This is a genomic window from Chryseobacterium sp. 'Rf worker isolate 10', from assembly GCF_050753305.1.
GTDB lineage: Bacteria > Bacteroidota > Bacteroidia > Flavobacteriales > Weeksellaceae > Chryseobacterium.
This window is the reverse complement of record NZ_JBOZOF010000001.1, coordinates 346,645-404,315: the sequence shown is the minus strand read 5'-3', so window position 1 is coordinate 404,315 and position 57,671 is coordinate 346,645. Positions and strand designations below refer to the sequence as shown.

Sequence of the window (57,671 nt, the reverse complement as noted above, 5' to 3'; positions counted from 1 at the left end):
GCAGTTTTTACACCAGCAGAGTGATAAATATCTGCTGGTTGATACATACTATTATTTATATTTAATATCACCCTATATTGAATAGTAGGATCATTAGAACCGATAATTTCGAATACTCCGTCCATTTGAAAATTATAGTTTTGGCTGAAAGCTGTATTATTGGTAAGCTCCCCAAACTTCCATTCTTTAATAACTTCTAATATAGTTTCCCCACCACCTGTATTCTTTTTTATTTTTAGCAATTTAATATTAGCATTTGCATCAGTCATTTGATAGTAGTTATATCTTTTAGACTGGGGCCCGGAAGATCCACCATCAAATCCACCAGAGAATTCGGCATGGAAATTTAAAGAACCCCCAAAGTCGTATGGAAAATCATATATATTGTTTAGAGAGCTATACCCTCCTATGCCATTATTATTAAGATTGATAGTTTCAGTGAGATTGAATATCTGATCATGACTGGGAATAAACTGATTATTAAAGGAATTGAGTTCATATTCATAATCAGTAAACCCCTTAGTAGGATATTCAATTCTTTTAAGCATATAAGAACTGACATAATTTTTATTAGAATACCTATTATTTCCTTCATAATATACTGGTACTCCCATTGCAGGTGTGAGATAAAAACTTAAATCAGGTAATAAATAATTACTAGAATACCCATTGTAATATCCCCAGAAATCTTTAGCAAAAGAAACTTTTGGAGGTAAGGTATTGGAAAGATTATAATCAAATTTAAATTCGTTATTATCGCTTATTTTGTTACCGTTATTATCATAAATAAAAAAAGAAACTTTATCTAATTTTAATCTTTTTCCGAATGCATCTTTCATTTGATTAAAGTTTTGCAATTCGGTAATAGCAGATGGGAAGTTATCTTGATAGGGAAAATAAGTATAAGTAAAATCTAAGGATTTTAATTTTTTATTATTTCTTCTATTTATAAAGTCAATGGATTCAAGTTTCTTAAGATTGTTCCAGCTATATAGATTAATATCCTGTCTATCTCCAAGGTTAAAAATTATTTCTAATTCATCTGTCTTAATTTTTTTCAAAATTTTAACATTACTATTATTCAATATAGCTTGTGCTGGTTCAAACTGATAGTTTATCTTTCCATAGCACATATCAACAGATCCTAAACTATAAGCTGACGTTCTAATATTTCTCTGTTGAGCAAAAGAGTAAAAATTATAATTCGCATCTTGATATTCAAATGAGATCTCTTTATTATTTGGAAGTACTATTTTGTTGATTTTATAACTTCTACTTGAAAATTCTTCTGATAAAGATGTTCCATTATAGCTTAAAAATACTTCTTTTTGCCCAAAATAATATTTTATTCCATTATTATCAGTAGCTATGATTTGATCATTATAAACTTCAAATTTTAAATTCTCATTTTTCTCCAGCTGAACAATTTCTCGAGTTTGAAGATTAATAAAAAAACTTCCGCTATGTCCAAAGAAACTAAATCTGAAAATATCAACATCAGCATTCTTTCCAAACACTATTTCATTTACAACTGTATTTCCATCAGAGCCGCTTGGAGATGAAGGAGGGAAACATCCCGGATTTTGTTGATTACCAATAGTACACCAGTCATATCCCACAAATCCTTTTTGTTTTACAACTTTAAACCTTCCTGTTCCTCCCGGATATGCCTCAAGCCTATTATAAAATGGAGTATATTCATTTGGTGTTGAATAACTTATATCATTCTGATCTGCTTTCCCTCTAACATCTTGATAGATTATACCTTCAGGCATCAGATCCCAACCTAATCCTACCCATGTAGCCTGATCATCCAATTTAATACCTGATGCATTATAATTTAGAGAAATAGGCATCTCAAAACCTGATTCTCGAATTGCATAAATAGGAACGCTAGTTTGTGCTACCCCTGTATATGTTCCAACAGGAATATCTCCAAATCGTTTAAACATGGCCACTTCTGGTGAAGTGGGAAAATTAACATTAATTTGATTTTGTGCATTTAAAACAATCAAATTAAAAAAGTACAATATTATGATAAATATCTTTTTCATTATTTATATTTCATTTCTTAATTAATTTAGCATTCGCCGTTTTATTAGTATCCGTTTTTATCGTAACCAGATAAGCGCCCTGAACCAAAGCCTGAGTATTAATCTTGGTTACTTTGTTCTTGGTTTTTATACTTTGAAGTTGTCTTCCGCTCATGTCGTACAATAGAATATCCGCATCCTTGAAGCCCTGTCCTGAGCCTGTCGAAGAATCAAAACCAATTTCTACATAAGCATAGTCTGAGACTGGATTTGGATAGATCTTGATGTCATATTTTTCAATCAGCTGATCAACTTGTTTGTCGCCCAGCTTTACAATCTTCCAGTTTTCTTTACCCAATTCTTCTGTACTGGTTCCTGCCAAAACAATGGAACCGTCTCTGTTAAGTTTTAAATCTGAAAGTCTTTCTTCTTTCTTTCTGGATTCTCCTTTGACGTGTTTTCTCCACTGCTCATTTCCATTTTGATCTAAATATAACATCCAGAAAGTTTCATCATTAGTTTGTATTCTCCCCTCAGCTTGAGTATAACCTCCCAACAAAATACCTTTAAATGATTTGTCATCTGCAGAATGCAGAACGCTCATTCCCATCAAAACATCACGGTTTTTGAAATTATAGGATTTCTGCCACTGTTCATCCCCTCTTTCATTTAGAGAAATCAGCCAAAGATCTGTTCCTTCTTCAATGCCTACTGTTTTGTTCCCCGATCTTTCTGATCTTGACTCTCCACCAATGATAAAGCCGCTTGAAGTTAAAGCCAGCGTTCTGATATGATCGTCACCTTTTCCTCCAAAGTTCTTTTCCCATTCAACTTTTCCGTTTTTGTCTAACTTAACAATCCAGTAATCTCCTTCGCCGAAGTTATCGCTTTGCTTTGAGGTTGCAGATACTAGGTTATGGGTTGCAGTTCTTTCAGACGGAGTATTTGTATTGATCGTTGATTGCTGATTATTTGTTTTAACAGATGTACTTCTGGAATAAATTCCCAGTAATGCTCCGCCATCACGAGTTGGAATCATTTTTTCAACTTCATCTAAGCCTCTTCCACCTAAAATTGATTGGGAGAGTTCTTTTCCGTCTTTATCCAATCTTGTAATGAAGACATCTTTGGAACCATAGCCCTTTGAAGAGTTCTGTATATTACCCGCAACGAAAAATCCTAAATCTGTAGTCTGAATCACAGCTCTTGCTTCTTCATCCGAAGAACTCCCTAAAGTTTTCTGCCATAATTCATCTCCGAATTCATTGATTCTGATCAGCCAGATATCTGATCCACCTTTGGAATCTTCTTTTTTATCCAGCCCTTTTCCTGAATAGGATGTTCCGGCTAAAAGAAACCCTCCGTCTTGTGTGGTAACAGTTGCAGATAAATAATCATGATTCTGTCCTGAAAAGTATTTTTCCCAAACTTCTTCTCCCTGTTGATTCAGTTTTACCAGATGAAAATCGTAGCCGTTATTCTGCTTTTGGCCACTGGCTGCTGGCGATTGGCTTTTAGACTGTATCGAACTTCCTGTGATCAGATATTGTTGGTCAATGGTTGTGGTAACCTGACTTAAGAAATCCTGGGTAGAGGATTTGATGTCTTTCTGCCATACCACTTCCTGAGCGGATATGCTCAAGCCTGCGCATAAGATTAGCGCACTGAGATAAAGTTTTCTCACACTTTGTTGTTTTTTGAATTATTAATCAGTTTATTTAAAACTGCGCGAATTTAACACTTTTTAAGACACTGAAATTATTTTAATGTGGTATGCTTTAAACCATACTATTAATCATTAAATTTCCTTTATGATGTATTAAAATCTATCTTATTCTAATGCAAAATTATCACAGTGCAACGACAAAACCTGTCGTATTAAAAACAAAAAGTATAGAAAGCAAAATCAGAATATTTATACTCAATTAAGAAACTACATCACACGAAAGAGAGTTTTTATATTAACTTTTAAATCATTACTAATAATTTTAAAACAATCTTTAATCATTTCAGGATCAGCTATTGCCATGCTTTGTTTTTATTAATAGGTTTACCGGATGATGAGAAAAAACTATTACCGGAAATTGGCATTTATGATCACATTACTGACCATTTTATTTGCCTATCAGAAGTACACCAGTCGGGAAAAAGAACCTTTCCCTGATGTAAAATTCATTTCAAGCACTTCTACATTTACTAATATATCAGATTTTGATCCTAATACACTGGATAAAGGACAATGGCAGAAACTAGGCTTTTCAGAGAAACAGACCGCTACTATTCTCAAGTACAAAGATATATTGGGTGGAAAATTTACATCAAAGGAGCAGTTGAAAAAATGCTATGCAATTTCTGAAGAGAAATTCAACGAACTGGCATCATTTATATTGCTTCCTGAAATAATAGAAGTAGGAAAATCTAAAGAGTATAATAAAATCGATAAAAAAGAACTTACAATTGCGAGAAAATTCAATCCTGATCAGTTTTCTGCCAATGATTGGCTCAAAATGGGATTCAGTGAACGACAGGCGGAAGCTATTTTAAAGTATAAAAACTATTTAGGAGGAAGCTTTATCAGCAAGGAAAAATTTAGAGAATGTTTCATTATTTCACCGGAAAATTACGGCAAGCTTGAACCCTACCTCCTATTGCCCTCGAAAACTCCTGAAAATTTCAGAAATTTCGCAAAAAACAGTACGGTTAAAACCAAGGTTCAATATCATACTTTTGATCCTAATCTACTGGATTTAGAGGGATGGAAAGCCCTTGGTTTTTCTGAAAAACAGAGTTTCACCATTATCAATTACCGGGATAGAAATTTGCGGGGAAGTTTTAAAAGTATAGAAGATCTACAAAAATGCTTTGTGATTTCATCTGAGAAATTTCAGGAAATGAAACCTTACATTAAACTTCAGGAAAAACAACAGGAAAAAACTGATTTTTCAAAGACAGACCTCAATACTATTACTTTCAGACAGCTTATAGAGTTTGGTCTGGATGAAAGAAGTGCAGGCTCAATTATTGGTTTTAGGAAGAAGCTTGGAGGTTTTATCAACAAGCAGCAGATTTTAAGTACATACAATATTAATCAGGAGCTTGTTCAAAAATTGATTTCAATAGCACCATTGAATACTTCAGAGGTTCCGAAATATTCTTTGGTAGACGCGCCTGAAGATTGGCTTAAGAATCATCCCTATTTCAAATATTCCGCAGACAAAATCATATTCTACAGAATTAGTAATCCTGATGATAAAAAAATATGGAAACTTTTAAAACTAAAACCTGAGTATGAAGAAAGAATGAGGCTATATGTAAAATAATACAAGTCCAAAATACATTTGGATTCCAAAACAAACACGCCCCACTTAAGATATTAAGGAATCAATTATTGATCTCCAACAAAAAACTATTCCTTTTTTGGAATAGTTTTCTATCTAAAAATGTTATACTAAATTTTAGTGATGCATATAATTACTTGGTCCATTGGTTCCTTCAATGGATTCCGGAAGTATTCCATATTTATTTCGTAAATCTACTGTACCTAGTTTTTTTCCTGTATTGATATCAATTATACTTATGGTTCCGGAATTTAAGTTAGGGATATCCAATAAATTATTTTGTACTGCTACCACATCTTTTCCTGATTTGGTTTTAAAGAAAGCCATATGATGAGCTCCTTTATCCGCGTCAAGAGTCTTTAAAAGTTTCAGCTGAGGAAGATTGTTGATATCAAAGACAAGTACTTTTCCGGGATCTGCAAAACTTACATAGAGTTTGTTTGAGTCATCAATATACATTTCGAGCGTCCAGCCTAATCCTTGTGAGCTTCCTTCAAAAATTTTAGTAAAAGCATCATATTTTTTGGTGGTGGAATTATAGGGAGCCATCCAGATATCGCCACCCAGCATTGTTGTAGCAAGTGCATATTGTGGGAATTTTCCGCGCAGTAATAAAACCTCAACTGGTGCGGACAGATCCGTAGGCGAGTCCGCAACCTGATAGGTCTCCTTTATTTCGTAAGTATTCAGATCTAATAAAGTACAGGTATTGCCCATTCCGGTAGTCAGATCCGGGTGAATGGTAGAAGTTACCATCATCAATCCTTTTTCTTCATTCACTGAAATACCATGCGGATACATTATGAATTGATTAGGATTAGTTTGAATGGGTGCTTTAATGGTTTTGATAAGCTGATTATTAGCATTAAAAACACCTATACTTCCATCTTTTGGACCTCCTGCCCCACCCATAAAGGTCATAAAATATCTTCCGTCATTAGTAAAAAAAATATTTTCACCTACGGTATTTTCACCAGTATCAATAGGAGTTGCACTTATTAATTTTGGCTGCCCATTAGAGTCTTCTCCTGTTTTTATTTCATAAAGATAGCTGCCTCCCAAAGCTGTTGTGAACATTTTTTTTGCATTCTGATTGTAGTAAATATGATGAGGCAATACACCAACACCCAACTCAAGTTTACTGCTGATATTTCCAAAATTTGGGGCTTCTGGATCGAGTTCTATAACGGCAATTCCGTCTGATAATCCTTTTAAACTTCTGTAATCAATGTAAAACGAAGAATCATGTGAATGATCCGGATTGTGATTATCATTTAGACAACTGGTAGACATTGTCAAAATAATCAACAAGAGAACTGAATTTAATTTTATTTTCATGATTTTTAGATTATGGTTATTACTATTATAAATGTAATACATTTTTAGTGAAAAATATAATATATTACACTTAAGTGTGAAAAATCATTGAATAATTATAAATCAGAATACTCCCTGCTGTTTATACCAGAGAAAAAATGAAGGGGGAGCCGTTAAATTATATGATAGGTTTTAATCTATTGTTTTGCTGGAATCTGTAAGTAAAGTGTTCAGCATATTCATTTCATCATCTGTCAGATCTCTCCATTTTCCGATTGGAAGATCAAGTTTGATGTTCATGATACGAATTCTTTTCAGCTTTTTTACTTCATAACCAAGATATTCGCACATTCTTCGAATTTGTCTGTTGAGTCCCTGGGTAAGAATAATTCTGAAATTCATTTCATCAATTTTCTCCACTTCACATTTTTTCGTCACCGTATCCAGAATGGGAACACCATTTCTCATTTTTTCCAGAAATCTGGGAGTGATAGGTTTATCTACACGAACCAGATATTCTTTCTCGTGATTATTGCGGGCTCTCAGGATTTTGTTAACGATATCACCATCATTTGTCAGTAGGATAAGTCCTTCACTCGGTTTATCCAGCCTGCCGATAGGAAAAATTCTTTTCGGGTGGTTGATATAGTCTACAATATTATTTTTCTCGCGTTTTGTATCAGTAGTACATACAATTCCTACCGGCTTATTAAAAGCAATATATACTGGCTTTTCCTGAACTTCTCTGATTGGTTTTCCGTCTACCTCTACCAGATCTTCATCAGAAACTTTCGTTCCCAATTCAGGAACTTTTCCGTTTATTTTGATTCTGCCTTCTTCCAAAAGCTTATCTGCTGCTCTTCTAGAACAGTATCCTACTTCTGATAAATATTTATTGATACGCGTTTTTTCCATTAGTCTTTTCCGTAACTGAGATAATTTTTATTGCTAAAATCGGGATGATTTTATTTTATAGACCTTCAAATCTGTACTCGCTATTCAAGAACTGATCTGTAGCATCTTCAATAGCATAATCACCGATCTTGGTACGTCTTAATTGGGTCAGGTAAGCTCCTACTCCCAATTCCTGTCCTATATCATGAGCCAGACTTCTGATGTACGTTCCTTTCGAACAGCCTACCATGAAGCTCACCAAAGGAAAATCGATTTTAATATCTTTAATGTAATGGATCGTTGTTTTTCTTGCCTTCATTTCCACTTCTTCACCAGCTCTTGCAAGGTTGTAAGCTCTTTCGCCATCAATTTTAATTGCCGAGTAAATCGGTGGCTTTTGTTCGATTTCTCCAACAAATTTTTCCAGCACTTCTCTTACTTGTTCTTCAGTAATATGAGAGATATCCTGTTGAAGGATTTCAGGCTTTTCTGTATCGTAGGATTCTGTCTGTACTCCAATTTTGATCTCTGTCCAGTATTCTTTAGGAGCATCCTGAATCTCAGGAATTTTCTTTGTGAATTTTCCGCAGCAGACGATAAGAAGTCCGGTAGCTCTGGGATCTAATGTCCCGGCATGTCCTATTTTAAATTTTTTAGGAAGATTAAATTCCCTTTTAAGTTTGTATTTCATTTTATTGACAGCCTGAAAGGAAGTCCAGTCCAAAGGCTTATCCAATAAAAAAATGTATCCTGATTTCAGTTCTTCAGCAGTCATGAATGGGTATAAATGAATAATTTCTTATTTAAAGAAATAAAAATAGATCAATAGGGCAACTCCAACGAAAATACGGTACCAGCCCCAAGGTTTAAATCCATATTTATTAAGCACTCCAATGAATGCCTTGATAGCAATAAGCGCTACAATAAATGCTACAACATTTCCGACCACAAAGATCATGATATGATCCTGTGAAGCCATAATCATTTCATATCCTTTCTGCGGATTGGGTGTTTCTTTTCCCCATGTTTTCACAAAAACGGAGTACACCGTTACAGCCAGCATCGTAGGTACAGCAAGGAAGAAAGAGAATTCTGCAGCTGCTTTTCTGGTAAGCCCCTGAGTCATTCCTCCAATAATAGAGGCTGCACTACGGCTTGTTCCAGGCATCATCGCAAGACACTGCCAGAAACCGATAGTAACTGCTTTTCTTATGGTAATTCCTTTTTCATCATCAATTTTAGGATTCTTGAACCATTTGTCGGCAAACAGTAAAACAACACCTCCTACAACCAATACGGAAGAAATAGCAATCTGATTTCCAAGTACGGCTTCAATTTTATCATCAAATAAATATCCTAAAACCAATGCCGGAACTACAGCAAAAGCCAGTTTAAAATAGAACTGAATATTATTTAAGTCAAAAAACTTTTTCCAGTATGCCACTACAACAGATAAAATAGCTCCAAACTGAATAGATACCTGAAACATTTTTAAAAATTCTGTTTCTTCCAGCCCCATCAGGTTTGCGGTAAATCCCATATGTGCGGTAGAAGAAATCGGAAGATATTCTGTTAATCCTTCTACAATGGCAATAATAATTGCTTTGATTAAATCCATATTCTTTAAAAAATTAAAAGATTAAGAGATCCGAAAATTCAGAATACATGATTCTCAATTCCCCAATCTCTTAATCTCTAAATATAAAAATTTATTTATTTTCTTTTTAAGATCGCGTACACTTCTATTACAAATCCAATAACAACAAACAGAGGTGCTATTCTGATTCTTCTGATAGAAAAGATACCGTCATTCCATGAGTTCGGATCAAATTTACCATCTACCGTATTGGCATCCGGTCCCATCATCAGGAGAAATCCAACTACAATGAATGCCAGACCTATCAGCATCCACTTGAAATTCTGCTGTCCGAAATAGAAAGCATTTTCCTGAGGTACTTCGGCTTCATGTCCAAAGTCTGAAGCGGAAATTTTATTTGTTTTTTTGCTCATTGTTAAGAGTAATATAAATCGTCAACGTTTGATTTTAAGAATCTCCATGTAGCGAAAATCGTACTTAAAACAGAAATAAAGATACCTACTCCCAATACTAAGATAATCAACCAGAAGTACTGATTATTATCCTGTACAAAAGCAGAACCAATCTGACTTGTGAAGTAATACCAAACTCCTCCTAATGCAAGAAGACCAATTACGGAACCAATAGCTCCTAAGATAATAGCTTCTACAATGAAAGGTTTAAGGATAAATCTTCTTTTCGCTCCTACAAGCTGCATCGTTTTAATAATAAATCTCTTCGAGAATATTTTCAGACGGATAGAATTGTTGATCAATACAACCGCCAGTACCAGGAACAGAATAGAAAACCCTAAGATCCACTTTAAGATTCTGCTCAGGTTATTATAAACATCCACCATCAAAGTACTGTCATTTTTGACATCAATGATCCCCGGAACAGATTTTATTTCTTTAATTGCTTCATCAATTTTTGCCGGATCTACGAATTCCGGTTTTAAAGCAACTTCAATTGAAGATGGAAAAATATTTTCTTCGAACAATGCATCACTGTCGATTCCCATAGTTTTCTTAGCTTCTTTAGCCGCCATATCTCTTGAAATATAGGTAGCTTTCTTTACCGGAGCTAACGTCTGTACCTTTTTAAAAGTTTCTTCCTCCAGTTTTGCAATTTTTACAGAATCTTTAGCGTCATAGTTTTCATCAAAGTAGGCGTTCACCACCAACTGTTCTTTGATATAGTCAGAATACTTCTGGGCATTAATCAGAATAAGCCCCATTAATCCTAACAAAAATAACACTAAGGCAATACTTATCACTACTGTAATATTGCTGGACCGAAGCCTTTTCTTATTAAATTCATCTACAGATTTAGCCATTAATATTAAAATTTTTGGCTAAAATAGAAAAAATCTTCCGAAATTTGGGACGAAATAAAGAAAATCACTGTTAATAAAATCATAAAAAACTTTGAGTGTAAAAGCAAAAAAACATCTTGGACAGCACTTCCTGACAGATGAAAATATCGCAAGAAAAATCGTAGAAGGTCTTAGTTTTGAGAACTATACTAACATCATGGAAGTAGGTCCCGGAATGGGAGTTCTTACCAAATATCTTCTTGAAAAGGATCAGAACATTTATCTTGCAGAAATAGACACGGAATCTATTGAATACCTGAAAAACAATTATACAAAGGTTACTGAAGAGACTTTTGTAGGTGATTTCCTGAAACAGGATTTCAGTTTTCTGAAAGATGGTCAGATTGCTATCATTGGTAATTTCCCGTATAATATCTCATCACAGATCTTATTTAAGATTGTAGATTATTACGAACTGATCCCGGAAATGGTAGGAATGTTCCAGAAAGAAGTAGCTGAAAGAACGGCTGCGGTTCCTAGAACTAAAGATTACGGTATTCTTTCTGTACTGATACAGGCTTACTATGATGTATCCTACATGTTTACGGTACATGAAAACGTCTTCAATCCACCTCCGAAAGTAAAATCAGGAGTAATCCGCCTTACAAGAAATCCAAAAGAAGGTCTTGCAGGCAACGAAATTCTCTTTAAGCAGATTGTAAAAACAGGATTCAACCAAAGAAGAAAAAAGCTTTCTAATGCATTGAAATCCTTAAATATTCCTGAAGCTTTGAAAGGACATGAATTTTTAGATAAAAGGGCCGAAGAATTAAGTGTAACAGATTTTATACATTTCGCCAATCTCTGGAAAGAAAATCAATAAACAAAAGCTCCTGATGAAGGAGCTTTTTTATTGGGCTAAATAGTATTTATTAAAAGCAGAAAGCCTTTCAAAATAAATTTGAAAGGCTTTCTTTTATATTACATTATCAATTCTAGTTTCTGTTTTTCAACATGATCCATCCTGACCAGTTCATCTGAGCTTTTGATTTTGGATACTCAAAATTGAACTTATACCAGTATGTTGCTGTAGGAAGTCTCTTACCACCTACGGTTCCGTCCCAGATAGGATTTTCTTTTGAGAATCTGAACATCTCTACTCCATATCTGTCATATACAGAACCTGTAAAGTTTTTAAAGTCACCAAGAGCTTTAAGATCAAGTACATCATTGATTCCATCTTCGTTCGGAGTAATAATATTATTGATCTGAAGTGTAAAGAATTCAAGAGATCCAACGCAATGCGTACCTACTCTTCTTACTAAAACAGTATAGTTTGTATTATCTAAAAGATTAGCAAATACATTTGAAGCCTGCCAGGTGATTCCGTTATCAATAGAATATTCCAAAGTACTTGGCGTATTGTTCATTGGCGGGTTCTCAGCAGTGATCGTTACTGTTTTCTTGATACTTTCATAATTTATAGCTGTAACAAATGGGGTGGCTGCCCCCAATACTTTTGCTTCAAAAACTTTCTTACAGATACCATTGTCAACTTCTACAGAGTAGATTCCCCATTGGTCTACCACAATTTTCTGGGTTGTAGCCCCTGTACTCCAAAGGTATTTGAATCCTTGTCCTGCTCCTGCATCAAGAGTCACTTTATCACCAATACACATTTCAACATCTTGCAATGGTGAAGTGATTTCTGGTGTAACCTCAATTCTTATGGTTGCCGGGTTAAGAGATTTACACCCTTTTGCACCAATTGCATACACTGTAAATGTTGTTGTCTGATATAGAGTAACAGTCTGCATATTACTGGTTCCCATGAAGTTGCTCCACAGATAAGTGTTACCCCCGTCAGCAGTAAGGGTTACAGATTCTCCGGGACATATTTTTATTCTTGAAGCTTTTACTGTAGCTGTGGGTGTTACTTCTTTCTGCAATGTAAGTTTAACTATTTTACTACAGAAACCACCATTGGAAACAAGAACATAAAGGATCTGTCCATCATTACCATTATAGTTTAATGGAGTCTGAATATAATTGCCATTCTGCGCAACAGCATCCGCCTGATTTTCGTAAAATTTAAAAATGGCTCCCGGCGTTGGGCTTATAGTAGATGTAATGGTACTTAAATCAAAGGTTGTAATATCCGGTGTAGTACAAAGTAACAACGTGGCATCCTGAGCCTGAGGAGTTGTTCCACCGTGAATCTGAATGGTAGCTTTACCCGGACATGGATTACCGGGAACACTTACTTCGATTGTATAAGTACCAGGCTGTACAGCTGTAATGGTATTCGTAGTAGCATTAGGTACTGGTGCACCATTATAATACCATTGGTAAACAAGGTTAGGATCATTTACGGAAGCAGTGATTACCTGAGGAACGTTATCACAAACGTTGATATCGGAAGGTAATTTTGTACCTGCAGGATCTAAAAGATCTACTCCAATATTGAAAGATCCTCCTTCCAGGAATACTGCAGAGTCATAGCTATGGTCACTGTAATCGGCAATTACCATTTTGAAGTGGTATTGCTGTCCTGCTACTACTGTTGCTGTGGCAGTCAATGGAATTGTTCTTCCATTAAAGTTGGTTTCAACGTTACCTGTGTTATATCCTGCAAAATATTGCTCATTTACAGCACCACAACTGGACCCGATGGCAGGGTGGATATTCGTAATACTTACCGGTCCTGCTCCTCCGGGAAGCACAGCCATATTCACATAAGGTCCACCTGAAGTAGGTCTCAATAAGATCGCAAATGCATCTGCAAAGGTACAAGGGAACGAACCTGTATATTCCTCTGATGCAATAAGATAGTTAAATTTAATTTGGCTGGTCGTAGGAACAAAGTCAAATTCTAATAGAACAGCATCATTCAATCTGCTTTCCACTACACCAATTACCTGTGCAAGATCAGGATCCGATCCTCCACCATTGACATCATTAAGAGCATCTTCAAAGGCATTACCAGCTCTTCTGGCGTATCCTGTAGAAAGAATAAGCCCATCTTTAAAAGGAAAATTGGTAGCAGCTTTGTGAAAATATCCCCACGCTCTGTTTGCATCACTTGCAGCGTGATTTGGAGTAATCTTTACATTGGATACATTCGGAGTCAGACAGGTATTGGTTCCTGATGAAATCAATACATCTTTTACCATTTTCTCAATAGTATAACTGGACTCAGCATATGACGGAGCATTCACGTCAATAAAAGCTCCTGCTCTTCTGGACAGGGCAGTACTGGTTTTCTTTACCAGTTTCCGCGGAGGAAGATTTTGTGAAAATAAAAAAGTCGAAATGACTAAAAAAAATAAACAAAGCGGTAGATATCTTCTCATAATATTTTTGTTTCAACAAATTTAATTTTTTTTTAAATATCTCATATACATATTTATATTTTTTACAACAAAAAAACAAAATATAAACCTTTTAGGGTCAATTTTCGTTAATCAATCCCTATCCGTTCAAACTCCAAATAATGTGGCAGCATTGTGTTACCGATTGTTTTTAACATATTTAGCCCCGATTTTGGATAATTCACAAAACATGATAACGTTTCCATCATAAAACAAGAAAATCTTTCATTGCTGAAAGATTTTCTTGTTTATTTTTTATTTTAATAATTATCTAATTTCTATTCTTCAAGAGAATCCAGCCTGATCGCTGTTCCATTTTCTTGCTGGCAGGGTTTTCCCACTGCACTCTATACCAATACGTCGCGGTAGGAAGATTGATTCCTTTTAAAGATCCGGTCCATATAACATTCCCTTTGCTTGCCTTGAATACTTCAGCTCCGTATCTGTCAAAGATGGAAGCTGCAAAATCTTTATACCCGCTGATTCCTGTGAAATCTATGGTATCATTTACACCATCCATATTAGGGGTAATGGCGTTGCTGATAATGAAGGTAAAATAGTCCAGAGAAGTACCACATTTAGCACCTACAACTCTTACCATCAAAGTATACATTGTATTATTTAAAATACCTGTAAATACATTAGATGAATGCCAAGTTAATCCTCCATCTATGGAATATTCTAAAGTACCTCCCGTTGGATTACTTGCAGTAAGGGTCAGAATATGATTATCATAAACAACATTGGTAAACTGCGGCAGATCAGGATTGATCAGCTGAGCAGAAAACGTTTTGGAACAAGTACCATTACTGATCGTTACAGAATATGTTCCCGGAATATTAGTGGTTATAGTCTGAGTGGTCGCCCCCGTACTCCATAGATAAGTATAATTTAGTCCTGAACCTGCATCAAGAGTTCCCTTATCCCCTGCACAGACAAATACATCTTTTAAGGTAGAAACAATTGCCGGAACAACCTCAATAATTACTTTAGCAGGATTCACAGAACTACATCCGTTTCCTCCCAATGCATATACTGAATATTCTGTAGTTGTGGTAGGAGTAACAACCTGAGTATTTCCATTTCCGGTAAGACCAATCCAATTATAGGTAATTCCTCCCGAAGCCGTCAATGTCACAGATTCTCCTTCACAGATTTTTAATTTTGATGCGGTAAGTCCCGCAATAGGCGGACCTACCTGAACTGTCACACTTGCAGCTGTTGCAGAAATACAACCGTTAGCTCCAACCGCAAATACTGTATAGGTGGTAGTCACAGTAGGCGAAACAACTTGAGTATTTCCGTTTCCGGTAAGACCATTGCCCCAGTTATAGGTTACTCCTCCGGAAGCTGTTAGGGTTACAGATTCTCCTATACAAATACGAGGCTGTGATGAAACAACAGCAGCCACTGGTTTTACCTTATCTTCCTGAACAGTTACTGTTGAAGTAAAAGTACAGCTTAAATTTCCTGGCTGTGAAACATTCGTAACAGTTAATGTATAGGTACCTCCGGCGCTTACAACAGGAGTAAGTGTATTACCTCCTGATACAATGGTTCCGCCGGTTGTTGTCCAGGTAATTGTAGATCCTGCAGGCACAACAGATGCTGAAGCATTGATTGTAATCTGAGGAGTTGTACAGGTAATTGTTTGCGGAGCAGCAATTGTAAGAGTAGTCTCAGCTGTTTTCAGCAATTGTAGAGACACTACATAGCTACAGCCTCCATTGCTTACCAATACATAAATTGTCTGATTTCCCGGTGGTGTATATGCTGTAGGAGTTATAATAAAGTTTCCGTTAGCAGCATTGGCATCGGCCTGATTGACATAGTAAGTAAAAGTAACTCCTGCAGTAGCTGTTATCTGAGGTTGTGCCTCTGTAAGATTAAAAGCTAATCCTGGCTGATAACATTTATGTAATGTTGCATTCTGAGCTGTAAAAGGTTCTGACACTTCAATTGTAATAGTTGCAGGGTTTTGAGATACACAACCGTTAGCTCCTACTGCTGTTACAGTATAGGTAGTTGTAACAGTAGGTGAAACAACCTGCGTATTTCCATTTCCGGTAAGACCATTACCCCAGTTATAGGTAGCCCCACCTGAAGCAGTAAGCGTTACAGAGTCTCCTTTACAGATTTTTATTTTATTTGCTACAAGTCCGGTAACCGGCGGTGCACTATTTCCTGTTACAGTTACAGTACCTACAGCTGTACAGCTGATATTTCCTGGCTGGTAAACTTTTGTAATGGTTAAAGTATATGTTCCTGCTGCATTGATCACAGGGTTTAAGGTAGTTCCTCCTGAAACAATATTTCCTCCCGTAGTCGTCCAGTTGAATGTAGCACCTGCCGGATAAACTGAGGCAGATGCATCCAGTGTCGTCTGAGAATTAGCACACGTTAGTACTATCGGAGGAGCAATAGTAGGTATCATTTGTGGTGCTTTTACCAATTGCAGCTCGGCTACTTTTGCACAGAAACCGTTGGCTACTCTTACATATACCGTCCCACCCGGACTTTGATAAGCTGTTGGATTAGGAATTGTATTGGCATTTCCTGCATTAGCATCCGCCAATGTGGTATAGTAGGTAAACACAGCTCCCGGAGTAGTACTTATTGAAGGCTGTGCTGATGTTAAATTAAATGTAGCATTTCCGGCAGCATAGCAGGCTGTTAATGTAGCATTCTGTACTGTAGGAGATGTTCCGCCTACTACGGTGATAGTAGCCTCTCCCGGACAACTGTTTCCCTGAATAAAAACTTTAACGGTATATACCCCTGGCGCTGTTGCTGTGTAGCTCGCATTGGTTGCCCCTGCAATCGGGTTAGTACCTAGATACCACTGATAAGTAATATTGGATCCCTGAACTGAAGCTGTAAAGGTCTGTGGTGTATTATCACACATATTGACAGATGCAGGAAGCTGTACTCCTGCCGGATCAAGAATTTTTACTCCAATATCGAATGAACCTGCTTCCAGAAAGACTGCAGAATCAAAGTTGGGATCCTGATAATCCGCCAAAACAATTTTAAAGTGATACGTTTCTCCTGGAATTACAGTAGCTTTAGCGGTAAGCGGAATAGTACGTCCGTTAAAATTGGTTTCGATCTGAGCCGTATTTGTTCCCCCGTAATAAACTTCGTTTTTAGGTCCACAGTTTTGATACTGCGGGTGGATATTAGTAACACTTACAGGTCCTGCTCCAGCGGGAAGCACTGCCAAGTTCGTATAATTAGGATCAGTTGATTTCTTTAACAATAGGGCAAAACCATCTGTAATCGTACACGGAAAGTTTTGCTGATATTCTTTTGAGGCAAATAAATATCTGAAAGTAATTTCAGTAGATGCTGCTACAAAGTCAAATTCTATAGAGGTAGCATTTGTAAGATTAGAATTGGCAATTCCCAGTGCATTGGCCAAATCTACATCTCCTCCGGTTCCCAGGTCATCACTTAAAGCCCCCTGAAAAACATTTCCTGCTTTATTAGCATATCCCGTTGAAAGGATAATCCCTTTACTGAACGGGAAATTGGTATTTGATTTATTGAAATATCCCCAGCTTCGGTTCTGATTGGTAGCAGGTAAATTTGGAGATACCGTTACGTTACTTACACTGGAATTGGTACAGGTACCTCCCGATATAAGAACATCTTTTATCAATTGAGTGATAGGATAGCCGGATTCCGGGTAACTTGGTGCATTTACATCTATAAAGACACCAGCTCTTAAAGAAGCAGCTTTAGGTTTTGCAGCAATTTCTACCCTTCCTTTATTTTGAGCCAAAATAAAGTTTCCTATGAAAGCTAAAAATATTGCTAAAAATAAATTTCCTCTCCTCCTATTTAACATTTTATATTATTTTAAACAAAAATACTATTTTTTTTGATTGAAATTCAAGTTAACATAATTTACATTATTACTAACGCAAATTTATTTATGTTAGGATATCAACTTTGTTTATTTTAAAATAATAAAAAAAGACTGACCAAAACAGCCAGTCTTTCTATTATCATTTAATATGGTTTAAATTATTCTATATTTTTAAGAAGTATCCATCCGGTTTTCACGGTTATCTCCTTGCTTGCAGGATCTTCGAAGGTTACCTGATACCAGTAAGTAGAAGTAGGAAGTTTTTTACCCTGGAAATATCCGTCCCAATATGGTGTTATCTTCGTTGCTTTGAAGACTTCTCTTCCGTATCGGTCAAACACTTGTCCGCTGAAATCTTTATAATTAACTACTCCACTGAAATCAATAATATCATTAACATTATCTCCGTTTGGCGTAATAACGTTTTTCATCACGAATGTAAAAAACTCAAGGAAGCCTACACAACTTGTAAATTTCACTCTTACTCTAATGGCAATGACTTTATTTTTAGGTACATTATTAAATACATTTGAAGATTGCCATGTAACTCCATTATCTACTGAATATTCCAATATACCGTTACTTGGATTATTTGCAGTAAGGATCATTGTTCCCTTATCGTTATAATCCACTTTTATTACTTCAGGAATTACCGCTTTAATAACTTGTGTTTTGAACTCTTTAGAACACACTCCATTACTTATTATTACTGAATATTCTCCCGGAGTTCCTACTGTAATGCTTTGGCTTGTTTCTCCGCTACTCCACTGATAAGTATAATTGGGTCCTGAACCTGCATCTAAGATAATTTTATCACCCTGACAGATATGACCGCCTTTTAAGTTGGAAACAATAGCTGGTACTACTTCAATTGTAATACGTGCAGGCTGAAGAGATTTACACCCCTGTGCTCCGATAGCATATACTGTATAGGTAGTGGTCTGAGTAGGGCTTACCGTTCTTATTCCTCCTGTAGTACCTGCAGAATCACTCCATTGATAGGTTACCCCACCCGTAGCCGTTAATAATACAGATTCCCCGGCACAGATTTTTAATCTCGGAGCTGTCACTAAAGCTGTAGGTGTTTCTTCTTTTCTTAGAGTTAAGGTTGCTATTTTACTACAAAAAGCTCCATTGGAAACCAGTACATATAATATTTGTCCGTCTGTCCCAGTGTAATTGGTCAGATTGGTAATATAACTGTTATTCTGAGCCTGTGCATCAGCCTGGTTGGCATAGAAACGAAATACCGCTCCCTGCGTTGTACTGATCAAAGGTTTTGCTGTTTCTAAATTAAAGGTAGTAACCGTAGGTGTTGTACAAAGCTTAAGCTCAGCATTCTGTACTGTTGGGCTTGTTCCTCCGATAATGGTAATGGTTGCTTCGCTAGGACACTGATTTCCTGGAACCATTACTTTTACAGTATATACGCCCGGTTGGTTAGCAATATAGACTGCACTGGTTGCACCCGGAATAGCCACTCCATCTTTATACCATTGATAAGTCATTCCCGGAATAGCTGCTACCTGAGCTTTCAATTGTTTTGGTGTATTATCACACATATTGATGCTGCCTGGTAAAACAACTCCCGCTTCATCCACAATTTTAATTCCTACATCAAAAGATCCCCCTTCTAAGAACACTGCAGAGTCATGGGAAGGATCTTTTGCATCAGCCAATACCATTTTAAAATGGTAAGTCTGTCCTGGAATTACATCTGCAATAGCGGTTAAAGGTGTTGTTCTTCCGAAATAATTAATAACTAAGTGCGGATTTGCCAGCGCTCCAAAATACCCTGCATTGATGGGTCCACAGCTGAATCCATTTCCTGCGGGAACAATATTGGTTGCACTTACAGGTCCGGCACCACCCGGCAGTATCGCAAGGTTAGTATAGGTAGGGTCTCCTACTTTCTTTAGTAAAAGGGCAAACGCATCGGAATATCCTGTACAAGGATAATTGGAAGTATATTCGTCTGAAACGAATATGTAATTAAATTTTACCTGATTGGAATTCGGGACGAAATCGAATTCAAGTGCTACAGCATCTGTTAAACTCACCGTAGCTCCGGTAGCTGTAACAAGGTCTGCATCACTTCCTGTTCCTACCGATTGTCCAACTGCAGCTACATAATTGTTACCAGCTTCTGAAGCATATCCTGTAGTCAGGACAATACCATCAGTAAAAGGGAAATTTGTAGTCCCTTTATGAAAATATCCCCAAAATCTGTTGTTGTTTGTCACATCATGATTGGGAGATACTGTAACATTGGTAACATTGGCTGTTGTACAGTTGGTTCCCCCATTAATCAAAATATTCTTAACCAATTGCTCGGGTGTATAATTTGAAGGTGTATAAGGAGGTACATTTACATCTATGAATGCTCCAGCCCTAAGAGCGGCGGCAGATGGCTTTATCTTCTCGGATTTTCTGACTGGTCTCGTTTGAGAAAATGCAGAAACAGAAATCAATAAAAAAGAAAAAAGGAAAAAATAGTTTTTTAGTCTATAGATTAACATTTTGTTTTCATTTGTTCAAATGTAGCAAAAATAATTGTACTAAACCACTATAAAATATCACTATTTTCTCATTCAACATCTACATTCACAATGAATTTTCCTTATTATTACATTTTCCATAAATTATTTAACCTGAAAATTCATTTATAAAAAAACAGATCAAAAGTATTGATCTGTTCTTATATTTTCTTTGCCAATATTCCGGCTATTTATCATCTTTTTTCAATTGATCAATCTCGCCTTGCAGCTGAGAGATAATATCTTTTAAGGCTTTTATTTCGTTCTTGTTGGAGTTTACATTACTCTTCAATATTACATTTTTTGCTCTTTCATTGTGATCTTCTTCATCTTCGTCTTCATTAATTTCTTCAATATCTTCGCTGATCTCCTCAATATCTTCCTGGATATCTTCTATATCCTCATTGATCTCTTCAATGTCTTCACTAATCTCTTCAATATCCTCACTGATTTCTTCGATATCTTCCTGAATGTCTTCAATATCTTCCTGGATATCATCAATTTTCTCATGACTTTTATTGACAGACATCTGAATGAAAATAGCCAGATAAATAGCTTCCAGAGAGAGCACCGTCGTAAGAATCAGAAGCATTTTGTCAAAATCAACAATATTCAGCATCGGAAGCAAAAACGAAGTAAGAAATAATAAAGTATGTACGATCAGGGACTGAATAGATCCTATCCATGAGGTAATACTGTCTGCTATTTTTTCAAGAACTTCTGCTTTTTCGTTATATTTTTTCATCCTTTATCTTTTTACAACAGTTCTTTGGTTACTCCTAATCCAAACAATGCAAAATCATACTTTGCAGGGTCTTTTTCATCAAATTTTCTAATGGCAATATCCAGCTCTTCCACAGTTTTCCAGTCATTCTGTGTTCTGGAAACCAGTCCCAGTTTTCTGGAAATATTTCCGGTATGAACATCCAAAGGAATAGAAAGGTTCTTCTGATCTATATTTTCCCAGATTCCAAAGTCTACCCCCCGCTTATCTTTACGCACCATCCACCTCAAAAACATGATAATTCTTTTGGCAGAAGAATTTTTGTAAGGCGAACTGATGTGTTTATGGCTTCTGTGTTTTTCTGTTTCCAGAAACCCATTTCTGAATCGTTCTATGGCGTGGAGAAAATTATTTTCTGTCTTTTTTACTTCAAATAAATTTTCCAGGCTTTCATTTTCTTTATAAATTCTATTGAACTGTCTGATGAAATAGGAAAAATCCTGTCCATTAAACGTTCGGTGAATACTTTTATCCTGAATGGTTTCTAGATCCTTCTCTGAATAATTCATCACAAAATCATAGGGAGAATTTCCCATAATATCCAACATTTTATCTGCGGAATTTATGATCGATTTCCTGTTTCCCCAAGAGATGGTGGCTGCCAGAAATCCTGCAATTTCGATGTCCTGTTTTAAAGAAAAACGATGCGGAATCTGTATAGGATCATTTTCAATAAAATCGGGTGCATTGTACTGATCTGCCTTTTCGTTGAGAAAATCTCTCAGTTCTTCAAATTTCAGCATATTTGTTTTAAATCTTTACACTTTCTAATGCTTTTGGTAAAAATGTATTGGGGAAAATTTCTCTGGCTTCATCGGTAAATACGGTCAGATCTCCATATCTGTTGGAAAAATGTCCTAAAATCAGTTTTTCAACCTGTGCTTTTTGTGCAATAGTTGCTGCTTCCAATGCTGTGGTATGACCTGTATAATCAGCCATTTCCTTCAGATCATGTAAAAATGTTGACTCATGATAAAGAACCGTTACATTTTTAATAATCGGAATTACACTTTCAAGATAACGGGTATCGCTGCAAAACGCATAAGATACCGACGGAGCAGGCTCAAGCGTCAAAATTTCATTTTTAAGAACGTAGCCGTCACTCAATACAAAGTCTTTTCCTGCTTTTATATTGTGATAATCACAGGTTTCAATCTCGCTGTACTTGGCTATCTCTTTCATATTAAGATGCCTGTCTTTGGGCTTTTCTTTAAACAGATAACCGTTACAGTAAATCCTGTGATCCAACGGAATAGTATATACTTCTACTCTATTGTCCTCATATATTTTTTCAGAATAATCTTTATCCAGCTCATGATAAACCACTTCAAAACCACGGTGGGTTTCCGTAATCTGAAAAATGGTTTCCAGCATCTTCTTAATTCCTTTAGGACCATAAACATGCAAAGGCATATCTCTTCCTAAAAGACGAAAAGAAGCTATAAGCCCCGGAAGTCCGAAACAATGATCCCCATGAAGATGGGAAATAAAAATATGATTGATCTTTGAAAATCTTGCTTTTGCTTTTCTCAACTGTACCTGCGTACCCTCTCCACAATCAATAAGGAAGAGTCTTTCTTCCATTTCCAGCAGCTGTGCTGTTGGTGATGTGTTGATGGTTGGAATAGCGGAGTTAAAGCCTAATATTGTTAAATAAGTACTCAAATCAATAATTTATTATAACAAATGTACGACAGAAAATCTAAATAGGTATTTTACCTTTAATATTTAAACCTAATCAGTCACTTTTAAAAAATCCATAAATAAGTCTAATGCCTGTTTACGGTGACTGATTTTATTTTTGTCTTGTGGTTCCATTTCTGCAAAGGTTCTGTCATATCCTACAGGAACAAAAATAGGATCATATCCGAACCCTTTGAAACCTTTATTTTCATTCAATAAATTTCCGTGTACTCTGCCTTCAAAATATTGAGCTCCGTTTTCATCATAATAGCACAGAACTGTTATAAAATAGGCTTTCCTGTTTTCAATTCCCTGCATTTCTTCCAATACCTTTTCAATATTTTTTGCAAAATCATGGTCTCCGGCATAACGGGCAGAGAAGATTCCTGGCCTTCCGTCTAAAGATTCCACTACCAAACCACTGTCATCTCCCAAACTTGGTACGCCAGTTTTCTCGAAACAATATTTTGCCTTGATGAGTGCATTGGCATGAAAAGAATCTCCATCTTCCACAATTTCTTCGTGAATATTATAATCGGTAAGACTCTTCACAACGCAATCAATCCCGAGGATCTGTTGGATTTCTTCTTTTTTATGTTCGTTATGTGTAGCTACTAATAATTCCATTTCTATATTCATTTTCAATTTTACTTTTTTAGCTTTGGTTGATTACATTTCAGCATAATGTACTTTATACTTTTTCATAAACAAATAGTAGAATAAAGAGAAAAGTACAATTCCAACGACTAGAATAAGCCATTGTGAAACATGAAGAACCTTTGCAAAACTTTCATCTTTACCGTAAAGTACCAACAGCGACAGTGTTAAATTATTAAACGCATGCAGCATTATCGGTATCAGTAAAGACTTTGTTTTATGATATACCAGTCCCAGTACACAGCCCAGCATCACTGCACTGATAAACTGCCAAGGATTTCCGTGAACCACCCCAAAAATAATAGAAGCATACAAAATAGCTTTCGATGGTTCTACTCCTTTATTTATCAATCCTTTCTGGATAATTCCTCTGAATATAATTTCCTCAAAAATCGGAGCCATAATCACGGTCATAATGATCATTACCACCGGATTATCAGTCAGCTGGCTCATCAGTTGGGTAAAATATTCATAGAAAGCTCCGAAAAAAGGACCTGTAGTAGGAATCTGAGCGGCAATAAATTCAGTAATAAACATCATCCCCATCATCATCGGAAAAATGAGGAGATAGGTAGAGAAATTAACTGATGATAGATTGAAGTTAAGCTTCTTTTGGGTAGTACGTCTTACAATAAAAAAATCGAAGAAGGCAATAGCAGTAAGAAATCCTACAGAATTTGCAACCATAAGAAACCAGTCTTTCAATTCTATATTTTCTCTGAAAACAACTTTCCAAAAGGTGCTAAATAAGGAAACAGCCATTGTTCCCACGAATAATCCAACCACCAAAGTAACACCGCCCATCCATGTGAAGGTAAACTTCGGATATTTGCTATTTTCCATCCTTTTTCTGTAAAAGTTTATCAGAAACAAAGATAATTTTTTTGACTGCTACAGGCAACTAAAAAAGAAATTTCTTATTTTCGGTTTACAGCCATGAATAACATACAATGAATATAAGTTCTACATTCCGGAAAGTTCCGGATCATAGAATCTAAGAATTGATAAAGGCTAAACTATCTTTTCTTGTGAAGTTTACATAAACAAGGCTTTAAACTGTTCGTTTGTTGTATCTGGATTTTGAATAAAATACTTTAATGATGAATGTATAAATTCCAGATTTTCCAATTGTTTTTCAGGAGTTGAATTATCCTGCTGCTTCTTCCATTCTGCTAAAAAATTGAGTTTATCTGAAAGAAATAACTTAGCCTCATCAGAAAAGTTATGATCTGCAAGATAGTCTCTTGTAGTATAAAAAATATTGTTATAGCTTCCTAAGGCAGCAGTACCTGGGTTTAAGGATTTAAAATATTGAGCAGTTGCTATGGTTAAGCTCATATTATTATGACAAACCATATCTCCTTCCGGGCAAAGCAGATACAATTGATCTACTGGTGAGGTAATAAAACTATTATACGGTGAAGATTGAATGGTCTCATTTTTATTTTTAGAACTTGGGTAAGCATTATCTTCACGATTGCATGAAAACACCAATAAAATAGAGAAAAACAGGCATAATTTCCCTCCTAAACTGTAGAAGTTATTTTTATTCATCATTTGAAATTTTGTGTTTTAATTGTGCAATTATAAAGTAATTTTCACAATTTTCAATATCTGTTTTTAAAATAATTCACACCTGTTACGAAATATCTTTTTTACGATGAAAAAAAATCTATAAGCAGATATTAAAACCATAAATAATAAAGATTTATTCCGTAATTACTTCAATTCTCATTTCCCACATTTAAATCTAATCTCCACTCCTTTCAAGCCTTTCCTTCTACAAACTCTTCGATCTAATACATATTTTATTTGAAAACCTCGTAAAAAATCCCGATTTTTGCAACTTCAAAATACGATATGTCAGACTTAATCAAAGAAATACAAAAAAGAAAGACCTTCGGGATCATTTCCCACCCGGATGCCGGAAAAACAACTCTTACTGAAAAGTTACTTCTTTTCGGGGGGGCTATTCAGGAAGCAGGTGCGGTAAAATCCAACAAAATAAAAAAAGGAGCTACCTCCGACTTTATGGAAATCGAAAGACAGAGAGGGATCTCTGTTGCGACATCCGTATTGGCTTTTGAATATAGAGACCACAAAATCAACATTCTTGATACTCCCGGTCACAAAGACTTCGCTGAAGATACCTACAGAACCCTAACTGCTGTAGATTCTGTAATTGTAGTGATTGACGTTGCAAAAGGGGTTGAGGAACAAACTGAAAAACTGGTTCAGGTTTGCAGAATGAGAAACATTCCGATGTTGGTTTTCATCAATAAATTAGACCGTGAAGGTAAGGATGCCTTCGATCTTTTGGATGAAGTAGAACAAAAACTGGGGTTAACAGTTTGTCCACTTTCTTTACCGATTGGTATGGGAAGTGATTTCCAGGGAATTTATAATATCTGGGAAGACAATATTCAGTTATTCTTAGAAGAGAAAAAACAGAAAGTTGGAGATTCTATTAAGTTTGATGACATCAATGACACTTCTATTGATGATGTTATTGGTGAAAAAGCGGCAAAAACTTTAAGAGAAGAACTTGATCTGATTCAATCTGTTTATCCTGAATTTAACCGTGAGGATTATATGAATGGTGATCTTCAGCCTGTATTCTTCGGTTCTGCTTTAAATAACTTTGGAGTGCGCGAATTATTGAATGCTTTCATTGATATTGCTCCAATGCCACAGCCCAAAGAAAGTGAGACCCGTCTGGTAAAACCTGAAGAAGAAACTTTCACAGGATTCGTTTTCAAAATTCATGCGAATATGGATCCCAAGCACAGGGACAGACTTGCTTTCGTAAAGATTGTTTCAGGAACATTCAAGAGAAACGAGAATTATTTATTGGTAAGAGAAGGTAAAAAAATGAAATTCTCTTCTCCCAATGCATTCTTTGCAGATAAAAAAGAAGTAGTAGAAGAAAGTTTCCCTGGAGATATTGTAGGTTTACATGATACCGGAAGTTTCAGAATCGGTGATACATTGACTGGTGGAGAAAAATTAAGTTTCAAAGGTATACCAAGCTTCTCTCCTGAACATTTCCGTTATATCAACAATAATGATCCTCTAAAAGCTAAACAATTGGCAAAAGGCATTGATCAGCTGATGGATGAAGGAGTTGCACAGTTATTTACGCTTGAGATGAATAACAGAAAGATCATTGGAACGGTGGGAGCTCTTCAGTACGAAGTTATTCAATACCGTCTTGAACATGAATATGGTGCAAAATGTACTTATGAACCTCTATCCATGCACAAAGCATGTTGGGTAGAAGCAGATGAAAAATCTGAAGAGTTTAAAGAATTTGCAAGATTGAAGCAGAGATTCCTGGCAAGAGATAAATACAATCAATTGGTATTCCTTGCAGACTCTTCTTTCACGATTCATATGACGCAGGAAAAATTCCCGAATGTGAAATTACACTTCATCAGTGAGTTCAGAGAAAACTAAGAACTAAACAGACAACATCGCAAAAAGGCGAAATTGTTTTTAAATATAAGATCCGCAGAAAATTTCTGCGGATTTTTTCATGGAATATTGTGTGAAACCACCCCGTTAAAAATTCTTTGAATTTTCACCACCCTTCCGGAGGATAGGAATTTTTAGATTTCCGAACAAATATTTGATAAAAACATAGGGTTTTCTAATAACCTCAAAGCTTCATACGCGCAAAAACGCTTTGTAAAACATTTGTAAAACAGATACAAAATACTGAAAATATAACAGTTAGTATTTTACCAGCACAATACATTTCATTTACAATCTTTACAAGAACTTCCCTTCTAATTTTACTTCATCAAAAAAAATTAATGTTATGAAAAAGTTCATATTACTTGTTGCTGTATCCAGCTCTTTCATTATGTGTAAAAAAGGAGAAATTGCACAGGATAAACTTCACGAAGCAATCCATTCAGCCGACAGCGCTGCCACTGTTGCTACAGAAACCATTGATAATGCCAGTAAAACAGCAAACCAGATCATGGATTCTGCCAGTATTAAAATCAAAGATTTTGAAGATACTAAGAACGATATTCATCAAAAAATAGAAAAAACCTCCAAAATGGTAGATTCTTTATCTGATAAAATTGCCAATACAAAACTGGAATCCAAAATAGAAAAAAAAGATTCAGCAGAAAAGAAATCTGAAAAAATTGCTGTAAAAGCTCCGGCTCCAAAAGTTATTAAAGAAACCAAAATTATTTATAAAGAAAAGCCTAAAAATGACAGCTATGAACTAAATATGCCAAAAGATAAAATGGTAAAATCAGGATATCTTGTCATAAGAGCAGAGAATGCAGAAACGGTGAAGGAAATTATCCGGGAAGAAGCCAACAAAAATAACGGGTACATCAAAAGTGAAAACCTTTCTTATGTGGAATCTGCCAGCCGTTATGGAGACGATCAAAAAATATACAGCCTGGACATCAAAGTTCCCATTCAGCATTTTGATGGTTTAATGGATGCAATCAACAGTAATGTAGGAGATATTGACACAAAAGACATTCAGGTTTCAGGACGAAACTATATGGACAACACCATCTGTACGATCAATATAAATATCAGTGATAAAGCTAAAACGGAAACAGAGCCTAAAACTTTCGGTGGAAAATCACTGGCGGCCATTGGATCAGGATGGGAAGTGATTACTTCTATTTTCCTGTTTATTCTTCCATTATGGCCTTTATTCCTGATTGCAGGTATTGGATATTATTTTTATAAAAAAAAGAATAAAAACATTCCTAATAACGATTCTCACTAGATTTAAATCCATCCTCAGGGGGTGGATTTTTTAATATTTTTTTAATGAGGTTTAGAATTGAAGTTCAATTCTTATTTTTAATTTTATCAAACATTCAGTGAAACAGTTTGCTTATTTGGAAAATTCCTCTTAACTTTAAGTAGAAGCAAAATGTAATGGATCTTCGTTATCAGACAAGGTTCAAAATAAGTTTGGAAATTTTTATTTCATATATTAATATTTTGTGATTTGGTGTAAAATAAGGCCCTCATATTGAGAGCCTTATTTGTTTTATTTCATATTCACTACTTTGTCTACGACAAACTTTGTATTTCCTCTCCAGGGAAGAGCTCCATTATACTCTTTGTAATGAAGGTCAAAGGTTTTTCCGCTATTGGTTTCCAGTTGTTTGAAAACTTCAGGGTCATCTACAGAAAACTCAAACTCATAGCTTGTAATAGCTCCTGTTTTTCCGCTTCCGAAGCCTTCCTGAATCAGTTTACCTTCATAAGTTTTGAAGACATAGCCTTTTTTCATGGCATAATTCAGATATCCTGATTTTACTCCTTCTCCGAAAACAAAATAATACTTGTACCAGACAAATACTCCCAGTAAAAGTAGTACAACACCGAGGATGATCCACAAAGATTTTTTCATAGGTAGTGTGTTTTATAAAATGTTATTTTGCGATGCTTCTTGAGATCACGATTTTCTGAATTTCAGAAGTTCCTTCGTAGATCTGAGTGATTTTTGCATCTCTCATTAATCTTTCTACGTGATATTCTTTCACATATCCGTATCCACCGTGGATTTGTACTGCTTCAATAGTAGTATCCATTGCTACCTGAGAAGAGTATAATTTTGCCATAGCTCCGCTTTCAGAGATATCTTTTCCTGCATCTTTTTCACATGCTGCTTTAAAGCAAAGCATTCTTGCTGCAGTGATCTGAGTTGCCATATCAGCTAATTTGAATGCGATAGCCTGGTGATTGATGATTTCAGTTTTGAAAGCTTTTCTTGTTTTAGCATATTTTAATGCCAGTTCGTAAGCACCGGAAGCAATCCCTAACGCCTGAGAAGCAATCCCGATTCTTCCTCCGTTCAATACTGCCATTGCAAAGTTGAATCCGAATCCGTCTTCACCGATTCTGTTTTCTTTTGGAACTTTTACGTTATTAAAGATCAAAGAGTGGGTATCACTTCCTCTGATTCCTAGTTTGTCTTCTTTCAGACCAATTTCGAAACCTTCCCATCCTCTTTCTACGATGAAAGCATTGATTCCTTTGTGCTTTTTCTCAGGATCTGTTTGTGCAATTACAATATAATAAGTAGCTGTTCCACCATTAGTGATCCAGTTTTTGATACCATTTAAAAGATAATAATCTCCCTTATCTTCAGCAGTTGTTTTCTGAGAAGTAGCATCAGAACCAGCTTCCGGCTCAGATAATGCAAATGCTCCGATTACCTGTCCGCTTGCCAATGGAGTAAGATATTTTACTTTTTGCTCTTCAGAAGCAAATTTTTCAAGACCGGCACAAACCAATGAGTTGTTTACAGACATTACAACAGCTGCAGAAGCATCTATTTTTGCAATCTCCTCCATTGCCAGCACGTAAGAAACGCTGTCCATACCTGCACCGCCGTATTTTGGATCTACCATCATTCCTAAAAGTCCCATTTCTCCCATTTTCTTCACCTGTTCTGTAGGGAATTTCTGGTCACGGTCTCTTTCAATCACTCCTGGTAATAGTTCGTTTTGTGCAAAATCTCTTGCTGCCTGCTGAATCATCAGCTGTTCTTCTGATAAATTAAAGTCCATAAAAAAAATAATTAGATAGCCGTAAATTTACACTTTTTAAGCAAATCTGAAAAAATTAAATTGAAAGCCTAAAAAAGGTACAGAAAAAGGAGGTTAGAAGGAGTTTAATGATAATAGATGCGCGTTTTGGGATTGGGAGTGATAAGACATAAAAATAATATTAGATTTATCAGAAAAAATAAGCATCCGCGAAAGATCAGCTCAAAATATAAAATCCCCCTGCCAGAGCTTCCGGCCTCCTTTTTGATTCAATATATTATGGTAAGCATTTAACTAATTTCTAATTATTACATTCAGATGTTTTCAATTAAAAAAAATGCTTATATTTAAATTTCTTTATAAATTACGTAAAAAATCATGACGATCAAGAGATTATTCGATATTCCGCACTATGCTTTAGAAAAATATCCTAAAACGGATATGTTTGTCACAAAGTATCATGGCGAATGGAAAAAAACTTCTACACAGGAGTTTATTAATGAGGGCAATAAGATATCCAGAGGGCTACTGAAGCTGGGCATAAAACCGGGTGATAAGATCGCTTTGATTACTACTAATTCCCGTACTGAATGGGCAATTATGGATTTTGGGCTTTCCCAGATCGGAGTAGTTTCAGTACCGGTTTATCCAAGTATTTCTTCGGAAGATTATGAATTTATCTTCAACAATGCTGAAATTCAGTACTGTTTTGTTTCTGATAAGGAACTATTGAATAAGGTAATGAAAGTAAAGCATAATATCCCAACCTTACAGGGAATTTTTACTTTTGATAACATCAGTGGAGCAGCCAACTGGAGAGAGATCCTGGATCTGGGTAAAGATGAATCTACACAAATTGAAGTAGATGATCTTTCCAACGCTATCAATACGGAAGATCTTGCCACTATTATCTATACATCCGGAACTACCGGAAGACCTAAGGGAGTAATGCTTACCCATAACAATATCGTATCAAACGTATTGGGGGCTATTCCAAGAATTCCAAAGAAAAGAAGTTTTGATTATAAGGAAACGAGAGCATTAAGCTTCCTTCCTATCTGTCATATCTTTGAAAGAATGCTGTTCTATCTATATCAGTACAACGGTTTTTCTCTTTATTTTGCTGAAAGCATTGAGAAAATGGGCGAAAACGTAAAAGAAGTGAAGCCGCATTATATGACCGTAGTACCAAGACTGGTAGAAAAAGTATATGATAAAATCTACAATACAGGGTCTTCAGCCGGGGGATTAAAATCAAAAATATTCTTTTGGGCTTTGAACCTAATCAGTAAAAAGAAAGTAATCTCCAAACCATCCGGACTTCAGGAAATTATTGCTGACAAATTAGTATTTTCCAAATGGAGAGAAGGTTTAGGCGGAGAAATTGTGACTTTGGTTTCAGGATCTGCGGCTTTGTCTACAAGACTTAACCTGATGTTCCAAAATGCAGGTATTCCTATTTTGGAAGGGTACGGTTTAACGGAAACTTCACCTGTAATTTCTGTCAACAGTTTTGATAAAATGAAAGTGGGAACTGTAGGTATTCCTTTGGATAATTTAAAGGTTAAAATTCAGGAAGACGGCGAGATTACCGTAAAAGGGCCATCCGTATTCAAAGGATATTTCCAGAATGAAGAAATGACGAAAGAAGCCTTTACAGAGGATGGATTTTTCAAAACGGGAGATATCGGACATATCGATACTGACGGATTTTTACAGATCACCGACCGTAAGAAAGAGATGTTCAAAACATCCGGTGGGAAATATATTGCTCCTCAGACGATTGAAAACTTAGCAAAAGCTTCAAAATTCATAGAACAGATCATGGTGGTAGGTGATGGTGAAAAAATGCCATGTGCTTTAGTACAGCCAGATTTTGAATTTGCTAAAAACTGGGCTTTGAGAAACAATCTGAACATCGGTTCCACACCGGAAGAGATTGCAAAAAGCACTGAACTGAAGCAAAGAATTGAAAAAGAGATTGAAGGGATCAACGAACATCTTGGAAACTGGGAGAAAATCAAAAAAATTGAACTTACTCCTGAAGTATGGAGTATTGAAAGCGGATTGCTTACTCCAACCTTAAAACTGAAAAGAAAAGCAGTAAAAGAGAAGTTTATTACTTTGTATAATAAAATGTATGATCATCAGGATTAAATAATATCAACCGCTTCATTTTGAAGCGGTTTTTTTATAAGGTTTTGGCTAAAACCAATAAGGAGATTTCATTTTTGAATAAACGGACTCCCTTATACCAGGCTCAGGATTACAGCCTGTTTCTATTGATTATTTTCCATTGAGTTTTTCAACAGGAAACTATTTCAACCTTTGTCATTCCGAAGGAATTCATACCATGTTGAAAGAATATGTTGAGATTCCTTCGGAATGACAAAGACACCGCAAAAGTTTAAACAAACTAAAGCCCGTTCCTATTGATTACACACAAAAAAAGCTGTTTCATTTCTGAAACAGCTTTTTATATGTTTTAAAATCAATAATTAGAATTTAATTACAGATTTCATTCTTTCGTTTTCTTCCATTACCAATTCGTCATCAACAAGGATTTTCCCTGAATGCTCATCAATAATGATCTTCTTTCTCTGAGCAATTTCCATTTGCTTTTGAGGCGGGATTGTGAAGAAAGATCCTTTTGGAGCTCCTCTTTCTAACCCTACTACTGCAAGACCGTTGATAGAGTTGGTTCTGATTCTGTTGTAAGAAGCCAGTAATCTCTCATCAATTTTACCTGCGAATTCTTTAGACTGATCTAAAAGATATTCTTCTTCTTTCTGAGTTTCAGAGATCAAACCATCCAATTCTTCTTTCTTGAATTTCAAGTGGCTTTTCAAATCGTCGATCTTAGCGTTCAATTCGCTTAAAGTTTCGTTTTTGTGAGCGATTTTAGCTCCGAATTCTTTAATTCTTTTTTCAGCAAGCTGAATTTCCAGATCCTGGAATTCCATTTCTTTTCCTAATGCTTCAAACTCTTTATTGTTTCTTACATTATCCTGCTGAGATTTGTACTTCTCAATTAAAGTTTTAGCATGGTTAATTACTTCATGCTTTGTTTTGATCTGATCGTCCTGATCTTTGATATCAGCATGAAATTTTTCAGCTCTTTTTTCAAGACCTTCAATCTCAATTTCAAGATCTTCAACTTCAATTGGCAATTCTCCTCTAGTATTTCGGATTTCATCCAATCTTGAATCAATGATCTGTAAATCGTATAAAGCTCTTAATTTTTCTTCAACTGAAATATCGTTGGTTTTTGCCATATTTAAATGAAATAATTTACTGGGTTTGTTTTTTCAATAGATTTTGAAATTGCAAATGTACTAAATTTTTGTGATAAAATTTCAAATAATTGTTGAGCAACAAATTGTTCTGACTCATAATGTCCTATATCACAGATCAGCATTTTGGACTCTGCTAAAAAATAGTCGTGGTATTTAAGATCTCCGGTAAGATAAGCATCACATTTCTTGGCTGCTGCATATCGTATTCCGCTGGCTCCGGAACCTCCAAGAACCCCTACTCTTCTGATTTTTTTATTATTGAATGACGAATGCTTTATCACTTCAAGATCAAATTTTTCCTTTACAAACCCAAGGAAATCTTTTTCATCCATTTCCTCTTCCAGATCACCATACATACCCAATCCGGCATGATGGTTTTTATTATCCAGGCTGTACACCTGATGAGCTACTTCTTCATAAGGATGTGCTGCTTTCATAGCTCCTACAATCTGCCCTTGTTTAAATCCTTCAAAAATCACGGAAATCATATCTTCATCTGCATTTTCCCGGATTCCCTTCTGCCCGGAAAAAGGATTTGAGCCTTCTACCGGTCTGAATGTTCCATTACCGTTCACTGTAAAACTACACTCGTCATAGAACCCTATACTTCCCGCTCCGGCTGAGAACATAGCCTCTTTTACTTTTTCTGAATATTCTTTCGGTACAAAAACGGTCAGCTGTTTTAAATTATTTTCTTTCGGCTGAAGGATCTTCATATTCTTTAATCCCAACTGGCTGCATATACCATGGTTTACTCCAAAAAAGTCATTATCAAATGCTGTATGAATAGCATAGATGGCTACTTTATTTTCAATAGCCTTTAAAACGGATCTTTCTACATAGTTTTTCCCCGTTAAAGATTTTAATCCGGAAAATATAATGGGATGAAAACAAACAATCAGATTGCAGTTTCTTTCAATCGCCTCATCTACAACATTTTCCAAAGCGTCATGACAAACCAGAATTCCGGATACATCTCGGTCATACACACCACACAATAGTCCTACATTATCAAAATCTTCTGCCTGTCTTATACTTATTTCCTCTTCAATCTTTGCAATTACAGTTTTTAGCTTCATTAATTTATATTTTACGGTTACAGCGAAGATATTAATTTTACTAAAGACCCAAAGAATATTTTAATAGTTGTAAAATTCTTTTAACAATCATATATTTACCTTATACTTTATAGAAATCATTAAATTCGTTGTGAAATAACCCTATATACATGGAAAGAGAACACAATCTTATTCCTGAAGATACACTCTGGAAAAGACATCTTTACCGGATAATTTATCGCTCTGATACGAGGCTCGGAAAACTGTTCGATATTATATTATTATCCTTGATTCTTGCAAGTACAGCTATCATCATGATGGAAAGCGTACCTCAGCTGGATAAAAGGTTTCATTACACCTTTCTGATTATTGAATGGGTGATCTCTATTTTTTTTACTATGGAGTATTCTATGCGGATCGCGGTGGTAAAAAATAAAAAGAATTATATTTTCAGTTTTTTCGGGATTATAGATTTCCTTGCTTTGGTACCTTTTTTCCTTAGCTTTTTCTTCCCTATCACTAAATATTTCCTTATTTTCAGAATGTTGAGAATGTTGAGAATCTTCAGAATTTTCAATTTGCTGGATTTCATGAATGATGGTTATCTCATCGTACGTGCTTTAAAAAACAGTTCGAGAAAGATTTATATTTTCCTTTTGTTCCTGATTATTTTCTCGGTTATTGTAGGATCACTCATGTTTATGGTGGAAGGTGGGCGACAGGGTTTCGAGACTATTCCTCAATCGATTTACTGGGCGGTTGTAACTGTAACTACTGTTGGATATGGTGATGTATCTCCTATTACACCGCTGGGAAAATTTTTTGCAGTTATTCTGATGCTTGCCGGTTACTCCATTATTGCGGTTCCTACGGGTATTGTAACAGCAGAGATGAGAAATAAGAGACAAAATCTGGAATTGATCTGTGAACGCTGTGGCAATGAAGATATTGATGATGATGCAAGGTATTGCAAGAAATGTGGCAAGAAATTAGCTTAATATTTGGTATAAGAAAAATTTATTCACCAAATACCACAAAATCATGGAACCACAAAAGAAAAACAGGCCCAATAGTTTAGTTATCATCCTTTTTGCACTCATAGTACTGATGATTATCGTTTATTTTATATTAGCAATGTTCTTCCCTACGGTTTTTGACCTTATGAACAAAGGAGAAATACAGCCGGTACCTAATAAATAATGAGTAATGGAAATAACTAATAATTTGTATTAATGTCATAGGATAAAATAAAAGAGACGGATCATTGATGACCCGTCTCTTTCTTTTTATTTACGTGATAAATTATTTTTTAATGGCTTTGATCGTCTGTTTAGATCCATCTTTCATTTCTAAAGTCACTAAATAAATACCCTGCGTCAAATCTCTTAAATGAATTGTAGATTCAGGATTGGCAATTGTTTTCACTAATCTCCCTGTAGTATCTGTTACGGATACATTTTTCACATTCTTCACGTCGGAGATATTCAATACATCCGTGAATGGATTAGGATATACTTTAATACCGCTCTTCGCTGCAGCAACTTCAGCTGTTGCAAGGTTTGCATTATTAATGCTGATATCATCAACATACAGATTAAATTGATCCGCATCTGAATAAGCATTAAATCCAAAGAAATACACTCCTGTTGTAGGAACTGTAAAGTTTATAGATTCCGTATGAGCCATTTCATCATTGATTGAAGGATAATCTGCTACTGAATTGGTCATTGCTGATGCAACCGGAGAAGCTCCATAAGCTACTTTTAATTTTTCTGCATAGGTAGATGAGTTATTACCATACTTATAGCTGATTGTATACTGTACTCCAGCTGTAAGACTCAATCCTTGAGTATAGAACCATGCATTGGCAGGGCTCGATGAGTTATAGTGATACCTCAACACATTGGTAGTAAAGCCTTGGCTGTCTGAAGGTGGATCTGCTGTTTCCCAGTTGTTTCCAGATCCTGCATTCACTGCTCCCGTACAGCCAGGAAGATCAGGAGTCGTAATATTTTCAAAATCCAGGGTATAAGGTACACCTGCACTTGTACAAAGTGTGGTAAATGCAGCTTGACTACTCCACGCGCTTGTACTGGAGACACTGCATTTAGATCTTACCCATACATAATAAGCAGTGGAAGCTGCTAAACTTGGAATATTATAGGTAGTTGCAGTAATCCCTGTAAAATTAGGTGTACTTGTCGCTGTAGGCGCTGTATTGGTTGTACTGTAATAGATATCATATCCATTTGCAGGTACAGGAGCAGCAGCCGTCCAGGAAACTGTAGCTCCACTCGCTGTTACGTTCGAAGCAGCTACTGCCGTAGGTTCACTACAAGCAGGTGCTACATCTATATTAATATCATCAACGTAAAGTTGATTCATATTAGCATCAGAGTAGGCCTGGAATCCGAAATAATACACTCCTGTGGTGGACGGTGTGAAATTTACAAAAGCACTTGTTGCCGTACTTGAAACAACACTAGGATAATCCGCTAAAGTGTTAGTCATTCCTGCCCCTGTAGCTGAAGTTCCATATGCCACTTTTAGTTTTTCTTCATATACGAATCCTTCTGCATTGGCATATTTATATTTGATTCTGTACGTAACACCTGCAGTAAGGTTAATTCCATTGGTGAAGAACCACGTATCTGCATTATTCGCATAATTATATGAATACTGAAGAACATTGCCAGTAAATCCCTGGGCATCAAGATCACCTGTCTGCCACATATTTCCTGATCCGTCATTAACTACCGAAGTACACCCCGGAAGATCTGGAGTCGTTACAGATTCAAAATCCAATGCATATGGCACTCCTACAGAAACACAAGATGTCATAAATGTTGCTGCCGAAGACCATGCACTCTTATCTGATGTACTACATGCAGAACGTACCCATACATAATAAATAGTAGCTGGTGTAAGAGTGGAAGGCAGGCTGGCATTAAGTGTAGTACTTGTTCCAGAAGCTACTGTAGCAGCCGTAGGAAAAGTACTGGAAGTTGAATAATAATATTCATAGCCACTGGCCGGAGCAGAAGCCGGAGCTGTCCATACAATCTGAGCTGTATTGGTAGTAATTCCAGACACCGTTAAAGCAGTCGGGGCAAAACACGTTGGAACCGCTCCAATTACTACAGTATAATCATGAGCTTCTCCATACCCATCAACATTACAGGGAATGGGTTCACTGGAGAATCTGTCTCCAACTCTCATTCTATAAGTACCCGGAGTAACAGTGGAAGGAATTGTTATCTGCCCTGCAGTCACATTAGCACCTCCTATAAAATCACTACTTGCAGAAGCCACAAGCTCCGGAGATGTATCATCAAAAGTTCCATCATTATTAAAGTCTATCCAAATGCGAACATTTTGATCACTGTAATCATGTTTAACCGTAAAATCATAACTTAAACCTGCATTCAGATTAATTGTCATGGCAGTAAAATCTCCATACGCACCAACAGAACAGCCTGTATTCTGATGATCTAATCCGGCACCCGGAATTTTAAAAGTATCGATCACATCCCCTCCACTACACCCACTAGCAAATGCGGGCACACAATAAGTTTGTGCGGAGGATAAAAAGCCAGTCATTAAGAAACCAACAAGTAAAATATTTTTCATGCAATATATTATTAGTAACTCAAATCTAGTTAAAAATCATCAACAAAAAAAATACTTTAATCAGTATATGGCAACGTATTAATCTTTTCTTTTAAAATACGATAATTTTTTCACAAAGAAAAGAGACTACCCAGTTTGAGCAGTCTCTATTTCATATTTTTTAAAGATTTTTTTTATCTCTTAATTGCTTTAATGCTTTGTTTAGATCCATCTTTCATATTCAATACCACCAAATACATTCCTTGTTTCACATCACCAAGCTGAAGTGCAGAAGAAGGATTGTCAATAGTTTTCACCACTCTTCCAGCAGCATCAACTACAGAAACAGATTTTACTTTAGCGGCATCTGAAATATTCAGAACATCAACAAATGGATTAGGATAAGCTTTAATCTCATTGTTTTTCTTTTCAACCTCAGCTGTTGCAAGACCTGAACAGCCTTGTGTTACTGAAATACTGTAGTTACCCACTCTTGTTGCAGCATATCCTGTAAGCAGAACATAATAAGTGGTACCAGCAACTCCTGTAAACGTTAATGTAGGAGCATTATAAAGAGTAACCGCACAACCAGCATCAGCATACCCTACACCCGAAGTGTTACTGAAGCAAGTAAGTGAACCACAAGTACCTGTATACACTCTCAGATAAGCATCATACTGCGTACCACAAGCATCAATAGTAATAGGACCATTTTCTGTAGCTTTTACAGTATACCAAACTCCTTTATAAGATGCAGTAGTAGTTGTACCACCACATGTTGAAGCAGGAAGTGTTTCATCAGCAGCCAGTGCATTAACTCCCTGAACTGTTCCGTTACAAGCGATCGCTGTAGCTGTATCACAAGTATCGTTCGTTACAGGTGAAGGAGTAGTTACAGCAATCTGGAAATTAGATATTGTAGTTGCTGTACTCGTAGAAGAATACACTCTTACATAATATGTCTGTCCTACGACAAGGTTTTGTAATAATACGCTGGAATTTCCATAAGCACCATCAAAACAAGTCATAGCTGTTAGAGCTCCACATGTTCCAGAATAAATCTGAGTACTTGTTGCATTATCAGTATATAATACATGTACAAGGTGTGTTGCTGCAGTGGCAGTAAATGAATACCAAACGTCATCATTGATACCCGTTGCACTACATGTAGGAGCTGTAACCCCTGAACTTTGAGTTGCACTTACTGTAGAGGCACTCACAGGGTTTACGAAAGCATCTGTACTGCTTACAGAAAGAGATACAGCGCCTGCACAATCGTCATTTACCGGTGGTGGCGGAGGTGTACCAATACAAATATTGAAACTATTAGCATACAGTGTAGTACCATTCGTATTGGAATTATAAACTCTAACATAATAAGTCTGACCTGCAGTAAGACCGGTAAGCGGTGTATTTACCGCAGTACCACATTTAACACTTGTCAAAGTACCACAAGCACCACTGAATACCTGAGTATACACATTTGTAGACGTAGAAGTTCCAACTGCAGTAACATTTGAAAGCATTACCACATGATCAGTACCTGTAGCTGTAAATTTATACCAAACATCATCATCAGCAGTACCTGTACATGGACTTACCGCTAAACCTGAGTTAGTTGCACTTAAAGTTGTTCCGGATACAGGGGAAGCACATGTCAATGTAGGACTTACCGATAAAGAAACAGCAGCTGAACACTCATCATTGGCAGGAGCCGCAGGAAGTGTTCCCATACAGATATCAAAAGAGTTAGCATAGAAACTTGCTCCTGAATTAGCATCATATGTATACACTCTTACATAATAAGTCTGACCTGCTGTAAGACCTGTTAAGTTTGTAAAGTTTGTATTTGAGCTGATACATGTAGTACTCACCAAAGCTCCACAAGCTCCACTGAATACCTGAGCATACAAAGATGTCGTTGAAACAGTCCCAACAGAAACTACATTCTTTAACTGGAAAGTATGGCCAGTTGATGTTGCAGTAAATTTATACCAAACATCATCATCAGCTGTTCCTGAACAAGATCCAAGAGCAACTCCTGAACTTGTTCCTCCTAATGTCGTCCCTGATGTTACACTTCCACAATTCGTATCTGGGTTGATCGTAATTGCTACTGCATTAGCACAGTCATCATTTGCCGGTGGCGGCGGAGGTGTACTTACACAGATGTTAAAACTTGCGTTAGCCGTAACAGCAGTAGAGTAAGTATAAACTCTTACATAATAAATCTGCCCTGGAGTAAGACCTGTAACAATATTTGTTTCAGGATCGGAACACAATATACTTGTTAAAGTACCACAACTTCCTGACAATACCTGGAAATACATATCTGTAGTTCCTGTTGTAGTTCCTGTAGAAGTTATATTAGATAACGCTATCACATGACTTGCTGCTGTTGCAGTAAATTTATACCAAACATCATCATTCGGGCCTCCGAAACAAGTACCTGCAGCCATAGACTCCGTAGCTCCCAAAGTATTCCCCGGAGTAGTCGCAATACAAGTTAAAGAAGGATTTACTGTTAAATTCACTGCGCCTGAACAATTATCATTTGCAGGAGGTACTACAGTAGTAGTAAAGTTTCTTTCTGTACAACCTGCTGATACAACAACACCATTATAAGCCGTAATCGTATAGTAATACTGTGTTGTTGGGTTCAACTGCTGCGCAGCAGTAAGGGTATAAGTAGTAACGTTACCCATATCAAAATTACTCAAAACATTGGAAGAACCTGCCGTAGTTCCGATACTTAATCTATACCCTAATGCTCCGCTTACCGCAGACCATGAGAAAGTGGTTAACACAGGTAATCCGGTCTGAGCAGTCGAAGGAGCACTCACAGACGGACATCCCAATGTAGCCATTGTTGTAAAGGATCTTTCTGTACATCCTGTAGAAGCACCCGCAGAATTCACTGCATAAACTGTATAATAATATTGAGTATTAAAACTCAAAGAACTGGTTAAAGTATAAGAATTAGTAATACCAACATCCTGCATATTCATAACATTGGTTCCCCCTGGTGTAGTTCCGATACTGATCTTATAGGATGAAGCATAGTTGGAAGCTGCCCAGGTAATTGTAGGCATCACAGAAACATTCGTAGCTGCAGCCGCAGGTGCAGAAACAGCCGGACAAGCCGGAGCTGCTGCCGGAGTAAGTCCCAGCAGACCGGTAACTGATTTTGTTGTTGTTCTTGTTCCCGTTGGAGGTGATGCCGGGTCAGGATTCACGGAGTCACTTCTATAATACAAAGTAGAATTGGAAGGTCCGGTATAGGTGTAGAATTTATTTGTTGATGCTGTATAATCAGCCGTATTCTCATCTATAGCAAACACAAGGTTATCTGTATTGTTATAAGCAAAAGGCACCGTAAAATTTACAGTCACTTCTCCTCCGGAAGCACTTACAGTACCAGCAAAAACCTGAGTCATACCAGATACGGGAATCCAGTCTGTTGTAGATGAAAAAGAAGTTTTGGTAGTATGTGCTACATACACTACCCAATCTACTGATTTTGAAATATCAGCATTGTTCGGAACATAAAACTTCATACCGGTAATATTACCGGCAGCACTTGCATTAATTTCACTTTTAGTAAAAATCTGCTGTGTGTAATTATATCCGTAGTTGACATCAACCGGGACATATCCGCCCTGTGACGTCCCGCTGCCGAGTGTTACCTGGGCATTCATAATGGAAGCTATTAAAAATAGACTTAATAGTAATAATCTCTTCATAAATAGTAATAATAAAAAGTTAGGGCGGTAAATGTATAAATATTAATTGATATTTTAACAATAACATTAAAAAATATCATAAAACAATAAATAAAAACAAATAAAAACACATTAAAAATACAATATAATCAAACGTTTATTTAGTTTTAACATTTAATTCGCAATTCGTTGAAAAACATTAAATATCTGTAAATCAAAAAATTAATTACCACACAATTAAAATAGACTTCAGAAAATTTTTCTATTTAACATAAAAATACATTTATGAATTTTCATCATTATATTCAATATGTAGACAAAAAAAGAGTGGCTAAAAGCCACTCTTTACATTATGATATCTTTTTCTTAATTTAAATAAAACTCATATTTATTAAGAAGTTGAATTTCCTTGATCAAATCCCCATTGAGATCTACCGAATGTTTCATTGATTGTACTTCAATGTCAGAACCATCCTCCAGATTTTTAATAAAGAATTTCAGCTTTTGATTTCCTTTATTCCTATCAAGAACTGCTCTGAAAAAATCAAGATCTTCAGGCCTTACATCCATCACATCCATCACCAGAGATATACTTTTTGCAAACCGCTCAAAGGCTTCCTGAAGTTCTATGACATCATTTACATTCACAAAGACTCTTCCATCCTTCACCTGAGCAAATTTTATCTTAAAAATAACAAATCTCTGAACCTCAAGTTTCTCCTTCAGCCTCATATAATCCCTATCTCCTAACCTGAACGAATAAGATCCCGAATAATCCTCCAAAGTAACAAAAGCCACTTTTTCACCACTCCTGAAACCATCCTGAACTCTATATTCCGTAATCAGACCGGCAACTGTATATTCTTTTCCGCCACCCCCGTTTTCTCTTTCTTTCTGAAGGGTTTTCCAGTCTTTCTTTTTCTCTTCAAACAGCTCTTCCTGTTTATTGGCAAAAGCTTGTTCTTTATAAGCATCTACCTCATCCAGATTCAGGAACAAGAAATTACCTTTAGGCTCAGCTTTTTTCGTTATTTCTTCTACAACCTCCTCTTCACCTGCCACCACATCATCAGATACAATTTCAGTAAGATCTACAGCATCATCCTGAGCATCCGCTTCTAAAACAGGCGCTTCATCCGTAACTACTTTCTCTTCTTCGTTTTTCTCAAGAACCGATTTTTTAGAAAGCTGCCCCTGCATAAACTGGAACTGATATTTAAACTCATCTAATGGATGTGCAGAAAGATAGAAACCAATAATTTCCTTTTCCTTGTTTAGTTTATGCATATTCGGCCATTCCGGGCAAGGCGGCAGTTTAGGCTGTTCAATCTGAACCTCTTCTGCAAAATCTGCAAACAGAGAATGTTCCATCTCATTTTTACTTTCCTGAAAGCTTTGTCCATATCTGATTAATCTTTCCAGATTTGTTCTTCCAGCCATATCAATATCAAAATACTGACCTCTGTGGAAAGAATCCAATTCATCAAAAGCTCCGGCAAGCACCAAACTTTCCGCTACCCTCTTGTTCATCTGAGAAGGCATTATTCTCTCGAAGAAATCGTAAATATTTTTAAATCTTCCGTTTTCTCTTTCTCTTGTAATACCTTCACTCGGTCCTTCACCAATTCCTTTGATTGCTCCCAATCCGAAACGGATCTGACCTTTTTCGTTTACCGAGAATTTATATTGAGATTCATTCACATCCGGCCCCAATACATCCACTCCCATACTTTTACAATCCTCCATAAACATGGTAATTGAATCCGTATTGTTAATGTTATTACTCATTACACTCGCCATATATTCAGCCGGATAATTTGCTTTCAAATATGCGGTCTGATAAGCGATAAATGCATAACATGTTGAGTGGGACTTATTGAAGGCATATTCTGCAAAGGCCTTCCAGTCATTCCAGATTTTCTCTAGTCTTTCTTCATTCAGATTGTTTTTTCTACCTCCTTCAATGAATTTCGGGTACATTTTATTCAGAACGTCGATCTGCTTTTTACCCATCGCTTTTCTCAACGTATCAGCCTCACCCTTGGTAAAGTTGGCCAGTTTCTGGGACAAAAGCATTACCTGCTCCTGATAAACGGTAATTCCGTATGTTTCTTTTAAATATTCTTCTGTTTCCGGCAAGTCATAAACAATCTCTTCAATCCCATGCTTCCTGTTGATAAAGTTTGGAATATATTTGATCGGACCCGGACGATACAATGCGTTCATGGCAATAAGATCGGCAAAAACCGTTGGTTTAAGCTCCCTCATGTATTTTTGCATTCCGGGACTTTCATACTGGAAAATACCAACCGTTCTTCCTTCTTTAAATAACTGATACGTCTTGGTATCATCAAGTGGAATAAGATCAGGGTCAATATCCAATCCATGTCTTGCTTTTACCAGCTTCAATGCATCTTTAATAATAGTCAAGGTTCTCAACCCCAGGAAGTCCATCTTCAAAAGACCAGCACTTTCCGCTACGGAGTTATCAAACTGTGACACTAAAATATCAGCGTCTTTTGCTGCAATGGTTACCGGAACCAGATTACTCACATCTTCCGGTGTAATGATTACACCACAAGCGTGAATTCCTGTATTTCTGATACAGCCCTCCATTTTTTTAGCACTGGCCAAAACTCCGTGCCGTGCATCATCAGGACTATTAAGAACATATCTCATTTCATCAACGAGCATTTGTTCTTCCGGTTTTAACTTATCATATTTTGCTAAAGCTTTCGCTATATTCATTCCGGGACTCGCAGGAATCAGTTTAGCAATATTGTTGGTGTCAGGAATTGGAACATCCAATACTCTTCCGGCATCTTTAATAGCAGATTTCCCACCCAAAACCGAATAAGTAATAATCTGCGCAACCTGAGTCTTACCGTATTTTTCAACAACCCATTTGATAATTTTATCTCGTCCTTCATCATCAAAGTCAATATCAATATCGGGCATGGATACCCTTTCCGGGTTTAGGAATCTCTCAAAAAGGAGATCATATTTAATAGGGTCTACATTGGTAATTCCGATACAGTAAGCAACGGCAGATCCAGCTGCAGAACCCCTTCCGGGACCTACCCAAACTCCCATATTACGGGCTTCGTTGCAGAAATCCTGTACAATAAGGAAATATCCTGGATAACCGGTGTTGGCGATTACTTCAAGTTCGAAATCAAGACGTTCTTTTATCTCGTCTGTAATTCCTGTACCTATATATCTTCTTTTTGCTCCTTCATACGTAAGATAGGTAAGATAAGCCATCTCCCCTCTTTTTCCTCCATCTACCTCATCTTCTGCATGGATGAATTCTTCCGGAATATCAAACTTCGGAAGGAGAACATCTCTTTTTAAGGTATAAGGTTTAAACTTTGCTGTGAATTCTTCATAGGCATCAAAAGCATCAGGATAGGCTAAAAAAGCTTCTTTTATTTCATCAGAACTTTTGATAAAATATTCACCTGTTGCTAATCCTCTTCTTTTGCCAAATCCTTTTCCAACAGGAGTTGTCAGCTTTTCACCATCTTTGATGCAGCTTACAATATCCTGAATGTTAGAATCATCTTTATTGGTATAGAAAGTTTCGTTCTGAGCTAAAATCTTAACACTGTATTTATCTGCCAGATACAACAGAACTTCATTCAAGTGCTCTTCTTCAGGCAGATTATGATTTTGAATCTGTACATAAAAATCATCTTCAAAGGTATCTTTCCACCATTTGAAAAGCTCTTCCCCTTTCTGCTCACCGGTATTTAAGATTGCATCAGGAATATCTCCCATAATTCCGGAAGTTAAAGCAATAATTCCTTCTTTATATTCAGCAATCAGTTCACGGCTTATCCTTGGAACTCCAAAATAGAATCCCTTAAGGAAGCCAATACTGGAAAGTTTGGCCAGGTTTTTATATCCGTTAAAGTCTTTCGCCAAAAGTACTACCTGCGTTCTCCTGTCCGGATCATCTTTGGTAAACTGCTTTTGCTCATAACGCTCTGAAATATAAAATTCACAGCCTACGACGGGAATAAGCGGTTCGGAAACCGGCTCTACTTCATTGAATTCAGTTCCGTTTTCTTCTGCTTCCTGCTTTTTTGCCAGATATTCTTTATGTTTCTTTGCCCGATCCCCATTAGCTCCTTCCACTGCTGAAACGAACTTAAAAGCTCCCATCATATTCCCAAGATCTACCATACCGACAGCCGGGAAATTTTCATCAGAAGCTTTTTTAATCAGATCATTGATGCTAGAAGTAGCCGTTAATGTAGAAAAAACACTGTGGTTATCAAAATTGAAGTATTTTCCTAAATCAATTTCATCAATACTCCCAAAGTCCTGTTGCTTTTTCTTATTATGGAAATCAGCAACCTGCCTTCTGATAACAATATTGAAAGGCTTTATCGGATCTGGGTAAAGGCTTTTGAAATAAGCAAGCTGGTCTTCTGAAATCTTTAATGTTTCAGCAGGTACTACTCCAATTCTTACCATTTCAAAGAAAGCACTGGCCGTAGCATTTACGTCGGCCGCAGCATTATGGGCTTCATCAAATTTATACCCATAAAGTTTCTCATAAAGCTCCTCCAGTTTCGGAGATTTGTATCGTCCTCCACGTCCTCCGCCAAGCTGACAGAAGTCGGTTCCCAAAATCATGGTATCTGCTTTGGGTTTTTCCTGCAGGTTATCTTTCAGATTTTTTCTGTAAAATTCTGCACCTACGATATTGTAGTCGAATTCCACATTGTGTCCGGAAACTACTCTTACCCTTTCAAGAACTTTAGAAAACTCTTCGAGAATCTCCTGTAAATCTCGTCCTTCTTCATTGGCAATTTTCGTTGTAATTCCGTGAATACGTGCTGCATTGAAGGGAATATCATACCCTTCAGGTTTTATTATATAATCCTGGTTTTCAATCAACTTTCCATCATCATCATGCAACTGCCATGCAATCTGAACCATTCTTGGCCAGTTATCCGAATCTGAAAGCGGAGCGTTGAAATTTTTTGGTAAACCGGTTGTTTCTGTGTCAAAAATTAAATACATATAATGTTCTAACTTTTTTATAAAAGAGAATGTAAAGTTACTTCATTTTTTCCAATAATTGTTTTATGAGCCCAATACACAAAATCAATAATATCCAAAACAAACAAATTATAATATTCTTAACGAATAACTCCAATATTTTAAGTTAAATTAAAATTATATTAAAAAATTAGAGTTATCTACTACAATACAACTGGTTATTAAAATTTTACTATAATTTTGATCAACCATACTTTTAACAATTTACTACCTAAAATGAAGAAACAATTACTTTTAATCAGTTCTTTAACTGTTTCACTGATAAGTGCACAAAACAACGAAGAATTAAACAGACAATTTGAACGGCAGAGAATAGAGAACAACAACAAGTTTGACACTTATGTGTCAAAGAGATTCGGCACTGATAGAAGTCCCGAAACCTTAAAGCAGATTGAACAGCAGAGAGCTACCCTGGCAGGTTTCTTACCCGATAACAGACCTTATTTCCTGCAGGCACATGATGGTGATCAAATCAAAAACTCCAATTCTGATTTTTTACAGGGAGGAACGATCACAGGTTTAACAGGATCTTTTAATGGAGAAGGTATTAAGTTTACCATTTTTGACGGCAGTACTTCCTCTAATGTAGCAAGAGTATTTGCAGGACACGTTTTTTTCAACAATCTTCCTAACAGAATAACGAATAAGGAAAGCAGTACCGTTAATTACGGTGATCACGCAACAGCTGTTTCAAGCTTTATTGGTGCTAAAGATTATCCATACACCGTTACCTTTAACGATGGTACAACAAGACAGGTTAATTTCAAAGGTATTGCACCCAACTCTACTATAGATGCTTATGCTTTTGGAACCTCTGTACTGGATGGAGAAACTGCACAAAGCACTGTATATCAAAAAATCACTAAAGCTCAACCTAACATTTCCAACCATTCCTATGGAAGCAACCAGGGATGGGCAGATCCTCAGCTGATCAATAATGAACCGTCATGGGTTTGGAATGGAGCTTTTGCCAGCCCAAACACCTCTTTGGATGCTCAGGGAACTTACCTTACTGACGATCGTAATTATGATCAGATTGTATACAATAATCCATCATACATCATTATAAAATCTGCAGGAAATTCATTCGGCGAAGGGCCAAGTACTGCTACCAGTACTTATAAAAAATACTATAGAGACAACAGTGGTAATTTGGTTGAATTTGCACCAACAGACACGCTTCCTTCTAACAATTGTGCACTGGGATATGATTGTATAGGGATTGGTTCTCTTGGAAAAAACATTATTGTGGTAGGAGCTACTGACAGAATTACAACGAATAACGGAAGATATACTGCTTCTTCAGATGTTATCCATTCCAGCTACAGCAGCGCAGGACCAAGAGATGACGGAGGCATTAAACCAGACATTACAACTGTGGGAACAGAAGTTGCCAGCGCATGGACAGATAATAATGCCACAGGAGGCAGCAAAATAGATATTGGAGACGGTACTTCTTATTCTGCTCCTGTAGTAACTGGTATTGTAGGACTTTGGACACAGATCAACAAACAACTGTTTGGAGGAAACTTATTGAATGCTGCATCAGCAAAAACCTTAATGGTGCATTCAGCTAAAGAAGCAGGCAACATAGGACCAGACCCACAATTCGGATGGGGCTTTATTGATGCTAAAAAAGGAGCTGAACTTTTGGTAGGAAAATCCAACAGCAGTATTATTTTTAATGATGAAACATTAACCAGCGGAGTTGCCAATGTAAAAACAGTAAAAGCATCAGGTTCAGAACCGTTAAAAGTAACAATTTCCTGGATAGATCCTGAGTTTACCAACTTCACCAATCAATGGAGCAATATTTACAACAACAGAACCTCAAAGCTGATTAATGATTTGGATTTAAAGATTACAGATACTACTACAAACACCGTTTACTATCCATGGAAACTGGATGCCAACAATCCAATGACCCCTGCTACAAAAGGAGATAATACGGTAGACAACGTAGAACAGGTAATAGTAGATGCTCCGGTTGCAGGAAGAACTTATAAAATAGAGATCACCAACAAAGGGATACTGAAAAATAATACAGGCGGAAATGCCCCTCAAAACTACTCTGTCATCGTAACAGGATTTACAGAGGTATTAGGAACTAAAGATATCACCAATCCTCTTAATAATCTTGCTATTTCCCCTACCATTACCAAGGATTATACAAACATCCTAAAAGCACCTAAAAAGTCTGCTTTCAATGTATAAATTACAGAGTGGCACCATTAATAATGACAAAGAACAGTTAGATTTATCCGCATACACAAAAGGAATTTACATCATTGAAGTAAAAACAGACAAAGATGTTATTTCTAAAAAAGTGATCAAGGAATAACCTATATCTACAAAGATTTTATACAAAATACTAACAGTTGTTAGTATTTTGTTTTTTTGTGTATATTTGCTTCCTATGGAAAATGCACTTCACGAAAAAGTTTCTCAGGATATATTGCTCAAAGCGTATAATCATATGATGCTGGCCAAAGCCATGGCCGATATTTACGAAGAAAACAGAAATGTCTGTAAATATGTTCATAGCACATCAAGAGGCCACGAAGCTATTCAGCTTGCAACAGCCTATCAGCTGAAGAAAGAAGACTGGGTTTCTCCTTATTACAGAGACGAAAGTATTCTTCTGGGAATCGGTTTTGAGCCTTATCAACTAATGCTTCAATTACTGGCTAAAGCTGATGATCCTTTTTCAGGAGGAAGATCTTATTACTCCCACCCTTCAAGCAGGGATGAAAACAAACCTAAAATTGTTCACCAAAGCTCCGCAACCGGAATGCAGACTATCCCTACTACAGGGGTAGCACAGGGAATAAAGTATATTCAGGATTTTAATCTTCAGGAATTTGAAAATAATCCTGTTGTGGTGTGCAGCCTTGGAGATAACTCTGTTACTGAAGGTGAAGTAAGTGAGGCATTACAGTTTGCGGCATTACACCAGCTTCCTATTATTTTCCTGGTTCAGGATAACGAATGGGGAATTTCCGTAACCAAGGATGAAGCAAGAACCTGCGACGCTTATGATTTTGTAGCTGGATTCACGGGATTAAGCAGAATGAGAGTAGACGGAACTGATTTCGTGGAAAGTTTCGAAGCCATGAAAAAAGCAGTAGATTTTGTAAGAACAGAAAGAAAGCCTTTGGTTGTCTGTGCAAAAACTGTATTGATCGGGCATCATACTTCCGGAGTAAGAAGAGAATTCTATAGAGACGAAGAAGATTTAACAAAACATAGAGCTAAAGATCCGGGAGAAATCCTTAGAAAACATTTACTGGAAACAGGTACTGATGAAGATCTTTTAAAACAAATCACTAAAAAGACCCGTCTTGAAGCAGAAGAAGCTTTTGAAAAAGCTAAGAATGCAGAAGATCCGAAGCCTGAAACCGTAATGCAGCATGTTTTTGCTCCCACTCCTATTACTGAGGAAACAGGAACTCGTGAACCTGCCAACGGAGAAAAAATTGTAATGGTAGATGCTGCCATCCACGCCATACAGGAATTGATGTGGAAACACCCTGAAGCCCTTCTTTACGGACAGGATGTAGGAGAAAGAATCGGTGGGGTTTTCCGTGAAACGGTAACTTTAGGAAAAAAATTCGGAAGCAAAAGAGTATTCAATACTGCTATTCAGGAGGCTTATATCATTGGATCTACTGCCGGAATGAGCGCTGTTGGGTTAAAACCAATCGTTGAGGTTCAGTTTGCAGATTATATTTATCCGGGAATCAATCAGTTAATTACAGAGATTTCAAAATCAAACTATTTAAGTGGTGGAAAATTCCCTGTAAGCAACATCATCCGTGTTCCAATCGGAGCATACGGTGGTGGTGGCCCTTACCATAGTGGAAGTGTTGAAAGTATTTTAGCCAACATCAAAGGGATCAAAATAGCATATCCAAGTAATGCTGCCGACTTTAAAGGGTTATTAAAAGCAGCTTATTATGATCCGAATCCTGTAGTAATGCTGGAACACAAAGGATTATACTGGAGTAAAGTTCCGGGAACTGAAGATGCTAAAACGATAGAACCGGCTGAAGACTATGTTCTTCCGTTTGGAAAAGGGAAAGTAATCATTGAAGCTGATAAGGACGAAACTGAAAAAGGCAGAACTTTATTGGTTGTAACTTACGGAATGGGTGTTTACTGGGCTAAAGAAGCAGCCAAGAATTTCAATGGAAGAGTTGAGGTAATTGACTTAAGAACATTGATTCCTCTGGATGAAGAACTTGTTTTTGAAAGAGTAAAAGCCCACGGAAAGTGTATCGTTCTCACCGAAGAACAGCTTAACAACTCTTTTGCAGAAGCCTTTGCACACCGTATTTCTAAAAACTGCTTCAAGTATCTTGACGCACCCGTAGAAACCATGGGATCGCTGGATGTACCTGCTGTTCCTATCAATCTGGTTCTGGAAAAAGAAATGCTTCCCAATGCTGAAAAACTCAGCAGTAAGATTGAAGAAATGCTGAAATATTAATTTTATATAAAATTAAAACCTCTAAAAATTTTAGAGGTTTTTTTATGCAATTTTTTCACTACTTTTATTTAAGATTATCCATCTCAATTCTAGACCATTATAAACCAAGAAAATTTGATTACCCATTATCTGACAGGCATTACAAAACAAATCAGTCACAGTTTGGTATTTATTTTGTCTGTACACGCAAAACACATCCATCTTTATGATCACAACCAAATACGTCAATTATAAACAGGTTCTCAATCTTGCCGGTGTACATCTTATCCTAATCTCTATCTGGTGTACCCTGATTGCTGTTTTCTTTTATTTCTTCAACTGGCACTGGATGACAATTCCATGGGTTCCTGTGGCTCTGATTGGTACAGCAGAAGCATTTCTTGTGGGTTTTAAAAACAACCAGGCCTATGACAGACTTTGGGAAGCCAGAAAAATATGGGGCGGAATTGTGAATTCCAGCCGTTCGTTTGCATCTATGGTGTATGCTTTTGATACAAAGAATGAAGAAATTGGTGTTTTTGATCTTGAAGACCGTAAAAAAAGAATTGTTTACCGTCATATTGCGTGGCTGTATACTTTCCGTGAACAGCTTTTGGTTCCTACAGAATGGGAGCATATCAGTACGGAAAATAATAAATTCGGGAATATCAACCTGAGAAGAAACAGGCTGATCAAGGCAGGATTTCCGGATTATGGAAGAGCCCCTATTTTCCTGCACAAATATCTTTCGGAGGAAGAATATGAGCTTAAGAATGATTATAAAAACTTTGCTACCTATCTGACTGCTCAACAAGCAAAAGACATCAATGAGCTTAAAAACATGGGAGCCATTACAGAATTCAACCAGACTCAGCTGCAGAACGCTCTGAATGAATTTTATAATTTCCAGGGACAGGCAGAAAGAATCAAAAAGTTTCCTTCTCCAAGACAGTTTGCCAGTACAGCTTTTGTTTTTAACATCCTGTTCATTATGCTGCTTCCGTTGGGATTAGTCAATGAGTTTGCAAAGCTCGGTGATTGGGGAATCTGGACTTCTATCCCTTTCTGTATCATCATCGGGTGGATCTACATCATTATGGAACTGGTAGGAGATTATTCCGAAAATCCTTTTGCAGGATTAATGTTTGATGTTCCTATGCTTTCCATCTGCAGAACAATTGAAATTGATCTTCTTCAGATGAGTGGAGAAACAGATCTTCCGGATCCTATTTCTTCTAAAAACGGAGTCTTAGTATAATTTTTTTTTAAGTTATCATTTAAAAAAAAAATGAATTTCAAAATCTTTCAAAAAAAATAAAAATATTCTGTAAAATATATTAAAAAAACTCATTGTTTTTCATAATTTAGAGGCATTGAAAGCATTGGCTATGTTGATCCATCCGGATAGATTTGGCTTATACTTTTTTCATCAGCTAATCATTTATCCCTTCTTTTTAAACAATGAGATCCAAGCAACTCCTGCAGGTCATGACAATAATATGTCTAACCTTATTCTGTCCTAAAGTAAAATCACAGACAGCTTTCAACAAAGAGTTGCCAAAAGAATTTACAGAAAAATTCACCAAAGAAATTAATGACAGTATTCCTTCTCTGGGATCTTTCATTGTATCGCAAAACAATAAGGTTATTTATGAGCAGTATTTTCACGGAGCCAACAAAGAAACCATCTTCAGCATAAAATCTGTTACCAAAAGTATCGTGTCTGTGCTGGCAGGTATTGCACAAGATAAAAACATACTTCCCAATCTCAACACTCCGGTTTTAAAAATTCTTCCGGAATACAACATTTCAAGAAGCAGATTTAAAAATATTTCCAACATTGAAGGAAAAGTAACTCATGATTCCATTAGAAATACATTAACATTAAAAAATCTACTGACCATGCAGGGTGGTTTTGACTGGGTTGAAAATTCAAAAATTTCAACAGCGATGTCTTTTTCCGGTGATCCTGTAAAATTTGTACTGGATCTGCCTTTTGAAGAATATCCGGGAACCGTATTCAATTACAACAGTGGTGAAACCCATCTTTTTGGGGCTGCTTTGGCAAAAATTGTAAAGACCAATCTGAAACAATTTGCTGCAGAAAATCTTTTTAGACCTTTAAAAATGAATATTCCCCGATGGGATACGGATTCAATGGATAGAAACTTTGCAGGTTCAGAGCTTTTTATGAAGCCTGAAGATCTATTGAAATTCGGTACTATGATCCTGAATAACGGAAAATTTAGCGGCAAACAGATTGTCTCTTCAAAATGGATTCAGGAATCTACTTCTGAACAGGTAAAGCTGGATTCATGGGATGTAATGCCGGATGCCAACGGATATGGTTATTACTGGTGGCGAAGAAAGACCAACGGACATCAGGCTTTCGTAGCCACAGGTTATGGCGGACAGCTTATCTGCGTCATTCCTGATTTAAAAATGGTTATCGTAACCACCTGCTTTCTGAATGACAAAAACAAAGGCAGAACAGAAATCAAAAGACTTCACTATTTCATTGATAAAATGACTAAAGGAGATCTATAAGCATTAATTTCCAATCTAATTTTGATAATGACTTCGTAATCTACAATACAATGGCTGTTGTGTTTTTCACTTCGGAAATCATAAATGAGCTGTGCGTACTTGCGATGTGCTGAAGCGTCGTAAGTTTCGTCAGCATAAAATTGCGGTAGTCTTCAATATCTTTCACCCCTATTTTAAGGATATAATCGTAGTCTCCGCTTACATGGAAGCATTCTGTAACCTCCTGAAGATCCATCACTTCTTTTTCAAACTGCAGTACAAATTCCTTCTTGTGCTGACTTAGTTTTACATGACACAGAACAATAAAATTTTTCTTAACTTTACTCCTGTCCAATAAGGCTACATATTTTGAAATGACGCCTGCATTTTCAAGCTTTTTCACACGCTCATAAACAGCTGTAACAGACAATCCAAGCTTACCGGACAGTTCTTTGGTGGTTTGTTTGCAGTCTTCCTGTAAAAAAAGCAAGAGTTTCTTATCAGTTTCGTCAAGTTCCATAGATATTTTTTTGGTAAAAGTTTAATAATTTCGAAGATACTAAATATTTTTTCTAAATAAACAATATTTTACAGTTTTATATTCTATAAATTCAAATTTATATTGTAATAATTAGCAAATTAATGCAAATTGGAACAATAAAATAAAAACAATATTTATGGAAAACTTTAACGCAGCCAACGAGATCCAGGATCTTCAGTATTTTGGTGAATTCGGAGGAGTGAATCCTTCTATCTCAGACAGCTCTACCTATACATTTCTTTCTGCAAAGACGATGTTCGATACTTTCGAAGGAAATGCGGAAGGATGCTACCTGTATTCCAGACACTCATCCCCGATGAATCTTTATCTGGCTCAGGCTCTTGCCAAGATGGAAAACACAGAATCTGCCAACGTTACAGCATCCGGAATGGGAGCTATCACTTCTGTTTTGATGCAGGTATGCAAAAGTGGTGACCATATTATTTCAAGCAGAACAATCTACGGAGGAACTTATGCTTTTCTGAAAAACTTCTTACCTCAATTCAATGTAGGAACTACTTTTGTTGATATCAACAATTTTGAATCTATAGAAAAGGCAATCACTCCCAATACAAAAGTGATCTATTGTGAAAGTGTAAGCAATCCGCTTCTTGAAGTTGCAGACCTTAGAAAACTTTCTGAAATCTGTAAAAAACACAACCTGAAACTGATTGTAGACAATACCTTCTCCCCTCTTTCTATTTCTCCAACCTTATTTGGGGCAGATGTAGTAATTCACAGTTTGACGAAGTTCATCAACGGAAGCAGTGATACAGTAGGCGGTGTATATTGTGCCAGCCAGGCATTTATTGATGACACCAAAAATGTAAATTCCGGAGCGTGTATGCTTCTTGGCCCAACCATGGACAGCTTAAGATCCTCAAGTATCTTAAAGAACCTGAGAACATTACATATCAGAATTAAGCAGCACAGCCACAATGCAATGTATCTGGCTGAAAGATTCGAAAAAGACGGATTAAAAGTATCTTATCCGGGCTTACCATCGCATAAAAACCATGAATTAATGAAAAGTATGATTCATGAAGAATACGGATACGGAGGATTATTGACTCTGGATGCCGGAACAACAGAAAAAGCAAACGAACTGATGGAGATGATGCAGACAGAAAATCTGGGTTATCTTGCCGTGAGCTTAGGATTTTATAAAACCCTATTCTCATGCTCAGGAAAATCTACCTCATCTGAAATCCCTGAAGAAGAACGAGCTTCCATAGGTATTTCTGACGGACTGATCAGATTCTCCATCGGTCTTGACCACGATATCAAAAGAACTTACCATAAAATGAAAGAGTGTATGCAGAAAGTAGGAGTTCTTAACCACCATGAAAACATTTCTATCATCTAAATTTATTGTAAAAAGGCTGTTTCGTTTGAAACAGCCTTTTTTTATTTATTTGATGAATGCGCTAAAGCCCATTTCCTATTGATATATTTTTGCAGACAATTACCCTGTTACTTCTTATAATAATGATGAGGAAAAGCTTCTTCAGGTTTCATTCTGAAAACATTCAGCAATATCCAGGATTTTAAGAAACCATATCCGTAAGAAAACATCTGAATATAAGTGGAAATAACCGCCATACCGGCAATACTTAGATTTTTAGTTAGTAATAAAGCGTGAAACAGCACTAAAAAGGTATACAATCCATAGAAAGAAAGGATAATCCCTCTTCCCATAAGGAAATACTCAAGAAAACCCATTATGTATCCTAACATAAACAAGGTAGGAAATGCAAAAGAAATTTTCACATAATTCGGGTGCCTCTGATTAAGAATTGGTCTTGCACAACCAAACTGATAGACCTGCTTGGAGAATTTCCCAAAATCAACCCTACGTTTATGATATACGGCAATATCATCAAAAAAAGCAGTAGTAAATCCGTTTTCCCAAAGGGTCATAGAGAGATCCGGATCCTCACCGATTCTCATTTCTGAAAATCCTCCTACCTTTTCAAAAACAGCCTTTTTCACTCCCATATTAAAGCTTCTGGGCTGAAATTTTGAAACCGCTTTCTTATTACCTCTGATTCCTCCGGTGGTAAAAACTGAAGTCATGGAGTAGGAAATAGCCTTCTGCATCAGATTGAATCCTTTATGTGCTTTATCCGCACCTCCAAACGCATCACAAGGGATCGTCAGGATATCATTTTTAATATGTTCAATATAATCCTTTTCAACAATGACATCACTGTCTACAAATACCAGCCATTCATTGGAAGCTCTTGCAGCCCCATAATTCCTCGTCAATCCAGGACCTGAATTATCCTTTCTGAAATATTTAATATGTAAACCCTGTTCAAAATTTTTAATGGTAGGTTTCAGATCGATCAAAGAGCCGTCATCTACAATAATGATCTCGAACTCCTTATCTGTCTGCTGGGTAAGAGAAGTCAGCAACTCAAAAAGTTCGTCTTTTCGGTTGTAAATGGCAACGACAATGGAAATAGTAGGTTTCAAATTGAAAATTTTTCAAAATTACTTATTCGCTGAACAACCTACAAACAGTTTAGGAGAAATTAATGATGTTGAACTGTATTCGTCTTAATCAAAAGAGATTATCGATGAAATTTTGAGCCAAGTTATTTGGCATTTTAAACAAAATAGACACCATAAATCTCTCCTAATTTTGCTATAGAAATTTAAACCAACAACAAAATGGAACCAATTATCAGCTCATTGCAGCAGCCTGTTCAATCTGGATTTAATGCCTATTCGACAGCCCAGGAAATCATTGAAGGAATTGATCTTACCGGAAAAACAGTGATCATAACCGGTGGTTATGCAGGAATAGGTCTTGAAACCACAAAAGTACTTACTTCAGCCGGAGCCCACGTCATTATTCCCGCAAGAGACATTGAAAAAGCAGGAAAAAATCTGACAGGAATTCAAAATTTTGAACTTGAAAAAATGGATCTGATGGATCCAGCATCCATTGATGCTTTTGCAGAAAGATTTCTATCATCAGGTAGAAGTCTGGATCTACTCATTAATAACGCAGGAATCATGTGGGTTCCTCTCCGCAGAGACAGTAGAGGCATTGAATCTCAGCTGGCAACTAACTACCTTGGACAGTTCCACCTTACTGCAAAACTATGGCCGGCTCTAAAAAAAGCAAACGGAGCAAGGGTTATCAGTGTTTCTTCTTATGGACATCAGATGTCTCCTTTTAATTTTGAAGACCCCAATTTTGAGAAAAGAGAGTATGACACCCTTTCCGGATATGGGCAATCCAAAACAGCCTGTAACCTGTTTGCCGTAGAACTCGATGAAAGAGGGAAAGAATTCAATATCAGAGCGTATTCTCTTCATCCAGGGTCTGTATACGGAACTGATCTGGGCAGAGAAGAACCTATTGAACTTTTTAAACAACTCGGAACACATGATGAAAACGGAAATATCAAACCTGAGGTGGAAGCACGATTAAAAACCATTCCACAAG

Annotated in this window: 40 protein-coding genes (2 of these 40 only partly in view); 14 read left to right on the top strand and 26 right to left on the bottom strand. The window is 36.5% G+C overall.

The window, feature by feature from the left end; genetic code table 11:
- Positions 1–2,054, bottom strand: partial view of a hypothetical protein gene (locus LKL37_RS01785; protein WP_431608868.1) — the 5' portion only. The gene continues 1,414 nt to the left of window position 1, outside the view; 2,054 of the gene's 3,468 nt are visible here — the first part of the coding sequence; it begins with the start codon at positions 2,052–2,054; its stop codon lies beyond the left edge, outside the window.
- 10 nt (positions 2,055–2,064) lie between these two features.
- Positions 2,065–3,717 (bottom strand): T9SS type A sorting domain-containing protein, encoded by a 1,653-nt coding sequence (locus tag LKL37_RS01780; protein WP_431608867.1) that lies wholly within the window; start codon positions 3,715–3,717, stop codon positions 2,065–2,067.
- Positions 3,718–4,126: 409 nt separating this feature from the next.
- Between LKL37_RS01780 and LKL37_RS01775 the strand changes: the two genes are divergently transcribed.
- Complete coding sequence (locus LKL37_RS01775; protein WP_431608866.1) at positions 4,127–5,353, top strand: hypothetical protein; 1,227 nt, start codon at positions 4,127–4,129, stop codon at positions 5,351–5,353.
- A 135-nt stretch (positions 5,354–5,488) separates the two neighbouring features.
- On the opposite strand, the gene LKL37_RS01770 is transcribed toward LKL37_RS01775, so the two are convergent.
- The 6 genes from LKL37_RS01770 to LKL37_RS01745 form a co-directional block, all read right to left on the bottom strand.
- Positions 5,489–6,709 carry a YncE family protein gene (locus LKL37_RS01770; RefSeq protein WP_431608865.1) on the bottom strand — a complete coding sequence of 407 codons (1,221 nt, stop codon included), beginning with the start codon at positions 6,707–6,709 and terminating at the stop codon, positions 5,489–5,491.
- 171 nt (positions 6,710–6,880) lie between these two features.
- Positions 6,881–7,603, bottom strand: a complete 723-nt coding sequence (gene rluF / locus LKL37_RS01765; RefSeq protein WP_431608864.1) for a 23S rRNA pseudouridine(2604) synthase RluF — start codon at positions 7,601–7,603, stop codon at positions 6,881–6,883.
- Between the two features lie 55 nt (positions 7,604–7,658).
- Entirely contained in the window at positions 7,659–8,357 is a 699-nt protein-coding gene (truB, locus tag LKL37_RS01760; RefSeq protein ID WP_431608863.1) for a tRNA pseudouridine(55) synthase TruB, read from the bottom strand.
- A 24-nt stretch (positions 8,358–8,381) separates the two neighbouring features.
- A complete protein-coding gene (locus tag LKL37_RS01755; RefSeq protein WP_431608862.1) occupies positions 8,382–9,200 on the bottom strand; it encodes an undecaprenyl-diphosphate phosphatase in 819 nt (272 codons plus the stop codon).
- Positions 9,201–9,295: 95 nt separating this feature from the next.
- The gene (locus tag LKL37_RS01750; RefSeq protein WP_185126234.1) at positions 9,296–9,592 is read right to left on the bottom strand and encodes a DUF3098 domain-containing protein; all 297 of its coding nucleotides are present in this window, start codon (positions 9,590–9,592) and stop codon (positions 9,296–9,298) included.
- 2 nt (positions 9,593–9,594) lie between these two features.
- Positions 9,595–10,494 carry a cell division protein FtsX gene (locus tag LKL37_RS01745; protein ID WP_431608861.1) on the bottom strand — a complete coding sequence of 300 codons (900 nt, stop codon included), beginning with the start codon at positions 10,492–10,494 and terminating at the stop codon, positions 9,595–9,597.
- Positions 10,495–10,585: 91 nt separating this feature from the next.
- Here LKL37_RS01745 and rsmA point away from each other — a divergent pair, with 91 nt between their 5' ends.
- The gene (gene rsmA, locus LKL37_RS01740; RefSeq protein ID WP_431608860.1) at positions 10,586–11,356 is read left to right on the top strand and encodes a 16S rRNA (adenine(1518)-N(6)/adenine(1519)-N(6))-dimethyltransferase RsmA; all 771 of its coding nucleotides are present in this window, start codon (positions 10,586–10,588) and stop codon (positions 11,354–11,356) included.
- Positions 11,357–11,468: 112 nt separating this feature from the next.
- On the opposite strand, the gene LKL37_RS01735 is transcribed toward rsmA, so the two are convergent.
- From LKL37_RS01735 to LKL37_RS01695, 9 genes are all read right to left on the bottom strand, one after another.
- Positions 11,469–13,826: a choice-of-anchor L domain-containing protein gene (locus tag LKL37_RS01735; RefSeq protein WP_431608859.1), complete on the bottom strand. Its 2,358-nt coding sequence runs from the start codon at positions 13,824–13,826 to the stop codon at positions 11,469–11,471.
- Positions 13,827–14,115: 289 nt separating this feature from the next.
- Positions 14,116–17,694: a choice-of-anchor L domain-containing protein gene (locus LKL37_RS01730; RefSeq protein WP_431608858.1), complete on the bottom strand. Its 3,579-nt coding sequence runs from the start codon at positions 17,692–17,694 to the stop codon at positions 14,116–14,118.
- A 179-nt stretch (positions 17,695–17,873) separates the two neighbouring features.
- Positions 17,874–20,234, bottom strand: coding sequence for a choice-of-anchor L domain-containing protein (locus LKL37_RS01725; protein WP_431608857.1), 2,361 nt, complete (start codon positions 20,232–20,234; stop codon positions 17,874–17,876).
- Positions 20,235–20,439: 205 nt separating this feature from the next.
- A complete protein-coding gene (locus tag LKL37_RS01720; protein ID WP_431608856.1) occupies positions 20,440–20,997 on the bottom strand; it encodes a DUF1003 domain-containing protein in 558 nt (185 codons plus the stop codon).
- 11 nt (positions 20,998–21,008) lie between these two features.
- Positions 21,009–21,779 carry a TIGR02757 family protein gene (locus tag LKL37_RS01715; protein ID WP_431608855.1) on the bottom strand — a complete coding sequence of 257 codons (771 nt, stop codon included), beginning with the start codon at positions 21,777–21,779 and terminating at the stop codon, positions 21,009–21,011.
- A gap of 7 nt (positions 21,780–21,786) precedes the next feature.
- The gene (locus LKL37_RS01710; protein WP_431608854.1) at positions 21,787–22,701 is read right to left on the bottom strand and encodes a ribonuclease Z; all 915 of its coding nucleotides are present in this window, start codon (positions 22,699–22,701) and stop codon (positions 21,787–21,789) included.
- A 69-nt stretch (positions 22,702–22,770) separates the two neighbouring features.
- Positions 22,771–23,346, bottom strand: a complete 576-nt coding sequence (gene rdgB, locus LKL37_RS01705) for an RdgB/HAM1 family non-canonical purine NTP pyrophosphatase (RefSeq protein ID WP_431608853.1) — start codon at positions 23,344–23,346, stop codon at positions 22,771–22,773.
- Between the two features lie 42 nt (positions 23,347–23,388).
- On the bottom strand, positions 23,389–24,219 hold the full coding sequence (locus LKL37_RS01700; RefSeq protein ID WP_431608851.1) for a CPBP family intramembrane glutamic endopeptidase: 831 nt from the start codon (positions 24,217–24,219) through the stop codon (positions 23,389–23,391).
- A 192-nt stretch (positions 24,220–24,411) separates the two neighbouring features.
- Entirely contained in the window at positions 24,412–24,930 is a 519-nt protein-coding gene (locus LKL37_RS01695) for a hypothetical protein (protein WP_431608850.1), read from the bottom strand.
- Positions 24,931–25,236: 306 nt separating this feature from the next.
- On the opposite strand from LKL37_RS01695, the gene LKL37_RS01690 reads away from it, so the two are divergent.
- Both LKL37_RS01690 and LKL37_RS01685 read left to right on the top strand, forming a co-directional pair.
- On the top strand, positions 25,237–26,832 hold the full coding sequence (locus tag LKL37_RS01690) for a peptide chain release factor 3 (protein WP_431608849.1): 1,596 nt from the start codon (positions 25,237–25,239) through the stop codon (positions 26,830–26,832).
- 364 nt (positions 26,833–27,196) lie between these two features.
- Positions 27,197–28,141: a DUF4349 domain-containing protein gene (locus LKL37_RS01685; RefSeq protein WP_431608848.1), complete on the top strand. Its 945-nt coding sequence runs from the start codon at positions 27,197–27,199 to the stop codon at positions 28,139–28,141.
- A 270-nt stretch (positions 28,142–28,411) separates the two neighbouring features.
- On the opposite strand, the gene LKL37_RS01680 is transcribed toward LKL37_RS01685, so the two are convergent.
- Complete coding sequence (locus tag LKL37_RS01680) at positions 28,412–28,777, bottom strand: hypothetical protein (RefSeq protein ID WP_431608847.1); 366 nt, start codon at positions 28,775–28,777, stop codon at positions 28,412–28,414.
- A gap of 22 nt (positions 28,778–28,799) precedes the next feature.
- Positions 28,800–29,939 carry an acyl-CoA dehydrogenase gene (locus LKL37_RS01675; protein WP_115928109.1) on the bottom strand — a complete coding sequence of 380 codons (1,140 nt, stop codon included), beginning with the start codon at positions 29,937–29,939 and terminating at the stop codon, positions 28,800–28,802.
- 357 nt (positions 29,940–30,296) lie between these two features.
- Here LKL37_RS01675 and LKL37_RS01670 point away from each other — a divergent pair, with 357 nt between their 5' ends.
- On the top strand, positions 30,297–32,075 hold the full coding sequence (locus LKL37_RS01670) for an AMP-dependent synthetase/ligase (RefSeq protein ID WP_431608846.1): 1,779 nt from the start codon (positions 30,297–30,299) through the stop codon (positions 32,073–32,075).
- 341 nt (positions 32,076–32,416) lie between these two features.
- Here LKL37_RS01670 and LKL37_RS01665 read toward each other — a convergent pair whose 3' ends face one another.
- Together LKL37_RS01665 and LKL37_RS01660 are read right to left on the bottom strand one after the other, a co-directional pair.
- Entirely contained in the window at positions 32,417–33,193 is a 777-nt protein-coding gene (locus LKL37_RS01665) for a zinc ribbon domain-containing protein (protein WP_431608845.1), read from the bottom strand.
- A 2-nt stretch (positions 33,194–33,195) separates the two neighbouring features.
- Complete coding sequence (locus LKL37_RS01660) at positions 33,196–34,293, bottom strand: Nif3-like dinuclear metal center hexameric protein (protein WP_431608844.1); 1,098 nt, start codon at positions 34,291–34,293, stop codon at positions 33,196–33,198.
- Between the two features lie 149 nt (positions 34,294–34,442).
- On the opposite strand from LKL37_RS01660, the gene LKL37_RS01655 reads away from it, so the two are divergent.
- Complete coding sequence (locus LKL37_RS01655) at positions 34,443–35,270, top strand: ion transporter (RefSeq protein WP_431608843.1); 828 nt, start codon at positions 34,443–34,445, stop codon at positions 35,268–35,270.
- Positions 35,271–35,313: 43 nt separating this feature from the next.
- Positions 35,314–35,472 carry a hypothetical protein gene (locus tag LKL37_RS01650; protein ID WP_431608842.1) on the top strand — a complete coding sequence of 53 codons (159 nt, stop codon included), beginning with the start codon at positions 35,314–35,316 and terminating at the stop codon, positions 35,470–35,472.
- A 102-nt stretch (positions 35,473–35,574) separates the two neighbouring features.
- On the opposite strand, the gene LKL37_RS01645 is transcribed toward LKL37_RS01650, so the two are convergent.
- The 3 genes from LKL37_RS01645 to dnaE all read right to left on the bottom strand — a co-directional run bounded on the left by LKL37_RS01645 (position 35,575) and on the right by dnaE (position 46,637).
- Positions 35,575–37,902: a GEVED domain-containing protein gene (locus LKL37_RS01645; protein WP_431608841.1), complete on the bottom strand. Its 2,328-nt coding sequence runs from the start codon at positions 37,900–37,902 to the stop codon at positions 35,575–35,577.
- A 173-nt stretch (positions 37,903–38,075) separates the two neighbouring features.
- On the bottom strand, positions 38,076–41,624 hold the full coding sequence (locus LKL37_RS01640) for a T9SS type A sorting domain-containing protein (RefSeq protein WP_431608840.1): 3,549 nt from the start codon (positions 41,622–41,624) through the stop codon (positions 38,076–38,078).
- Between the two features lie 345 nt (positions 41,625–41,969).
- Positions 41,970–46,637: a DNA polymerase III subunit alpha gene (gene dnaE / locus LKL37_RS01635; protein WP_431608839.1), complete on the bottom strand. Its 4,668-nt coding sequence runs from the start codon at positions 46,635–46,637 to the stop codon at positions 41,970–41,972.
- Positions 46,638–46,892: 255 nt separating this feature from the next.
- Between dnaE and LKL37_RS01630 the strand changes: the two genes are divergently transcribed.
- The 5 genes from LKL37_RS01630 to LKL37_RS01610 all read left to right on the top strand — a co-directional run bounded on the left by LKL37_RS01630 (position 46,893) and on the right by LKL37_RS01610 (position 53,691).
- Positions 46,893–48,890: a S8 family serine peptidase gene (locus LKL37_RS01630; protein ID WP_431608838.1), complete on the top strand. Its 1,998-nt coding sequence runs from the start codon at positions 46,893–46,895 to the stop codon at positions 48,888–48,890.
- On the top strand, positions 48,883–49,017 hold the full coding sequence (locus tag LKL37_RS01625) for a T9SS type A sorting domain-containing protein (RefSeq protein ID WP_431608837.1): 135 nt from the start codon (positions 48,883–48,885) through the stop codon (positions 49,015–49,017). Before LKL37_RS01630 ends, LKL37_RS01625 begins: the two co-directional genes overlap by 8 nt.
- 75 nt (positions 49,018–49,092) lie before the next feature.
- On the top strand, positions 49,093–51,165 hold the full coding sequence (locus LKL37_RS01620; protein ID WP_431608836.1) for an alpha-ketoacid dehydrogenase subunit alpha/beta: 2,073 nt from the start codon (positions 49,093–49,095) through the stop codon (positions 51,163–51,165).
- A 205-nt stretch (positions 51,166–51,370) separates the two neighbouring features.
- Complete coding sequence (locus LKL37_RS01615; protein ID WP_431608835.1) at positions 51,371–52,402, top strand: bestrophin family protein; 1,032 nt, start codon at positions 51,371–51,373, stop codon at positions 52,400–52,402.
- A gap of 203 nt (positions 52,403–52,605) precedes the next feature.
- Positions 52,606–53,691 carry a serine hydrolase domain-containing protein gene (locus LKL37_RS01610; protein WP_431608834.1) on the top strand — a complete coding sequence of 362 codons (1,086 nt, stop codon included), beginning with the start codon at positions 52,606–52,608 and terminating at the stop codon, positions 53,689–53,691.
- Between the two features lie 40 nt (positions 53,692–53,731).
- On the opposite strand, the gene LKL37_RS01605 is transcribed toward LKL37_RS01610, so the two are convergent.
- Positions 53,732–54,190, bottom strand: coding sequence for an Lrp/AsnC family transcriptional regulator (locus tag LKL37_RS01605; RefSeq protein ID WP_431608833.1), 459 nt, complete (start codon positions 54,188–54,190; stop codon positions 53,732–53,734).
- Positions 54,191–54,347: 157 nt separating this feature from the next.
- Here LKL37_RS01605 and LKL37_RS01600 point away from each other — a divergent pair, with 157 nt between their 5' ends.
- Positions 54,348–55,577, top strand: coding sequence for an aminotransferase class I/II-fold pyridoxal phosphate-dependent enzyme (locus LKL37_RS01600; protein WP_431608832.1), 1,230 nt, complete (start codon positions 54,348–54,350; stop codon positions 55,575–55,577).
- 107 nt (positions 55,578–55,684) lie between these two features.
- Here LKL37_RS01600 and LKL37_RS01595 read toward each other — a convergent pair whose 3' ends face one another.
- A complete protein-coding gene (locus LKL37_RS01595) occupies positions 55,685–56,689 on the bottom strand; it encodes a glycosyltransferase (RefSeq protein WP_431608831.1) in 1,005 nt (334 codons plus the stop codon).
- A gap of 198 nt (positions 56,690–56,887) precedes the next feature.
- On the opposite strand from LKL37_RS01595, the gene LKL37_RS01590 reads away from it, so the two are divergent.
- Positions 56,888–57,671, top strand: partial view of an SDR family NAD(P)-dependent oxidoreductase gene (locus LKL37_RS01590; RefSeq protein WP_431608830.1) — the 5' portion only. The gene runs 230 nt beyond the window's last position; only the first 784 of its 1,014 coding nucleotides appear in the window; the start codon lies at positions 56,888–56,890; the stop codon falls past the right edge of the window.

Bases quoted from the DNA above. Each gene is read 5' to 3' on its own strand.
- LKL37_RS01775 (WP_431608866.1), top strand. From the start codon at position 4,127: ATGATCACATTACTGACCATTTTATTTGCCTATCAGAAGTACACCAGT.
- LKL37_RS01770 (WP_431608865.1), bottom strand. From the start codon at position 6,709: ATGAAAATAAAATTAAATTCAGTTCTCTTGTTGATTATTTTGACAATG.
- rluF (WP_431608864.1), bottom strand. From the start codon at position 7,603: ATGGAAAAAACGCGTATCAATAAATATTTATCAGAAGTAGGATACTGT.
- truB (WP_431608863.1), bottom strand. From the start codon at position 8,357: ATGACTGCTGAAGAACTGAAATCAGGATACATTTTTTTATTGGATAAG.
- LKL37_RS01755 (WP_431608862.1), bottom strand. From the start codon at position 9,200: ATGGATTTAATCAAAGCAATTATTATTGCCATTGTAGAAGGATTAACA.
- LKL37_RS01750 (WP_185126234.1), bottom strand. From the start codon at position 9,592: ATGAGCAAAAAAACAAATAAAATTTCCGCTTCAGACTTTGGACATGAA.
- LKL37_RS01745 (WP_431608861.1), bottom strand. From the start codon at position 10,494: ATGGCTAAATCTGTAGATGAATTTAATAAGAAAAGGCTTCGGTCCAGC.
- LKL37_RS01735 (WP_431608859.1), bottom strand. From the start codon at position 13,826: ATGAGAAGATATCTACCGCTTTGTTTATTTTTTTTAGTCATTTCGACT.
- LKL37_RS01730 (WP_431608858.1), bottom strand. From the start codon at position 17,694: ATGTTAAATAGGAGGAGAGGAAATTTATTTTTAGCAATATTTTTAGCT.
- LKL37_RS01725 (WP_431608857.1), bottom strand. From the start codon at position 20,234: ATGTTAATCTATAGACTAAAAAACTATTTTTTCCTTTTTTCTTTTTTA.
- LKL37_RS01720 (WP_431608856.1), bottom strand. From the start codon at position 20,997: ATGAAAAAATATAACGAAAAAGCAGAAGTTCTTGAAAAAATAGCAGAC.
- LKL37_RS01715 (WP_431608855.1), bottom strand. From the start codon at position 21,779: ATGCTGAAATTTGAAGAACTGAGAGATTTTCTCAACGAAAAGGCAGAT.
- rdgB (WP_431608853.1), bottom strand. From the start codon at position 23,346: ATGGAATTATTAGTAGCTACACATAACGAACATAAAAAAGAAGAAATC.
- LKL37_RS01700 (WP_431608851.1), bottom strand. From the start codon at position 24,219: ATGGAAAATAGCAAATATCCGAAGTTTACCTTCACATGGATGGGCGGT.
- LKL37_RS01695 (WP_431608850.1), bottom strand. From the start codon at position 24,930: ATGAATAAAAATAACTTCTACAGTTTAGGAGGGAAATTATGCCTGTTT.
- LKL37_RS01690 (WP_431608849.1), top strand. From the start codon at position 25,237: ATGTCAGACTTAATCAAAGAAATACAAAAAAGAAAGACCTTCGGGATC.
- LKL37_RS01685 (WP_431608848.1), top strand. From the start codon at position 27,197: ATGAAAAAGTTCATATTACTTGTTGCTGTATCCAGCTCTTTCATTATG.
- LKL37_RS01680 (WP_431608847.1), bottom strand. From the start codon at position 28,777: ATGAAAAAATCTTTGTGGATCATCCTCGGTGTTGTACTACTTTTACTG.
- LKL37_RS01675 (WP_115928109.1), bottom strand. From the start codon at position 29,939: ATGGACTTTAATTTATCAGAAGAACAGCTGATGATTCAGCAGGCAGCA.
- LKL37_RS01670 (WP_431608846.1), top strand. From the start codon at position 30,297: ATGACGATCAAGAGATTATTCGATATTCCGCACTATGCTTTAGAAAAA.
- LKL37_RS01665 (WP_431608845.1), bottom strand. From the start codon at position 33,193: ATGGCAAAAACCAACGATATTTCAGTTGAAGAAAAATTAAGAGCTTTA.
- LKL37_RS01660 (WP_431608844.1), bottom strand. From the start codon at position 34,293: ATGAAGCTAAAAACTGTAATTGCAAAGATTGAAGAGGAAATAAGTATA.
- LKL37_RS01655 (WP_431608843.1), top strand. From the start codon at position 34,443: ATGGAAAGAGAACACAATCTTATTCCTGAAGATACACTCTGGAAAAGA.
- LKL37_RS01650 (WP_431608842.1), top strand. From the start codon at position 35,314: ATGGAACCACAAAAGAAAAACAGGCCCAATAGTTTAGTTATCATCCTT.
- LKL37_RS01645 (WP_431608841.1), bottom strand. From the start codon at position 37,902: ATGAAAAATATTTTACTTGTTGGTTTCTTAATGACTGGCTTTTTATCC.
- LKL37_RS01640 (WP_431608840.1), bottom strand. From the start codon at position 41,624: ATGAAGAGATTATTACTATTAAGTCTATTTTTAATAGCTTCCATTATG.
- dnaE (WP_431608839.1), bottom strand. From the start codon at position 46,637: ATGTATTTAATTTTTGACACAGAAACAACCGGTTTACCAAAAAATTTC.
- LKL37_RS01630 (WP_431608838.1), top strand. From the start codon at position 46,893: ATGAAGAAACAATTACTTTTAATCAGTTCTTTAACTGTTTCACTGATA.
- LKL37_RS01625 (WP_431608837.1), top strand. From the start codon at position 48,883: ATGTATAAATTACAGAGTGGCACCATTAATAATGACAAAGAACAGTTA.
- LKL37_RS01620 (WP_431608836.1), top strand. From the start codon at position 49,093: ATGGAAAATGCACTTCACGAAAAAGTTTCTCAGGATATATTGCTCAAA.
- LKL37_RS01615 (WP_431608835.1), top strand. From the start codon at position 51,371: ATGATCACAACCAAATACGTCAATTATAAACAGGTTCTCAATCTTGCC.
- LKL37_RS01610 (WP_431608834.1), top strand. From the start codon at position 52,606: ATGAGATCCAAGCAACTCCTGCAGGTCATGACAATAATATGTCTAACC.
- LKL37_RS01605 (WP_431608833.1), bottom strand. From the start codon at position 54,190: ATGGAACTTGACGAAACTGATAAGAAACTCTTGCTTTTTTTACAGGAA.
- LKL37_RS01600 (WP_431608832.1), top strand. From the start codon at position 54,348: ATGGAAAACTTTAACGCAGCCAACGAGATCCAGGATCTTCAGTATTTT.